The sequence below is a fragment of the Achromobacter animicus genome, assembly GCF_040775605.1.
Lineage (GTDB): Bacteria > Pseudomonadota > Gammaproteobacteria > Burkholderiales > Burkholderiaceae_B > Achromobacter > Achromobacter animicus.
Genome location: NZ_JAYGJK010000001.1, coordinates 4,867,988 through 4,923,096 on the forward strand (window position 1 = coordinate 4,867,988; position 55,109 = coordinate 4,923,096).

The 55,109-nt window shown below is 66.8% G+C and carries 57 protein-coding genes and 1 pseudogene (2 of these 58 running past the window's edge); 34 read left to right on the forward strand and 24 right to left on the reverse strand.

What is annotated here, in order from left to right; genetic code table 11:
- On the forward strand, nt 1-83 hold the end of the coding sequence (locus AB3147_RS22290; RefSeq protein WP_367352981.1) for an AlkA N-terminal domain-containing protein. It extends 1,363 nt beyond the left edge of the window; only the last 83 of its 1,446 coding nucleotides appear in the window; its start codon lies off the left edge, out of view; the stop codon is at nt 81-83.
- Between the two features lie 52 nt (nt 84-135).
- On the opposite strand, the gene AB3147_RS22295 is transcribed toward AB3147_RS22290, so the two are convergent.
- The 9 genes from AB3147_RS22295 to AB3147_RS22335 all read right to left on the reverse strand — a co-directional run bounded on the left by AB3147_RS22295 (nt 136) and on the right by AB3147_RS22335 (nt 9,666).
- Entirely contained in the window at nt 136-1,041 is a 906-nt protein-coding gene (locus AB3147_RS22295) for a LysR family transcriptional regulator (protein WP_367352982.1), read from the reverse strand.
- Between the two features lie 18 nt (nt 1,042-1,059).
- On the reverse strand, nt 1,060-1,542 hold the full coding sequence (locus AB3147_RS22300; RefSeq protein ID WP_056571865.1) for a YajQ family cyclic di-GMP-binding protein: 483 nt from the start codon (nt 1,540-1,542) through the stop codon (nt 1,060-1,062).
- A 77-nt stretch (nt 1,543-1,619) separates the two neighbouring features.
- Complete coding sequence (locus AB3147_RS22305) at nt 1,620-2,405, reverse strand: heme ABC transporter ATP-binding protein (RefSeq protein ID WP_438860999.1); 786 nt, start codon at nt 2,403-2,405, stop codon at nt 1,620-1,622.
- Nucleotides 2,405-3,367 (reverse strand): FecCD family ABC transporter permease, encoded by a 963-nt coding sequence (locus tag AB3147_RS22310; RefSeq protein WP_414631294.1) that lies wholly within the window; start codon nt 3,365-3,367, stop codon nt 2,405-2,407. Before AB3147_RS22310 ends, AB3147_RS22305 begins: the two co-directional genes overlap by 1 nt.
- A gap of 34 nt (nt 3,368-3,401) precedes the next feature.
- Nucleotides 3,402-4,232 (reverse strand): heme/hemin ABC transporter substrate-binding protein, encoded by an 831-nt coding sequence (locus tag AB3147_RS22315; RefSeq protein WP_367352984.1) that lies wholly within the window; start codon nt 4,230-4,232, stop codon nt 3,402-3,404.
- A gap of 21 nt (nt 4,233-4,253) precedes the next feature.
- Complete coding sequence (locus AB3147_RS22320; RefSeq protein WP_367352985.1) at nt 4,254-5,300, reverse strand: hemin-degrading factor; 1,047 nt, start codon at nt 5,298-5,300, stop codon at nt 4,254-4,256.
- An 82-nt stretch (nt 5,301-5,382) separates the two neighbouring features.
- Complete coding sequence (locus tag AB3147_RS22325) at nt 5,383-8,007, reverse strand: TonB-dependent hemoglobin/transferrin/lactoferrin family receptor (RefSeq protein WP_438861000.1); 2,625 nt, start codon at nt 8,005-8,007, stop codon at nt 5,383-5,385.
- A 160-nt stretch (nt 8,008-8,167) separates the two neighbouring features.
- Nucleotides 8,168-9,160, reverse strand: coding sequence for a FecR domain-containing protein (locus AB3147_RS22330; RefSeq protein ID WP_438861001.1), 993 nt, complete (start codon nt 9,158-9,160; stop codon nt 8,168-8,170).
- A complete protein-coding gene (locus AB3147_RS22335) occupies nt 9,157-9,666 on the reverse strand; it encodes a sigma-70 family RNA polymerase sigma factor (RefSeq protein WP_175124461.1) in 510 nt (169 codons plus the stop codon). Before AB3147_RS22335 ends, AB3147_RS22330 begins: the two co-directional genes overlap by 4 nt.
- Nucleotides 9,667-9,836: 170 nt before the next feature.
- Between AB3147_RS22335 and AB3147_RS22340 the strand changes: the two genes are divergently transcribed.
- The 4 genes from AB3147_RS22340 to AB3147_RS22355 all read left to right on the forward strand — a co-directional run bounded on the left by AB3147_RS22340 (nt 9,837) and on the right by AB3147_RS22355 (nt 12,577).
- Nucleotides 9,837-10,304 (forward strand): CopD family protein, encoded by a 468-nt coding sequence (locus AB3147_RS22340; RefSeq protein ID WP_218343067.1) that lies wholly within the window; start codon nt 9,837-9,839, stop codon nt 10,302-10,304.
- Between the two features lie 145 nt (nt 10,305-10,449).
- Nucleotides 10,450-11,307, forward strand: coding sequence for a hypothetical protein (locus tag AB3147_RS22345; RefSeq protein WP_175137708.1), 858 nt, complete (start codon nt 10,450-10,452; stop codon nt 11,305-11,307).
- Between the two features lie 94 nt (nt 11,308-11,401).
- On the forward strand, nt 11,402-12,091 hold the full coding sequence (locus tag AB3147_RS22350; protein ID WP_218343065.1) for a helix-turn-helix transcriptional regulator: 690 nt from the start codon (nt 11,402-11,404) through the stop codon (nt 12,089-12,091).
- A gap of 69 nt (nt 12,092-12,160) precedes the next feature.
- Nucleotides 12,161-12,577, forward strand: coding sequence for a VOC family protein (locus AB3147_RS22355; RefSeq protein ID WP_367352987.1), 417 nt, complete (start codon nt 12,161-12,163; stop codon nt 12,575-12,577).
- A gap of 42 nt (nt 12,578-12,619) precedes the next feature.
- On the opposite strand, the gene AB3147_RS22360 is transcribed toward AB3147_RS22355, so the two are convergent.
- Entirely contained in the window at nt 12,620-14,023 is a 1,404-nt protein-coding gene (locus AB3147_RS22360) for an amino acid permease (protein ID WP_175186322.1), read from the reverse strand.
- Nucleotides 14,024-14,098: 75 nt separating this feature from the next.
- Nucleotides 14,099-15,349, reverse strand: a complete 1,251-nt coding sequence (gene kynU / locus AB3147_RS22365; protein ID WP_218343063.1) for a kynureninase — start codon at nt 15,347-15,349, stop codon at nt 14,099-14,101.
- Between the two features lie 137 nt (nt 15,350-15,486).
- On the opposite strand from kynU, the gene AB3147_RS22370 reads away from it, so the two are divergent.
- Nucleotides 15,487-15,960, forward strand: coding sequence for an Lrp/AsnC family transcriptional regulator (locus AB3147_RS22370; RefSeq protein ID WP_175124452.1), 474 nt, complete (start codon nt 15,487-15,489; stop codon nt 15,958-15,960).
- Between the two features lie 33 nt (nt 15,961-15,993).
- Here the strand turns inward: AB3147_RS22370 and trhA are convergent, their stop codons facing one another.
- Nucleotides 15,994-16,623 carry a PAQR family membrane homeostasis protein TrhA gene (gene trhA, locus AB3147_RS22375; protein ID WP_367352988.1) on the reverse strand — a complete coding sequence of 210 codons (630 nt, stop codon included), beginning with the start codon at nt 16,621-16,623 and terminating at the stop codon, nt 15,994-15,996.
- Between the two features lie 75 nt (nt 16,624-16,698).
- Nucleotides 16,699-17,742 (reverse strand): P1 family peptidase, encoded by a 1,044-nt coding sequence (locus AB3147_RS22380; RefSeq protein ID WP_438861031.1) that lies wholly within the window; start codon nt 17,740-17,742, stop codon nt 16,699-16,701.
- A 228-nt stretch (nt 17,743-17,970) separates the two neighbouring features.
- On the opposite strand from AB3147_RS22380, the gene AB3147_RS22385 reads away from it, so the two are divergent.
- The 3 genes from AB3147_RS22385 (at nt 17,971) to AB3147_RS22395 (ending at nt 20,267) form a co-directional block, all read left to right on the forward strand.
- A complete protein-coding gene (locus tag AB3147_RS22385; RefSeq protein WP_105240302.1) occupies nt 17,971-18,753 on the forward strand; it encodes an amino acid ABC transporter substrate-binding protein in 783 nt (260 codons plus the stop codon).
- An 84-nt stretch (nt 18,754-18,837) separates the two neighbouring features.
- Nucleotides 18,838-19,518, forward strand: coding sequence for an ABC transporter permease subunit (locus AB3147_RS22390; protein WP_056327000.1), 681 nt, complete (start codon nt 18,838-18,840; stop codon nt 19,516-19,518).
- Complete coding sequence (locus tag AB3147_RS22395; protein WP_218343061.1) at nt 19,515-20,267, forward strand: amino acid ABC transporter ATP-binding protein; 753 nt, start codon at nt 19,515-19,517, stop codon at nt 20,265-20,267. The genes AB3147_RS22390 and AB3147_RS22395 overlap by 4 nt, the downstream gene beginning before the upstream one ends.
- Before the next feature lie 91 nt (nt 20,268-20,358).
- On the opposite strand, the gene AB3147_RS22400 is transcribed toward AB3147_RS22395, so the two are convergent.
- Nucleotides 20,359-21,027, reverse strand: coding sequence for a peptidoglycan DD-metalloendopeptidase family protein (locus tag AB3147_RS22400; protein WP_175124570.1), 669 nt, complete (start codon nt 21,025-21,027; stop codon nt 20,359-20,361).
- A gap of 198 nt (nt 21,028-21,225) precedes the next feature.
- Here AB3147_RS22400 and AB3147_RS22405 point away from each other — a divergent pair, with 198 nt between their 5' ends.
- The 9 genes from AB3147_RS22405 to cyoD all read left to right on the forward strand — a co-directional run bounded on the left by AB3147_RS22405 (nt 21,226) and on the right by cyoD (nt 29,087).
- Nucleotides 21,226-21,651: a DUF2946 family protein gene (locus AB3147_RS22405; protein WP_175124449.1), complete on the forward strand. Its 426-nt coding sequence runs from the start codon at nt 21,226-21,228 to the stop codon at nt 21,649-21,651.
- Nucleotides 21,652-21,756: 105 nt separating this feature from the next.
- Complete coding sequence (locus AB3147_RS22410) at nt 21,757-22,392, forward strand: SCO family protein (RefSeq protein WP_367352990.1); 636 nt, start codon at nt 21,757-21,759, stop codon at nt 22,390-22,392.
- A 19-nt stretch (nt 22,393-22,411) separates the two neighbouring features.
- Nucleotides 22,412-22,900, forward strand: a complete 489-nt coding sequence (locus AB3147_RS22415; RefSeq protein ID WP_367352991.1) for a copper chaperone PCu(A)C — start codon at nt 22,412-22,414, stop codon at nt 22,898-22,900.
- A 311-nt stretch (nt 22,901-23,211) separates the two neighbouring features.
- Nucleotides 23,212-24,417: an ATP-binding protein gene (locus tag AB3147_RS22420; protein WP_175124446.1), complete on the forward strand. Its 1,206-nt coding sequence runs from the start codon at nt 23,212-23,214 to the stop codon at nt 24,415-24,417.
- Nucleotides 24,418-24,422: 5 nt separating this feature from the next.
- A complete protein-coding gene (locus tag AB3147_RS22425) occupies nt 24,423-24,974 on the forward strand; it encodes a response regulator transcription factor (protein WP_056558235.1) in 552 nt (183 codons plus the stop codon).
- 257 nt (nt 24,975-25,231) lie between these two features.
- A complete protein-coding gene (gene cyoA / locus AB3147_RS22430) occupies nt 25,232-26,140 on the forward strand; it encodes a ubiquinol oxidase subunit II (RefSeq protein ID WP_175124445.1) in 909 nt (302 codons plus the stop codon).
- Between the two features lie 2 nt (nt 26,141-26,142).
- Nucleotides 26,143-28,119 (forward strand): cytochrome o ubiquinol oxidase subunit I, encoded by a 1,977-nt coding sequence (gene cyoB / locus AB3147_RS22435; protein WP_175124444.1) that lies wholly within the window; start codon nt 26,143-26,145, stop codon nt 28,117-28,119.
- A gap of 3 nt (nt 28,120-28,122) precedes the next feature.
- The gene (gene cyoC, locus AB3147_RS22440; protein WP_056326361.1) at nt 28,123-28,737 is read left to right on the forward strand and encodes a cytochrome o ubiquinol oxidase subunit III; all 615 of its coding nucleotides are present in this window, start codon (nt 28,123-28,125) and stop codon (nt 28,735-28,737) included.
- Nucleotides 28,737-29,087 (forward strand): cytochrome o ubiquinol oxidase subunit IV, encoded by a 351-nt coding sequence (gene cyoD, locus AB3147_RS22445; protein WP_175124443.1) that lies wholly within the window; start codon nt 28,737-28,739, stop codon nt 29,085-29,087. The genes cyoC and cyoD overlap by 1 nt, the downstream gene beginning before the upstream one ends.
- 200 nt (nt 29,088-29,287) lie before the next feature.
- On the opposite strand, the gene AB3147_RS22450 is transcribed toward cyoD, so the two are convergent.
- Complete coding sequence (locus tag AB3147_RS22450; RefSeq protein ID WP_367352992.1) at nt 29,288-31,798, reverse strand: ankyrin repeat domain-containing protein; 2,511 nt, start codon at nt 31,796-31,798, stop codon at nt 29,288-29,290.
- Nucleotides 31,799-31,978: 180 nt separating this feature from the next.
- On the opposite strand from AB3147_RS22450, the gene AB3147_RS22455 reads away from it, so the two are divergent.
- On the forward strand, nt 31,979-32,611 hold the full coding sequence (locus AB3147_RS22455) for a nitrogen fixation protein NifQ (RefSeq protein WP_438861002.1): 633 nt from the start codon (nt 31,979-31,981) through the stop codon (nt 32,609-32,611).
- 40 nt (nt 32,612-32,651) lie between these two features.
- On the opposite strand, the gene AB3147_RS22460 is transcribed toward AB3147_RS22455, so the two are convergent.
- Nucleotides 32,652-34,718, reverse strand: a complete 2,067-nt coding sequence (locus tag AB3147_RS22460) for a TonB-dependent receptor domain-containing protein (RefSeq protein WP_367353574.1) — start codon at nt 34,716-34,718, stop codon at nt 32,652-32,654.
- A gap of 98 nt (nt 34,719-34,816) precedes the next feature.
- Here AB3147_RS22460 and AB3147_RS22465 point away from each other — a divergent pair, with 98 nt between their 5' ends.
- Entirely contained in the window at nt 34,817-35,032 is a 216-nt protein-coding gene (locus tag AB3147_RS22465) for a SlyX family protein (protein WP_056558252.1), read from the forward strand.
- A gap of 3 nt (nt 35,033-35,035) precedes the next feature.
- Here the strand turns inward: AB3147_RS22465 and AB3147_RS22470 are convergent, their stop codons facing one another.
- Nucleotides 35,036-35,362: a hypothetical protein gene (locus AB3147_RS22470; RefSeq protein ID WP_367352993.1), complete on the reverse strand. Its 327-nt coding sequence runs from the start codon at nt 35,360-35,362 to the stop codon at nt 35,036-35,038.
- Nucleotides 35,356-35,529 carry a hypothetical protein gene (locus AB3147_RS22475; protein WP_343737869.1) on the reverse strand — a complete coding sequence of 58 codons (174 nt, stop codon included), beginning with the start codon at nt 35,527-35,529 and terminating at the stop codon, nt 35,356-35,358. Before AB3147_RS22475 ends, AB3147_RS22470 begins: the two co-directional genes overlap by 7 nt.
- A 220-nt stretch (nt 35,530-35,749) precedes the next feature.
- On the opposite strand from AB3147_RS22475, the gene AB3147_RS22480 reads away from it, so the two are divergent.
- Nucleotides 35,750-36,115, forward strand: coding sequence for a DUF4148 domain-containing protein (locus AB3147_RS22480; RefSeq protein ID WP_367352994.1), 366 nt, complete (start codon nt 35,750-35,752; stop codon nt 36,113-36,115).
- Between the two features lie 161 nt (nt 36,116-36,276).
- The gene (locus AB3147_RS22485) at nt 36,277-36,657 is read left to right on the forward strand and encodes a hypothetical protein (RefSeq protein WP_175137704.1); all 381 of its coding nucleotides are present in this window, start codon (nt 36,277-36,279) and stop codon (nt 36,655-36,657) included.
- A 99-nt stretch (nt 36,658-36,756) separates the two neighbouring features.
- On the opposite strand, the gene AB3147_RS22490 is transcribed toward AB3147_RS22485, so the two are convergent.
- Nucleotides 36,757-39,054, reverse strand: a complete 2,298-nt coding sequence (locus AB3147_RS22490; RefSeq protein WP_175137703.1) for an NADP-dependent malic enzyme — start codon at nt 39,052-39,054, stop codon at nt 36,757-36,759.
- A 106-nt stretch (nt 39,055-39,160) separates the two neighbouring features.
- On the opposite strand from AB3147_RS22490, the gene AB3147_RS22495 reads away from it, so the two are divergent.
- The 6 genes and pseudogenes from AB3147_RS22495 to AB3147_RS22520 all read left to right on the forward strand — a co-directional run bounded on the left by AB3147_RS22495 (nt 39,161) and on the right by AB3147_RS22520 (nt 46,062).
- Nucleotides 39,161-40,126, forward strand: a complete 966-nt coding sequence (locus tag AB3147_RS22495) for a LysR substrate-binding domain-containing protein (RefSeq protein ID WP_175124438.1) — start codon at nt 39,161-39,163, stop codon at nt 40,124-40,126.
- A 105-nt stretch (nt 40,127-40,231) separates the two neighbouring features.
- The gene (locus AB3147_RS22500) at nt 40,232-42,970 is read left to right on the forward strand and encodes a cation-transporting P-type ATPase (protein ID WP_367352995.1); all 2,739 of its coding nucleotides are present in this window, start codon (nt 40,232-40,234) and stop codon (nt 42,968-42,970) included.
- A 144-nt stretch (nt 42,971-43,114) separates the two neighbouring features.
- Nucleotides 43,115-43,663 (forward strand): hypothetical protein, encoded by a 549-nt coding sequence (locus AB3147_RS22505; protein ID WP_175184449.1) that lies wholly within the window; start codon nt 43,115-43,117, stop codon nt 43,661-43,663.
- Nucleotides 43,660-44,151, forward strand: a complete 492-nt coding sequence (locus tag AB3147_RS22510) for a hypothetical protein (RefSeq protein ID WP_175137700.1) — start codon at nt 43,660-43,662, stop codon at nt 44,149-44,151. The genes AB3147_RS22505 and AB3147_RS22510 overlap by 4 nt, the downstream gene beginning before the upstream one ends.
- 66 nt (nt 44,152-44,217) lie before the next feature.
- Nucleotides 44,218-45,069 (forward strand): annotated as a pseudogene (locus AB3147_RS22515) (AraC family ligand binding domain-containing protein).
- An 81-nt stretch (nt 45,070-45,150) separates the two neighbouring features.
- Complete coding sequence (locus AB3147_RS22520; RefSeq protein WP_367352996.1) at nt 45,151-46,062, forward strand: DMT family transporter; 912 nt, start codon at nt 45,151-45,153, stop codon at nt 46,060-46,062.
- Here the strand turns inward: AB3147_RS22520 and AB3147_RS22525 are convergent.
- Nucleotides 46,059-46,535: a MarR family winged helix-turn-helix transcriptional regulator gene (locus tag AB3147_RS22525; RefSeq protein WP_175137779.1), complete on the reverse strand. Its 477-nt coding sequence runs from the start codon at nt 46,533-46,535 to the stop codon at nt 46,059-46,061. The two genes, AB3147_RS22520 and AB3147_RS22525, sit on opposite strands and share 4 nt — an antisense overlap.
- A gap of 132 nt (nt 46,536-46,667) precedes the next feature.
- On the opposite strand from AB3147_RS22525, the gene AB3147_RS22530 reads away from it, so the two are divergent.
- On the forward strand, nt 46,668-48,068 hold the full coding sequence (locus AB3147_RS22530) for an MATE family efflux transporter (RefSeq protein ID WP_367352997.1): 1,401 nt from the start codon (nt 46,668-46,670) through the stop codon (nt 48,066-48,068).
- Here the strand turns inward: AB3147_RS22530 and AB3147_RS22535 are convergent.
- A complete protein-coding gene (locus tag AB3147_RS22535) occupies nt 47,992-49,005 on the reverse strand; it encodes a LysR family transcriptional regulator (RefSeq protein ID WP_367352998.1) in 1,014 nt (337 codons plus the stop codon). The two genes, AB3147_RS22530 and AB3147_RS22535, sit on opposite strands and share 77 nt — an antisense overlap.
- A 133-nt stretch (nt 49,006-49,138) precedes the next feature.
- Between AB3147_RS22535 and AB3147_RS22540 the strand changes: the two genes are divergently transcribed.
- Entirely contained in the window at nt 49,139-49,543 is a 405-nt protein-coding gene (locus AB3147_RS22540; protein WP_367352999.1) for an SEL1-like repeat protein, read from the forward strand.
- Nucleotides 49,540-50,295, forward strand: a complete 756-nt coding sequence (locus AB3147_RS22545) for a sulfite exporter TauE/SafE family protein (protein ID WP_367353000.1) — start codon at nt 49,540-49,542, stop codon at nt 50,293-50,295. The genes AB3147_RS22540 and AB3147_RS22545 overlap by 4 nt, the downstream gene beginning before the upstream one ends.
- Before the next feature lie 62 nt (nt 50,296-50,357).
- Here the strand turns inward: AB3147_RS22545 and AB3147_RS22550 are convergent, their stop codons facing one another.
- Nucleotides 50,358-51,173 carry an SDR family NAD(P)-dependent oxidoreductase gene (locus tag AB3147_RS22550; RefSeq protein ID WP_367353001.1) on the reverse strand — a complete coding sequence of 272 codons (816 nt, stop codon included), beginning with the start codon at nt 51,171-51,173 and terminating at the stop codon, nt 50,358-50,360.
- A 261-nt stretch (nt 51,174-51,434) separates the two neighbouring features.
- On the opposite strand from AB3147_RS22550, the gene AB3147_RS22555 reads away from it, so the two are divergent.
- Nucleotides 51,435-51,767, forward strand: coding sequence for a hypothetical protein (locus AB3147_RS22555; RefSeq protein WP_056558301.1), 333 nt, complete (start codon nt 51,435-51,437; stop codon nt 51,765-51,767).
- 21 nt (nt 51,768-51,788) lie between these two features.
- On the opposite strand, the gene AB3147_RS22560 is transcribed toward AB3147_RS22555, so the two are convergent.
- On the reverse strand, nt 51,789-52,325 hold the full coding sequence (locus tag AB3147_RS22560) for a GNAT family N-acetyltransferase (protein ID WP_367353002.1): 537 nt from the start codon (nt 52,323-52,325) through the stop codon (nt 51,789-51,791).
- 7 nt (nt 52,326-52,332) lie between these two features.
- Entirely contained in the window at nt 52,333-52,911 is a 579-nt protein-coding gene (locus AB3147_RS22565; protein WP_313067644.1) for a helix-turn-helix domain-containing protein, read from the reverse strand.
- Between the two features lie 118 nt (nt 52,912-53,029).
- Here AB3147_RS22565 and AB3147_RS22570 point away from each other — a divergent pair, with 118 nt between their 5' ends.
- Nucleotides 53,030-54,571 carry a phospholipase D family protein gene (locus tag AB3147_RS22570; protein ID WP_218343047.1) on the forward strand — a complete coding sequence of 514 codons (1,542 nt, stop codon included), beginning with the start codon at nt 53,030-53,032 and terminating at the stop codon, nt 54,569-54,571.
- A 160-nt stretch (nt 54,572-54,731) separates the two neighbouring features.
- Nucleotides 54,732-55,109: the 5' portion of a 2OG-Fe(II) oxygenase gene (locus AB3147_RS22575; RefSeq protein ID WP_367353003.1), read on the forward strand. 336 nt of this gene lie beyond the right edge of the window; only the first 378 of its 714 coding nucleotides appear in the window; it begins with the start codon at nt 54,732-54,734; its stop codon lies beyond the right edge, outside the window.

Below are 55,109 nucleotides of genomic sequence, written 5' to 3' on the forward strand. Positions count from 1 at the left end.
ACACACCCGCGCAACTGCTGGCGCGGTCCGAGGCCTGGCGGCCGTGGCGCGCCTACGCGGCGCAGCACCTGTGGACAGCGTGATCGATGTTGAAGGAATCACGCGCAACGGGATCTCGCACAAAGGAACAGCGCTTCACCACCGCCCCTCCGACCCTTCGCCGAAATACGCCACCAGAAAATCCACAAACACCCGCACCTTGGCGGACAGGTGGTGCCTTTCCGGAAAAACCGCGTAGATGTCCGCCTGCGGCAGCGCATAGTCCTCTAGCACCTGCACCAGCCGGCCGCTGCGCAGGTAGCGCGCCAGGTCCCATTCCGCGCGTTGCAAGATGCCCAGGCCGGCCAGGCCCCAGGTCAGCGTGACCTCGCCATCGTTGCTGCTGAGATTGCCGCGCACCTTCACGGTTTCGCTGCGCCGGCCTTTCGTGAAACGCCACAGCCCGTAGGCAGCGTCGTTCTGGCGCAGCACGATGCACTGGTGCCGCGCCAGATCATGCGGCGTGGCCGGCGTGCCGTGTTTTTTCAGGTAACCGGGCGACGCGCACACGAGGCGCCGGTTGGGCGCGATCTTGCGCGCGATGAGACTCGTGTCGGGCAGATCGCCAAAGCGCACCGCAACGTCAAAGGCCTCGCGCACGAAGTCGGCGGGCCGGTCGGTCAGCTGCAATTGCAGCGAGACTTCGGGATACTGCTGCGCGAATTCCGCGATGGCCGGCGCGATATAGCTGCGCCCGAAACCCAGCGGCGCATTGACCTTGAGCAGGCCGCGCGGGGCGGACTGACGGCTGGCGATGAGCGCGTCCAGGTCGTCGATCTCGCCCAGGATGCGGCGGGCGTTTTCCAGATACACCTCGCCCTCTGCGGTAAGACTGAGGCGCCGCGTGCTGCGGTTGAAGAGCCGCACGCCCAGCCGCGCCTCGATCTGCGCCAGCCGCTTGCTGACTGCGGCAGGGGTGACATCAAGCTCGCGCGCCGCGGCCGACATGCCGCCCGCGCGCGCAAGCTCAACGACAAGGAGCAGTTCGCTGGAATGCCCCATCGGTGCGGCCCGCGCGGCTTAGTCGCGGAAGTTCTCGAACTGCAGCGGCAGCTCGACGTCGGTCTTTTTCAGCAATGCAATGGCGGTCTGCAGGTCGTCGCGCTTCTTGCCCGAGATGCGCAGCTTGTCGCCATTGATCTGCGATTCGACCTTGAGCTTGGCGTTCTTGATGGCGGCGATGAGCTTCTTGGCGACGGGCTGTTCGATGCCCTGTTTGATGGTGACCTTCTGGCGGGCGCCGCCCAGGTTTTCGAGCGGGTCGGCCACGTCCAGGCAGCGCACGTCGATGCCGCGGGCAGACAGGCGGCCGCGCAGGATGTCCAGCATCTGCTTGAGCTGGAACGCGCTGGAAGCGACCTGGGTCACGACATAGCCCTCGAGTTCGAACTTGGCTTCGGTGCCCTTGAAGTCGAAGCGCGTGGACAGTTCGCGGTTGGCTTGGTCGACGGCGTTGGTCAGTTCGTGTTTGTCGACTTCGGAGACGACGTCAAAAGTAGGCATGACACGGGGTCCTGTGAAAATTGGCGGGAAAGTGCAATGCCCGCCATTTTACCGGCCCCGCGTCCGGCGTCACGCCGTCATGTCGTGACCACCAGCAGGCGCTCGGGCTGCAAGGGATGCGGCATGACGTGGGCGTCGATACCGTAGGCCAGGAACAGGTTCTTCGGCGTCAGCACCTCGGCCGGCGTGCCCGACGCGATGGCCCGGCCGCCGCACAGCAGGAGCAAGCGGTCGCACCAGCGCGCCGCCAGGTTCATGTCGTGCAGGATCACCAGTACGCCGGTATCGCCGTCATGGGCCAGGCCCGCCGCGACGCGCAAGAGGTCGCGCTGGTGCTTGGGGTCCAGACTGGCGGTGGGCTCGTCCAGCAGCAGATAGCGCGGCTCACCCTGCGCCCGGGCCGCCTTGCACTGCACCAGCACCCGCGCGAACTGCACCCGCTGCTGCTCGCCCCCGGACAGCTCGGGATAGCGGCGCGCATTCAGATGCGACACGTCGGCCCAGCCCAGCGCCTGATCCACCAGCGTGTCCACCTGCGCGGGCGACAGTTCCGGAAATGGGTACGCCCCCATCGCCACCACGTCACGCACGTCCAGGTCGAAACTCAACCCGGGCTTTTGCGGCAGCACGGCGCGCAGGCGGGCCTGTTGGCGATGCGCCAATTGCTGCACGTCGGCATCGCCCAGGCGGACCGAGCCGGCTTCCGGCGCCAATTCGGCGGACATCGCGCCCAGCAGCGTCGACTTGCCCGCGCCGTTCGCGCCCAAAAGGCCGACCACTTCGCCGGGCCGCACCGCCAACGACACCTTGTCCAGAATGCGGTTGCCGCTCCGCGTCAATACGAGATCGTCGGCTGCAAGCATCAACCGTGCCTCCGGCCGCGCGCCAGCAGCCACAAGAAAAAGGGTCCGCCCACCAGACTGGTCACCAGCCCGATCGGCAGCTCGGCCGGCACGACGGCGACACGCGACAGCCAGTCGGCCAGCGTCAGCGCCAGCGCCCCGCCCAGCACGCAGGCCGGCAGCAGCCAGCGGTGATTCGCGCCCAGCGTCATGCGCACCAGATGCGGCACCACCAGGCCGACAAAGCCGATGCCGCCCGTCGCGGCAACCAGCGGCCCAACGATCAGCGCGCACGCCAGCACCAGTTGCGCGCGCACGCGCTTGAGCGCGTAACCCAGGTGCTGCGCTTCGCGCTCGCCCAACAGCAAGGCATTCATGACGCGCCACTGGCGCATCAGCCACCAGGACATCAGCAGCACCCACGGGCCAAGGAACGCCAGCAACGTCCACTTGGCGCCGGCCAGGCTGCCCATGGTCCAGAACGTGAGGTCGCGCAACTGCGCGTCATTGGCCACGAACGTGAACAGGCCGATCATGGCGCCCGCCACCGCGTTGATGGCGATGCCCGCCAGCAGCAGTCCCGCCATGCCGGGCACGCGCCGGCCCAGCGCGTATGCGCAGAAGGTGGCAAGCAGGCTGCCGGCGAACGCGGCCGGCGCCAGCACCCAGAAGCCGCCCGAGGTCAGCACGATGGCGGCCACCGCGCCCAGCGAGCCGCCCGCCGAAATGCCGATAAGGCCGGGCTCGGCCAACGGATTGCGAAACAGCGCCTGCATCGCCGCACCGGATATGGCCAGCGCGGCGCCCGCCACCATCGCGAACAACACCCGGGGCAGCCGGATGTCGATCAGGACGTTGCGCCACAGCGCATCGCCCGGCGCGGGGTCGCCAAACAGCAGCGTGGGCATGTCGCGCAACGGAATCTGGACCGCGCCGCTGCTGCTGGCGGCCAGCGCCACCAGCGCCAGCACGGCGCCCAGCACTGCCAGCGCCAGCGGCGCGGAGACGCGCTTTGCGCTAGCGCCCCATGACACCGGCCGCCTCCCGCTTGAGTTCGGTCAGCGCCAACGGCAGGCGCGGGCCCATGCCCAAGAGGAGCAGGTCGTCCATGACGATGACGCGCTTGTGCGCGGCGGCGGGCGTGGAAGCTAGGCCCGGCAGCGCCAGCAGCTTGTCCACGCCGCCGGAAGCTTCCAGCGAAGTGCGCGTCACCACGATGACGTCGGGCGCCAGCGCGCTGACCGCTTCGGCCGAGAGCGGCTTGTAGCCCTGCTGGTCCTTGAGCACATTGGCCAACCCCGCCATCGTCATGACTTCGTTGGCCGCCGTGCCGCCGCCCGCGCCTTGCAGCGTGCCGGTGCGGTTCATCACCAGGATGGCGCGCGCGCCAGTGACCGGAATCGCCTCGACCGCCTTCAGGTCGCGGGTGATCTCGGTCACCAGCGCTTCACCCGCCGGGGCCACGTCCAGCGCCTCGGCGATGTTGCGGATGCGCGCTTTCAGCGAATCCACCGACGGGGCGTCCGGCACGGTGACGATGCGCACGCCGACGTCGCCCAGGCGCTTGAGCGCGTCGGGCGGACCGGCCTGCTCGGACGCAAGCACCAGATCCGGCTTGAGCGCCAGCACGCCTTCCACCGGCACCGCTCGGTAATAGCCGACGCGCGGCAGCTTGGTCGCGGCCTCCGGGTACAGGCTGGAGAGATCGTCTCCCACCAGCTTGCCGCCCTGCCCGAGCTGATACACGATCTCGGTCACGGTGCCGCCCAAGGTCACCACCCGTTCGGGCGGCGCCGCCTGCGCGCCTGCCGCCAACAACCAGGCCGCCACTGCCAACCATTTCTTCATCGCTCTCGTTTCCTTATGCGCTCAAGCGGCCAGCGGCGCGCTGCACAGGCTGACCATCAGGTCGCGCCATTGCGGGATTTCCCGCTGACCGGGTTTGCGTTCACCGAAGAACTGCACGATCAGGTCGCCCGTGCTGGCGTACACCTCCAGCGAGGTGACCCAGCCGTCGGTCGTCGGCTTGTTGACCACCCAGGCCGACGCGATGGCCGTGGTGTCCAGGTGCAGGTTGAACCTGGGATCCAGCACGTTGAACCACGGGCCCGTGCGGCGCAGCGACTGCACCGGACCGGAGTGGATCTGGATCATGCCGCGGTTGCCCACGAAGCACATGATGCGCAGGCTCGATTCGGCCGCCGATTGCAGCATGCGCTCCACGGCGTCGGCAGGCACCGGCTGCGCCAGGTCTTCGCCGGCCGCCGTCAGGGCCGCCAGGCGCGACACCTTGAACTTGCGCAGCAGCGGGAAGAATTCGTGCGTGTCCTTCATGCCCAGCCACGCTTCGCGCCACGCGGAAGCGTCTTCGACCTGCTCGGCGTCGGCGGACGGCGCGTAGGCCTGGGCCACGGGCCATTGCGACTCGCCCGCGAACCGCGCGACCAGCGCGTCCCATGCGGCGGCATCCGTGCCGTCGGTGCGGTAGACCTTGTGCACGGCCACGCCCGCGCCGTCGAAGAATTGCAGGCTCTGGCGTCCATCCTGCTCGACCGCCCAGGCCGACTTCCATGCAGTGAAGAACACGCGCAGGTCGATGTCCGGTCCCAGCACCAGACCTACCGGACCGTCGGCCTGGATGTCCTCATACACGCCATGGCGCTCGTGCACACACCAGTCGTTGCGCGTCAGCGCCATCACTTCGCCCAGCGTGCCCAGTTCGCGGAATATCTCTTGCGGCGCGCCATGCAGCGCCGTCGCCTTCACGCCGCCACAGCCGGCGGCCACCCACTCGGCCTCGGACACGCCCAACGCTTGGGCCAGATTGCGGGCGCGCAGCCCGGGTTGCGACGCCGCCAGCGCCTCATTGCGGGCACGCAGTTCTTCAGCGCGGGTCGAGAAATCATTATTCGTCATCGTAGGCCCTCCGGCCGGTGCAAAAAAACACTGCAGAAAACCGCCGCCGGTCCGGTCGGCGCCGAATGGCGGCGGACCGAACTCAATATTGATAAGTCAGTGAGACGCGCACGCTGCGTCCCGGTTCCGTGTACCAATCCACCGCACGCGGGATCGCGGTGGCGCCCGCGGTCGGCACGTTGATGGCCTCCCAGTACTTCTTGTCGAACAGGTTGAACACGCCCGCCTGCACCTGCAAGCCCTTCACCGCGGCCGGACGCCAGTAGCCCATCAGGTCCACCACGCCATAGCCCGGCGCCTTGAAGTCGGGATTGGGCGCGTCGGGCGACGCATCGGGATACTCGACCTTGTTGCGCTGCATGGCTGTGGTGAGCATGGCGTCCACGCCCCACACGTCGCGGCCATACCCGACGCCCAGTATCGCCTTGAGCGGCGCGACGGAGTTCAGGTACTGCCCCGTGCCCTCGTCCTTGCCCACCGCCCAAGCCAGCGAGCCCCACGTGCGCCAACCCGGCGCAAACTTCCAGTGCGCGCTGGCCTCGGCGCCGTAGATGCGGACCTTGGCGCGGTTGACGTTGCCGGTCACGCCCAGCGGATACTGCCCCGCCCAACCCGGCTGCCACTGCGGCGAATTGGGATTCAGCGGCACATCGCCATCGATAAAGTTCTGATAACGATTATCAAAGAACGATACCGCACCACCGAGGTCGTCGGTACCGAGCTTGGCGCCCAGTTCCCAGCCCTTGCTGGTTTCGGGTTTCAGGTACGGGTTGCCCACGCGCAGATAGGTGCCGGGGCCGCCGTAGTTGGTGTAGAGCTGCGTGGCGCTGGGCGCCTTGAAGCCGTAGGCGTATTGCGCATAGAGGCTGAGCTGCTCGGCCGCCCGCCACGTGCCCAGCAGCTTGGGCGAGAAGCGGCTGCCGCTGTTGCTGGGCGGCAGCGCGGCCGCGTTGGGGTTGCTTTCATAGCCGGCGGTGGACTGCGGCCGTTGCTCGTAGTGGTCGTAGCGCAAGGCCGGCGCCAGCGTGTATTTGCCATCTGCAAAGCTGAACTCGTCCTGCACCCACAGCGCCCATTGATTGCCCTTGGACTGCGGCACGTCGGCCTGGTTGGTGTGCAGCATGTCGCACGCGCGCGGGCCGAACGGCGCGGGCGTGCCGGGTCGGATCACCGGGCAGTTGTCGTAGCCGCTGGAATTCTGCTCGGTCTTGTTGCCGTACCACTCGCCGCCGAACGACCACAGCTGGGACACCGACGCGCCCGCGATGCGCTTGGTGAACTCCGTGCTGGCGCCAAAGAGCGTCTGCTGGATCGAATTGCTGCGGCCGTAGGGACCGTTGGGAAAGCCGTAACGGAATGGGTCGCCCGGAATGATGCGGGCGCGCGCGTCCACGCCGCGGATGCCGTCCAGCGAGTTGTCCAGGCGAACGCGCTGCCAGTACACCACCGCGTTGGCCGTGTCGATCAGGCCGCCCGAATCCGGCGCCGTGTACGTGTAGTCGAACGACACGCGCTCGCGCTCGGTTTCCTTGCGGGTGCTGTTTTCGCCGATGAGGTAGCTGGTGCCGGGGCCCTGCTCCCACTTGTTGTCGATGTCGGCATTGCGCTTGAAGTATTCGCCCGTCAGGCCGAACAGATGCGCGCCGTCGACGCGCTGTTGCAGCTTCATGAGGAAGCTGCGCTGGTCGTAGTCTTCGGGGCTGGGCTTGCTGCGGCTGGCGCCGTAGCCGCCGACGTCGCCGCGGTTGTCCAGTTCGTGGCCGTTTCGCACGCCGGCCTGCACCAGCCAGAACGTATTGCTGTGGATCTGGCCGGCCAGCGCCGCGTTGGCGCCCCAGCTGTTGTCGGCGGAGTCGTAATCGGTCTTGGCCAGCGCGCCAAAGGTCTTGCCGCCGCCCAGCAGATCCGCCGGATTCAGGGTGTGCAGGTCGGCAATGCCCGAAATCGCGCCCGAGCCGCCGCCGGTGGCGTCCGCCCCGCGCACGATGTCCAGGCGCGACAGGCTGTTGAAATCCACCGCTTCCAGGCCGCCCTTCACGCCGCGCGCGCCGTCGTCCAGCCACGGCAGGCGGATGCCGTCCACGCGCGTCAGCACACGGTCCTGGTCCAGGCCCCGGATGTTGATGCTGTTGGTCGTGCGATTGAAATTCACGCCCGGTTCGGCGCGCCGGCTCAGGTCGGTCCAGTTGCGGATCTGCAGATCGTCCAGGCGGCGGCGATCGGTGCTGGTTTCCCAGGCCGGCGTGACGACGGCCGCTTCGCCGTCGATCTGCACCGGCGCAAGCTGCGTCACGCTGCCCTGCGGCAACGCCTGCAGCACGAAGACGCCCGCGCTGCGTTCCTGCACGCCCAGCCCGCTGCCCGCCAGAAGACGCGCGAACCCTTCATGCACGGAGTACGCCCCCTGCAGTCCGGCGGTGCGGCGCTGGCCCACCAGCGCCGCATCGAACAGCACCGTCACGCCGGCGCTGTCCGCAAAACGCGGCAGCGCGTCCGCCAGCGATCCCGCCGGGATGCTGTAGCCGCGCGCCCCGGCCTGCGTCACCGCGGCGCCTTGCGCCTGCGCGGCGGAGGCCGGCAGCATCGCGGCGGATGCAGCGGTCAGAGCCAGCGCCGCATGCACGGCAGCGGTAAGACGGGTCAGCCGGCATTGCGCGCCTTGGGCTGCTCGGGAGCCGCTTGCGCGGCCGGCGGGGTAGTAAGCCATGGTCGTCCTTTGGATCCAACAGGTATCGGCATCCGTGTGCCTATACAGACCATGACCCGCGTGAAATCAAAACCGGACAGCATTTTCAAAAATATTTTCAGCGCGCCGGAAAAAGGCGGGGCAACGCCGTGAACGTGATCCGCCATGCCGACCCCGCGCCTCACGCCGAGGTGTCGCGAGGCACGATCGTTACCCAATACGGCGTGCGGTAGCGCACCTGCACGGGCAAGGTGGCGGGCAGCGCCGCCAGCACCGCGTCCGTGTCGTGCAACTGGAAGGCGCCGGAGATGCGCAGGTGCGCGATCTCCGGCGCGCAGCGCAGGATGCCCTGCCGGTAGCGGCCAAGCTCGGCCGCGAAGGTGTCCAGCCGCAGTGCGCTGGCGTACAGCACGCCGCGCAGCCAGTCGCTGGCATGCGGATCGGCGGGCGTCGCTGGGCCGGCGCCATCCGGCGACAGGCTGCTCTGCTCACCGGCCGCCACGTCCACGTAGCGCCCCGGCTGCCCGGCGCTGCTGACGCGCACGCGTCCTTCCTGCACGCTGAGCTGACAACGCCCGCTCTCTTCGCGCACACAGAAGCGCGAGGCCTGCGCCTCGATATCGCCCAGCCGCGTGCGCACGATGAAGGGACGCGGATGACTGGCGGGGTCCGCCACCGCATGGACGGCGATCTCGCCGGCGCGCAGGCGCAAGAGGCGCGTCGCGTCGTCGAACAACACGTCGACGGCGCTGGAGGTATTCAGGTGCAGCGTCGAGCCGTCGGCCAGGATCACGTCGCGCCGCTCGCCGGCGGCGCTCCGGTAGTCGGCGCTCCAGTCCAGGGGATCGGCCCGCCACGCAGCCCAGCCGACCGGCGCGGCCACAGTCAGGGCAACCAGCGTCTTGAGCGCGGCGCGGCGGCTCTTGAGGTCCGGTCGATTCAGCGTTGCCATGCCCAGCGCCGACGGAATGAGGCCGAAGCGCGCATTCACGCGCTGCGCCCGCTGCCAGGCATGTTCGTGCTCGGCCTTGCTGGCGCGCCATTGGTCGCAGGCATGGACGTCCGCGTCGGTAGCCCGGCCTGAGCTGAGCCGCATCAGCCACCGCGCAGCCTCGCGTGCGACGTTGCGCTCGACGGCGGGCAGCTCGGCTGCCGGTTCCGCTGGCGCGCTCACATCACCGCCATGATGCATTGCTCGTATCCCTTGGTGATGTAGCGGTGCACGGTGCGCAGCGACACGTTGAGCTTGTCTGCGATTTCGCCATGGCTCAGGCCTTCCAGTTGCGCCATCAGGAACGCCTGGCGGGCGGGCAGCGACAGGCCGGCCAGCATTTCTTCAATCTCCTGCAGCGTCTCCAGGATGATGAAGCGCTGTTCGGGGGAAGGAGCAAGCGCCTCGGGCATCAACGCCAACGCTTCCATGTAGGCCTGCTCGACCGATCGGCGGCGATGGTGGTTCAGCAGCAGGCGCTTGGCGATGGTGGTCAGGTACGCGCGCGGCTCGCGCAGCGCGTCCAGTTCGTGCCGGTGCCGCAGCACGCGCACGAAGGTGTCCTGCGCAAGATCGGCGGCATCGAAGCTGTTGCCCAGCTTGGCGCGCAGCCAGCCGTGCAGCCATCCGTGATGGGTGCGGTACAGCATGTTGACGGCGTCGCCCGAGGCGAGCACGGAATTCGGCACGGACGGCTCCCTGACTCACTAACTACAAAATTCATAACTACAAATAACAATCGTTCTCATTCTAAATGCAAAACCATGATCTTGGTCAAGTCCGCGCGTCGGGTTTGCGGAGATATCATCCGTACGACGTCCGCCGCCTCCCGCGGCGGCGATTTCCACAGGCTGATCCCATGCTCTACGCCGTCCTGCAGTTTCTCCACGTCATGGCCGTGATCCTCTGGGTGGGCGGCATGCTGTTCGCCCACTGTTTTCTGCGGCCGGCGGCCGCGAAACTGGATCCGCCCGTGCGGTTGCCGCTCTTGGCCTCGGTGCTGGGCCCCTTTCTCAATGCCGTGCTGGCGGCCATCGTGCTGATTCTCGTGACCGGCGCCTGGATGATCGGCTCGTCGGCCAGCCAGGCCGCGCAGACGGGCGGCTCGTTCTTCATGCCCCGCAACTGGACGCTGATGGCCAGCGGCGGCATCGTCATGATGGCGATCTTCGGCCACATCCGGTTTGCGCTGTTCAAGCGCCTGGCCGCTGCCGTGGCGGCGTCCGACTGGCCCAGGGGCGGCCAGGCGATGGCCGGCATCCGGCGCTGGGTCGGTGTGAACCTGCTGCTCGGCATCGCCATCGTGGCGGTCATGTTCCTGGGCTAGCGAATGACTGGCGGCCGCCAGGACCAATCGGATAAACGCCGGTTGGTATCGGAAATCTTGGCCTTGGTGCAATACGGCGTACATCCGCGCTGGCCACACTGCGGATGACTCTCGCGGGTCACGTCCACGACAACAGGGAAATCCCATGATCAAACGTGCATTGCATCTGGCCATATTCGGCCTGTTCGCCACCGCCGGCGCCGCCCAGGCTGCCGCTATCGACAACAGCGCCATCGGCCAGCCCGAGTTCCGCGCGCACAAGGCTACCTACGGCGTGGTCTACCGCTTGCCGGCTGAGGTGAACGCCGTGCTCGACGCCAAAGTCACCGGCGTCCTCAAGGAAGATCTGATCAAACTCGGCCTGAAGACCGAAGCCGACACGCCCAACCTGCCGCACGTCACCGTTGTCCACATCCACAACGCCGATCCGCAGACGCCCGCGCGCATGCTGAAAGCGTTGCCCAAGCCGCCGGCGCCGCTGCGCGTCACGCTCAAGACCTTCTATCCGACCGAGGCCGCCAAGGGCGCGGGACATCCGTGGTGGCTGGACCTGGGTGTGGTCAAGAGCGGCCAGGGCTTCGAGGACATGATGCGCTACAACACCGTGGCCACCGCCGCCCTCGCCCCGCTGCGCGACGGCCCGCTGCCGCGCGTGACCGGCCCGGTCTACGCCAAGATGGGCGATGCCGGCAAGGAACTGGTCAAGACGCTGGGCGTGAGCGGCGTGAACGTCATGCAGGACGGCAAGGAAGTGCGCGCGCACAACCCGCACACCACGCTGGTCTACAGCATGACGCCGTACGACGCGCGGCTGCAGGACGCCATGAAGGCGGAATCCGACAAGTTCAACGCCGTGCTGCCCGATGGGATTGAGACGACCTTCAAGGACGTGTCCATTGTTGAGATCGGCTTTGCAGGCAATGTCGTGCGCGAAATCTACCGCGTCAGCCTGGAAGACGGGTCGGTGCTGGACGTGGCGTCGGGCAAGCCGGTCGCCAAGTAGGAGCGAGGATCCGGGGCTGAAATCGCGGGCCGGACTATCGCCGCCTGCTGCCAATCCATGGCAGTATTGCGCCGTCTGCCCTTCCCCCTCCCTCATGTCCCGCACCGAACGCCTCCTGGAGCTGCTCCAGACCCTGCGCCGCCACCGCCTGCCCGTCAGCGGCCATCGGCTTGCGGCCGAGATGGGCATCAGCCTTCGCACGCTGTATCGCGACATCGCCACGCTGCAATGCCAGGGCGCGGAAATCGAGGGAGAACCGGGCGTGGGCTATGTGCTGCGGCCCGGCTTCATGCTGCCGCCGTTGATGTTCAGCACCGAAGAAATCGAGGCGCTGGTGCTCGGCACGCGCTGGGTGGCCCGCCGCTCGGACGAACGCCTGGGGCTGGCCGCGCGCAATGCGCTGGCCAAGATCGGCGCGGTGCTGCCGCAGGAACTGCGCGACGAGCTTGACGCCATTCCGCTGCTGGTTGCGCCCAGCGCCGTAGCCGTCACGGACCGTGTCGACGTGGCGCTGATCCGCCAGGCCATCCGCGGCGAACAGAAACTGGAAATCACCTACCGCGATGACAAGGGAGCCGATTCCAGCCGGATCATCTGGCCGTTCGCGCTGGGCTTTTTCGACAGCGTGCGGCTGGTGATGGCCTGGTGTGAATTGCGGGGCGACTTCCGGCATTTCCGCACCGACCGCATCGCCACGCTGGCCATCGGCGCCAGGTACCCCAAACGTCGGCACATCCTGCTCAAGGCGTGGCGCGCGCTGGATCACGAGGCGCGCAAGGACTGATGTTCACTACTGCCAAAAACTGACAGTACCCCTGCCTATCATGAGCGCATCCAACCCCCGGAGCGCATCATGTCAGACACCAATTTCGTCATTCTGTATGTGGAAAAGCCGCAGGCCAGCGCCGCGTTCTACAACGCGCTGCTGCAGCGCCCGCCCATCGAGTCGTCGCCCACGTTTGCGCTGTTTGCGCTGGACTCGGGGCTGATGCTGGGCTTGTGGTCGCGCTACACGGTGGCGCCGGCAGCCGCCGGACGCGGCGGAGCGTCCGAACTGGCGTTCACGGTGGCCGATGCCGATGCGGTCAACCAGCGGCATGTGGACTGGAGCCTGCGCGGCCTGCCCATCCTGCAGGCGCCCACCGACATGGATTTCGGCCGCACCTTTGTGGCGCTCGACCCCGACGGCCATCGACTGCGCGTGTTCGCCCCGGCCCCCGCGCCGGTGCCAGCCGCGCCCCGCACCGAGCGCGCCGTCGCGGCCGTCTGATGACAAACGGCCGCGCCAAAAAGCGCGGCCGCTGACGACCCATCACGCACGCTGCCGCGTATTCATGGCGACCGCTTCGCCGCGCTTCTTGAACAGCAGGTAGTACGCCGCGGCGAGCAGCACCAGGAACGGCACGCCAAACACCAGCGTCAGCTTGAAGACGCTGGTGAAGTACGTGGTCACCAGAATCGCCAGCATCGCCCCCGCGCCCAACAGCGTCAGCACCGGAAAACCCGGCATGCGGAAAGACAGCTTTGCGCCGCCTTCGCGGACCCAGCGGCGGCGGAAGAAATAGTGCGTGACGAAGATCATCATCCAGGTAAAGAGCGCGCCGAACATCGAGATGGCCATCATCAGCGTGAAGGCCGTCTCGGGGTACAGCACGTTCAGCACCGTGGCGATGGCGATGCCGCTGGTCGACAGCAACAGCGCGTTCAGCGGCGTGCCGTTGCTGGACAGCCGGCCCAACGCCGACGGCGCATGGCCCGCGCGCGACAGGCTGAACATCATGCGCGTGGTGATGTAGAGCTGGCTGTTCATGGCCGACAGCGCGGCCACCAGCACAATGAAGTTGATGACACCCGCCGCGCCCGGAATATCAAGCACCTCCATCACCTGCACGAAGGGGCTGCCGCCCTTGCCGGCATCATCCCACGGCACGATGGCCAGGATGAGCGCCAGTGTCAGCAGGTAGAACACGACAAGCCGGACGATGGTGGCGCGAAACGCCTGCTTGACCGCGCGTTCCGGATCCTCGGCTTCACCGGCTGCCACGGCGATCATCTCGACGCTCAGGTAACTGAAGATCGAGATCACGACCGCGATCCACATGCCCCACACGCCGTTCGGAAAGAACCCGCCATGCGCGGTGTAGTTCGCGGTGCCATACTGCGGATTGCCCCAGACCACGTAGGCGCCCAGGATGATAAAGCCGATGATGGCGCTGATCTTGATGGTCGAGAACCAGTATTCGATCGTGCCGAAGGCCTTGACGCTCAGGGCGTTGATGAGGATGAGCGCCGCGGAAAAAATGCACACCCATAACCATCCGGGCACGCCGGGAAACCAGAAAGCCATGTATTTGGCCACCGCCGTGACTTCCGTGCCCACGGCCAGCACCACGCAGGACCAATACGCATAGCGCACCAGAAAGCCCGCGAGCGGGCCGATGTAGTGTTCGGCATAGGCGCCGAACGAGCCGGACGTGGAATGCGCGACCGTCATTTCGGCCAGGCAGGCCATGAGCAGCAGCGTGATCACGCCGCCGATGGCATAGCTGATGAGCACGCTGGGCCCGGCAAAGCCGATGGCGAATTTACTGCCCAGGAACAGGCCCGTGCCGATGGCTCCGCCGATGGCGATCATGCTCATCTGGCCGGACGTCAGCCGGCGCTTGAGCCCCTGTTCGCGTTCGGCAATCTGGCCGAACCCTTTCTGTTGTTGCATTGTCTCCTCCTGTACTGCGCATTTTTGTGTGATGTACGGCCCGCGAGGCCGGCGCGACGAGGCCCGATACCGGAATCAGGTCACGGCGGAACGCTGCTTGAACTCGGGCTTGTTCCACGCGCGGGTATCCAGCACGTCCTTCAGGATGTCGACCGCGTCCCAGACGTCGGCGTAGCCGAAATACAGCGGCGTCAGGCCGAAACGCAGGACCTCGGGTTCACGGTAATCACCGATCACGCCGCGCGCGATCAGGGCCTGCATGACCTCGAAGCCGTTGGGATGGCGGAAGCTGACGTGGCTGCCGCGGTCGGCGTGCGTGCGCGGCGTCACCAGCGTCAGCGGATGACCGGCGCAACGCGATTCCACCAGCTGGATGAACAGGTCGCTCAGCGCCAGCGACTTCTTGCGCACTTCGTCCATGCCGGCGGCATGCGCGACATCGAGACCGCATTCGACCATCGACAGCGACACGATGGGCTGCGTGCCGCACAGGTAGCGGCGGATGCCGCCCGCGGGCTCGTAGGCCACGGCCATGTCGAACGGGCGGCTGTGGCCCCACCACCCGGACAGCGGCTGCCAGAAATCCTTGGTGTGACGCGGGGCCACCCAGATGAACGCGGGCGAACCGGGACCGCCGTTCAGATACTTGTAGGTGCAGCCCACGGCGAAGTCGGCATTGGCGCCATTCAGGTCGACGGGCACCGCGCCCGCGGCGTGCGCCAGATCCCAGATGGCCAGCGCGCCGTGTTCGTGCGCCTGCGCCGTGACCGCGGCCATGTCGTGCATCTGGCCGCTGCGGTAATTGACGTGGGACAGCAGCATGACGGCAACGGAGTCGTCCAGCGCCTTGTCCAGCGGCAGGTCGTCGTCGATCAGGCGCATTTCGTAGCCCTGCTGCAGCAGGTCGATCATGCCCTGGATCATGTAGAGGTCGGTGGGGAAGTTGTCGCGCTCGGACAGGATGACGCGGCGCGCGGGGTGCTTGTGCTGCTGGATCCGCAGCGCGGCGGCCAGCGCCTTGAAGATGTTGAGCGACGTGGTGTCGGTGACGACCAGCTCGCCCTCGCGCGCGCCCAGCAGGCGGCCCAGCTTGTCGCCCAGGCGCGCAGGCAGATCGAACCAGCCCGCGGTGTTCCAGCTGCGGATCAGGCCCGTGCCCCATTCTTCGGTAATGACCTGCGCGGCGCGGGCCGCGGCGGTCTTGGGCAGCACGCCCAGCGAATTGCCGTCCAGGTAGAGCACGCCGGGCGGCAGGTCGAATTGTTCTTTCACGTGGGCCAGGGGATCCTGGCGGTCGGCGTTGACGCAGGCTTCACGAGTGTTCATGTTCCATTCCTTCAGCAGATTTCCGGATACATGCTATCAGCGCAGTCAGTCCGAAAAATTGCAAATCCCGTCGTGACTTACCCGCGTTTTCCGCATTAAATTGCATTCACCATCATTTTTTCGAACTGGATTGCGCCATGCAGATTGACGTCATAGACCAGCGCATTCTGGCCCGCCTGCAGGAAGACGGCCACCTCAGCAATCAGGACCTGGCGGAACAGGTGGCGCTGTCGCCCTCCGCCTGCCTGCGCCGTGTGCGCGCGCTGGAAGAAGCCGGGCTCATCCGCGGCTACCGTGCGCTGCTGGACGCCGAGAAGCTGGGCTTCGAGCTGGAGGCCATCGTGCATGTGTCGCTGGACCAGTCGCGCGCGGGATGGCACGAGGAGTTTCTGGCGGGCATCGCGCTGCACGACGAGATCACCGAGGCGGCCATCGTCACTGGCGCGTCCAACTACATCCTCACCGTGCGTACGCGCAACCTGTCGGCATTTTCGAATTTTGTCGAGGACAAGCTCAGCAAGATCCCGGGCGTGCGCGATCTCTGTTCGCATATCGTCATGCGCAAAGTGAAAGACCGCGAAGGCATGCTGCCGCTGGCGGCCTGGCGCTGAGGTGACCTCGCCGTCGGCGTGAAGCAAGGCGCGCTAGGTTGGCGCGTGCTCCAGAAAGCCGAAGACCGTAACGAAATGGCAGGCCGTGCCGCCCATGACGAACAGATGCCAGATGCCGTGCGCATGGCGCCAGCGTTTGTCGTTGGCATAGAACAGCGTCCCGATCGTGTAGATGGCGGCGCCCGCCAACAGCCACGTCAGCCCCGCCGTCGACAGCGCGCCGGCGATCGGCGCGGCAAAGGCCACACCCAGCCATCCCATCAGCAAATAGAGCGGCAAGGCCGGCGGCGCATTGCGCGCCCACCAGAGTTCGCGGCTGATACCCACGAAGGCCAGCAGCCAGATCGCCACCCCCATCGCGGCGCCCCACCGATGATCCACGGGGCCGTACGCCAGCGGCGTGTACGTACCGGCTATGAGCAGATAGATCGCGCAGTGGTCCGCCTTGGCCCACATCGCCTTGCGGCGCCCTTGCGTGCAGTGGAACAGCGAAGACGATGCATACACCGCGATCATCGACGCCGCGAACACCGCGCAACTGACGATCTGCCGCGTGTCCACGCGCAGCTCGGCCGCGCGGGTGATCAAGGCGCCGGAAGCCAGCACCGCCAGCGCCAGCCCGGCCAGATGCGTCACGCCATTGAGTCGTTCACCTTCCTGCATGTGCGCCCCCGCCCCGGCGTCGTGCCGGCGCTTGTCATCATGGCGGGCTTGTGTGACAGGCGCGGGTCAGCGGCATCACCCCACGAAATCCACCGCGGCCGGATAGCCGTCAATGGCGCGCGCGGACAGGATCGCGCGCTGCACCGCGATCGCCATGACCTCGGCAGCCATGACACCCAGCAGCATCACGTTGGCGGATTTGCCCGACGCGCCCGTGCCCAGCGCGAAGATCGTGTCGCCGTCGAGCATCGTGTGGATGGGGTTGATCGTGCGCGCCAGGCCGTCGTGCGCCATGCCGGCGATCTTCTGGGCTTCGGCCTTGGTGATCCGCGCATCCGTGGCCACGGCGCCGATGGTGGTGGCCGCGCCCGCGCGCATCGACTTGGGCAGGTCGCCCGCCAGGATGGCCGCGCGCGTGTCGAACAGCATCTTGCCGTCTTCGGTGCGCGCGCCGGCCAGGATGCGCCCGGTGGCCGGATCCAGCACATCGCCCACGGCATTGACCGCAACGATGGCGCCCACCGTCACGCCCGCCACCGTCAGCGACGCGCTGCCGATGCCGCCCTTCATGGCGCGCTTGGGGCCATACAGTTTGCCCACCGTCGCCCCCGCGCCCGCGCCCACGTTGCCTTCCTGCGGCGCGTCGGCGGTCGCCGACCGGCAGGCCTGGTAACCGGCGGCGGCATCGGGCCGCACCGACGCGTCGCCCACGCCCAGGTCGAACAGCACCGCGCTTGGAACGATGGGCACGAAGGCCACGCCCACGTCAAACCCGATCTTCTTTTCTTCCAGATAGCGCATCACGCCCGACGCCGCGTCCAGGCCGAACGCGCTGCCGCCCGTCAACACCACCGCGTGCACCTTGTCGACCATGTTGATCGGGTTGAGCAGGTCGGTCTCGCGCGTGCCCGGCGCCGCGCCGCGCACGTCCACGCCGCCCGTCGCGCCGGCCTCGGCAATGATGACCGTGCAACCGGTGGGCCGGCGCGTCTCGGTGTAATGCCCCACCCGCAAGCCCGCCACATCGGTGATGCTGCCGCCGCCCGGCATGGGCGCCGCGCCGCCAGCGGCCTGCGTGGGCATTGCCCCCGCCGCGGCAGCGCCCGCTGCCGCCACCATGAACGCACGCCTGTTCCATTGCTGTTCCACACCCGTCTCCGTCAACGTAACGCCAGAAGGATCCCGGACCGACTGCCCGGGCGTTCGGTAAAGCTATATGACTTGTAGCTATATTTTTACTATTCCATATGCTTTGTGGAAAAATAGGCCGGTTGTTAGAGTGCCGCTACGCCGGAGGGCATTGCAGGCCCACATGCTCTCCACAGTGATCATCCGTGGAGCATTGCCATGAAACTCTTCCGTACGCTGTTCATCGCCGGCCTCGTGCAGGTCGCCGCCCTGTCCGCCGCCCATGCCCAGTCCGAACTGGACCAGATCAAATCCGCGGGCGTCTTCAAGATCGGCACCGAAGGCACCTACGCGCCTTTCACCTTCCACGACGCATCGGGCAAGCTTACCGGCTTTGACGTGGACATTGGCCGCGCCATCGCCGAGCGCCTGGGCGTGAAGGCGCAATTCGTCGAAGGCAAGTGGGACGGCCTGATCGCCGGTCTGGACGCCAAGCGCTACGACGCCGTCATCAACCAGGTGGGCATCACGGATGCGCGCCGCGCCAAGTACGACTTCTCCGATCCCTACATCTCGTCCGCCGCCGTGCTGATCGTGCGCGACGACAACACCAGCATCAAATCCTTTGCAGACCTGAAGGGCAAGAAGTCCGCCAACACGCTGACCAGCAACTTCGGCAAGCTGGCGCAGAACCACGGCGCGGAAGTGGTCGCCGTGCAGGGCTTCAATGAAGCCATCGACCTCCTGACCTCGGGCCGCGTCGAAGCCACCGTCAATGACAACCTGTCGTTCCTGGACTTCAAGAAGCAGAAGCCCAACGCCCGCGTGAAGATTGCGGCCACCGACAAGACGGCGGAGTTCAGCAATTCGGGCGTCCTGATCCGCAAGAACAACCCCGAGCTGCAGGCCGCCATCAACAAGGCGCTGGCCGACATCAAGGCTGACGGCACGTACAAGACGATCTCGGTCAAGTACTTCGGCACGGACCTGTCCGCGCAATAAACCACTGGAGCGCCCATGACGCTGCCCCCCTGGCTGCACGCCGTCCTGCCCGACTGGCTGCTGGCAAAAATAGGCGAATGGTCGGTGCCGGCCTGGGTGCAGCTGATGGCGGACTCGTTCTGGCCGCTGCTGCACGCGGGGTTGGTCTTCACGGTTCCGCTGACGTTGATGTCGTTTGCGCTGGGGCTGGCGCTGGCGTTCGTGGTGGCGCTGATCCGGCTGTTCGGGCCCGCGCCGCTGGTAGCGGTGGTGCGCTTCTACGTCTGGCTCATCCGCGGCACGCCGCTGCTGGTGCAGCTGTTCGTGATCTTCTATGGCCTGCCCAGCGTGGGCATCGTGCTGGACCCGCTGCCCGCGGCGCTGATCGGCTTCACGCTGAACGTCGGCGCGTACAACTCCGAAGTGATCCGCGGCGCGATCGAATCGATCACCAAGGGGCAGTGGGAAGCAGCCTATTCGCTCAGCATGACGCGCGGCCAGGCCTTGCGCCGCACGATCCTGCCGCAGGCGGCCCGCGTGGCCGTGCCGCCGCTGTCCAATTCGTTCATCGCGCTGGTCAAGGACACGTCGCTCGCGGCGGTGCTGACGGTGCCGGAAATCTTCCAGGCCGCGCAGCGCATCGCGGCCGTCACGTATGAGCCGCTGATTCTCTATACGGAAGCGGCGCTGATCTACCTGGCGTTCAGTTCGGTCCTGTCCGCCGCGCAAGTGCGGCTGGAACGGCGCTTTGGCCAGCATGCGATGTTTAGCGAGAAGACCCGATGATCCGCCTTGAAAAAATCGAAAAGTCCTTCGGCGGCAATCCCGTGCTCAAGCAGGTGGATGTCCAGATCGACGAAGGCAGCGTCACGGCATTGATCGGCCCGTCGGGCAGCGGCAAGAGCACGCTGCTGCGCTGCGTGAACCTGCTGGAAGTGCCGGATCGCGGGCGGCTGGAGATCGGTCCGGAAACGGTCGACTTTGAACCCGGCCGCAAGCTGGCGCGCGAACAGGTCCAGGCGGTGCGCAAGCAGACCGGCATGGTGTTCCAGAACTTTCAGCTTTTTCCGCATCAGACCGTGATCGGCAATGTGATGGAAGGGTTGGTGACGGTACAGAAGTGGCCCGCCGACCGTGCACGCGCGCGGGCGGAGGAATTGCTGCGCAAGGTGGGGATGCTGGAGAAGGCGGAAGCCTGGCCGGCGAATCTGTCCGGCGGCCAGCAGCAGCGCGTGGCGATCGCCCGCGCGCTGGCGCCGGCGCCGCGGGTTCTGCTGTGCGACGAGCCGACCTCGGCGCTGGATCCGGGATTGGCGGCGGAAGTGGTGGATGTGCTGCGTCAGTTGGCCGCGGAAGGCATGACGATGCTGATGGCCACGCATGATCTGCGGCTGGCGGCCAGCGTGTCGCGGGAAGTGGTGTTTCTGCTGGATGGCGTGGTGGTGGAGGCCGGGGATTCGCGGTCGGTGTTCACGAATCCGAGTGATTCACGCACGGCGGCGTTTGTATCGACGCTGACGCAGGAAGCGCCGTAGATCCGGGTGTCTGACACCCGATGAAAGAACTCGGTGTCAGACACCCGCCGCAAGTTGGAGACTGTTTTACTTGGCGCAAAGCCGCCGTCTGCTACTTCGGCGGCAGGGATCCCGCCGGGTCGACCGCCTGACCGTCATAGCGCAGTTCGAAATACAGCCCGACCTGCTTGCTGTCGCTGTTGCCCATCTCGGCGATCTTCTGGCCCTGCGACACGCGTTGCCCTTCCTTGACCAGCAGCTTGCTGTTGTGCGCGTAGATGCTGAGGAAGCTGGCGTTGTGCTTGACGATGACCAGATGCCCGTAGCCGCGCAAGCCGCTGCCCGAATACGCCACCGTGCCGGGCGCGGCGGACACGACGGGCGTGCCGGCGGAATTGCTGATGACGATGCCGTTTGAATGGGAACCGTCGTAGCCGCGCGTGACCTTGCCCTGCGCGGGCCAGACCAGCGAGATCGCGCCCGGCGGCGCCGTGCGCCGCTTGCCGGATGACGCGGTGGCGCGCGGCGCGGGTTTGGGTTTGGTGCTGGCCTTGCTGGGCGGCGAGGTGCGCGCCTGGCCGGCGGGCGGCTCGACCCGCAGGACCTGGCCGACTTCGATCGAATTGGAGTTCGACAGCTTGTTCCACCGGACCAGGTTGCTGACTGTCGTACCTTCCTTGCGCGCAATCTGGTACAGCGTGTCGCCCGACTGGACCCGGTAATAGCCCGGCTGGACCTTGGTCGTGCCGCAGGCGGTCAGCAATACCAGCAGCGCCGCCATCAGCGCGCCCAGCCATAGACGGGAATATGAGCCCGCGCGTCCCGGCCCGGCGGACGGGTCGGCATTGGACAAACTGGCGGCGGACAAAGTCGAAACGGACAAGGAAAGCTCTGAAACCTGGGGCACGGGGTCGCGTGTCGGAAAGAAGTGCGTTCAAGGGTACCAAGAAATCGGGAACGCTTGGCATAGAATGCCTGCATGCCTTCGTCGACCCGCCTCCTGTGCATGCTGCGCGCCCTGCGCGCCGACGCCGTGCTTTGGCTGGCGATCCTGGCATTGGCGCTGCGGGCGCTGGTTCCCGCTGGCTACATGCCGGACGCCCGGGCGCTGCACGATGGCCGGCTCGAGGTCACATTCTGCTCGGCGGCGGGCAACGTGTCGTCATTCAGCGTGGCGCTGCCGGCCGATGACGGCGGCAAGGCCCCGCACGACAACGCGAACACCGGCGCGCAATGTCCCTTCGGCCTGCTTGTCCACGTCACGCCCGCCACCGCGCCGGCCATGACGCCGCTGCTGCTGACGGCCGCCGGACACCCTGTCTTCCCTCCTGCGCATCGCGCCCTGCCCGCGCAGCCCGCCCACGGTCCGCCGCTGGGTTCGCGCGCGCCGCCGCCGCTGGCATGACTTCGTCCAGGATCGTCCACGCCCCTTACTAATTAGTAAGGCGCTGCGGACGGCACTTGCCGCGCGGCCAGACCGCGTGGCCGACTCGTCAATCCAGAGGTTTCAATGAATTCCCTTTTTTCGCGCACGCCCGCCAGCGTGACGCGCGCCGCCCCCACACCGGGCGTGCCCGACCCGCGTCGCCGTCTGCTGCTGTCGACACTGGCGCTGCTGCCGCTGGCGGGCTGCGGTCCCGACGCCCCGCCGCTGCACGGCATGGACCTGTCCGGCATGACCACCGGCGATTTCCAGTTGCAGGACACCGACGGCAAAACCCGCACCCTGGCCGACTACCGCGGGCATCCGGTCATGTTGTTCTTCGGCTTCACCCAATGCCCGGACATCTGCCCGACGGCGCTGACCCGCGCCGTCGAGATCAAGACGCTGCTGGGCAAGGATGCCGACAAGCTGCGCGTTCTCTTCATTACCGTGGATCCCGAGCGCGACACGCCTGAGATCCTGCGCGCCTACACCCAGGCCTTCGATCCCGGCTTCGTCGGTCTGCGCGGCACGGCGGAACAGACCCGCGCCGCCGCCCAGGCCTTCAAGGTGTTCTACCAGAAGGTCCCGACCGGCTCGTCCTACACCATGGACCACACCGCGCTGACGTACCTCATCGACGCCGAAGGCAAGCTGCGCGTGGCGCTGCGCCATCAGCAGAGCGCGCAGGAATGCGCGCAAGACCTGCGCACCGTGCTCTGACCCAATAAAGGAAACCCTCATGAAGAAGCTTTCGATCAAACCGCTGGCCGCCGTCTTCGCGTTGGCCCTGGCCGCATTCAGCCATGTTGCGCTGGCGCAGGACGCCGGCCTGTCCGTGCAGGACGCCTGGGTGCGCGCGACCGTGCCCAACCAGCACGCGACCGGCGTGTTCATGCAACTGACGTCCAAGGAAGCCGGCCGGCTGGTCGGCGTGGAATCGCAGGCGGCCAAGCACGTGGAAGTGCACGAGATGGCGATGCAGGACAACGTCATGAAGATGCGCCAGGTGGCCGGCATCGACCTGCCCGCCGGCCAGGCGGTGGACCTGAAACCCGGCGGCTACCACGTCATGCTGATCGACCTGGCCAAGCAGATCGTGCCGGGCGATCACGTCGCGCTGACGCTGATCGTGGAAGACGCGGCCCTTCAGCAGCGGCGCGTACCGATCGACGCAGTGGCCCGGCCGCTGAATGCGACCGCCGCGCCAGCGGCCGGTCACGGCCACTGATGACGGGCGGCAGGCGCTCATCGCGCGCCTGCCGCGTGGCGGGTCGCACCGCGATCTCGCCATTTGAACGCCTATCGTTGGCGCTCCATGCTCGCATGTTCACCTATCGGCGGCCACATATCAGGGACACATCGCCCCGCCGCCGCGACAGCGCCGCCCTCCGATTCACCATACAATGCCTGCACGTCCGAATCCCGCGCCTTCCGGCCCGGGCAGCAGCCGGCCACCGCCGCCGCGCTCCGGATGCCAGCGTTCCGCGCAGCCGGGCGCCCGTAACTGCCGGCAGGCTGGCCGGCCCTCTGTATCTGGATATGCCCGGTAGTTCCGCCTTTTCCTTCCTGCGTACCCTCTGCAGCCTGCGCTGGCTCGCCATCGCGGGCCAGGCCGCCACCGTCCTCGTCGCCAGCAGCGTGCTGGGCCTGGATCTGCCGCTGGAACCGCTGTGGCTGGGCGTGGGCATGCTGATCGGCTTCAACGTCTACGCCAGCCTGCGCCTGCGCCATCCGCGCGACCTTTCCCACGCCACCGCCTTCGGCCACCTCTTCATCGACATGGCGGTGCTGGCCTGGATGGTGGGCTGGAGCGGCGGCATCAGCAACCCGTTCGGCACGATGTTCCTGATCCTGACCGCCCTGGCCGCGCTGGCGCTGCCTCGCAACTGGGCGCTGGCCGCCGCGCTGGCCGGCGTGCTGGGCTATGGCGCCGCCGCCATCTTCGGGCAGCCCCTGCGCGGCGACGTCGACCCCCACACCCTGCTGCTATGGGGTCTGGGCGCCAATTTCCTGATTTCGGTCGTGGTGGTGCTGGTGTTCTCGACCCGCCTGGCCGCCGACATGCGCGCCCGCGAGCGCGAGCTGGCCCGCCTGCGCGAACGCTTCACGCGCAACGAAGGCATCGTCGCCCTGGCCACCCACGCCGCCGCGATGGCGCACGAGCTGAACACGCCGCTCGCCACGATGACGCTCCTGACCGACGAGATCGCCGCCGAGGTCCAGGACGACGAAGACCTGCGGGAAGACGTCACCACCCTCAGCCAGCTTCTGGCCCTGTGCCGGGAACGCATCCGCAATCTGGCGGTCCCAACCGCCGTGGATCTGGTTCGCGTCGTGGGGCAATGGCGTTTGATCCGGCCGACCATCGACCTGCAACGCTCGGGCACGCTGCCCACCAGCCTGCGCGTCGATCCCGCCATCGCCCACCTCTTGCAGGCGTTGCTGAACAACGCCGCGGACGCGGGGGAATCCGCCGACGCGCCCCGCGTGGACCTGCATCTGGAATACGGTTACGGCGCCCTGCGCGGCGAAGTCCGGGACTACGGACGGGGTTTCGATCCCGACCATGCCGTGCTGCCGGCGACCAGCCTGTTCAACAGCGGCAAGCCGGGAGGACTGGGCGTGGGCCTGGCCCTGTCGCACGCCACCGTGGAACAGATGGGCGGCGAAATGACCATGACCGCGGCCGAAGGCGGCGGCACCCGCATCCGCTTTTATTTGCCTCTCGGCAACCCCGGGACCTGAATGTGATGAATGCAAACGATCTTGGCCTGCTGATCGACGACGACGAACTCTACGTGCGCACCCTGCAGCGCAGCCTGTCGCGCCGCGGCCTGGAAACCCGAACCGCCACCGGAATCGCCGAGGCCCTGCGCGTGGCCGAGGAAATCCGTCCGGCCTTTGCCCTGGTCGACCTGCGCCTGGGCGAAGATTCCGGCCTGACCCTGATCCGCCCGCTGCGCGCGCTGCGCGAAGACATGCGCATCCTGCTCGTCACCGGCTACGCCAGCGTGGCGACCGCCGTCGAAGCCATCAAGCGCGGCGCCGACGACTATCTGCCCAAGCCGGCGACGGCGCCCATGATCCTGCGCACGCTGGGTCTGGTGAAGCCAGAAACGGTTACGATCGAAACGACCATGACGCCGTTGCACCGCCTAGAATGGGAGCACATTCACCAGGCCCTGCACGAGACGGGCGGCAACGTTTCCGCCGCGGCGCGCCTCCTGGGCATGCACCGTCGCTCGCTGCAACGCAAGCTGGCGAAAAAACCGGGGCCGGAACGCGAGGTGCTTCCGGAATGAGTTGTGCGGGGCGACACATCTTTACAACACCCCCATGTGCACGTGCGACATATCGTCGCACCCCCTCCCTCCCCTCGGGGCTTCTGCTCCCCTAGGAAAACCCTGAATCCGCCGCCATTGGGCCGGATTTCTCCCAGGCAATGCGACCTTTCGTCGCAGGCTTGACCCAGATCAAACCGATAGGATGGACGTTGCTGCCTAGCAGCATTCCAGTCTGCTGCTTTGCAGCATTTCCCACCTTCCATCCAAGGCTGTACGTGAAACACCCCCTCCTTGCGACCCTTACGCGCATATTTGGCGTCGGCGCGGTCATGCTGCTTGGCGGCTGCAACATGGAAATCCTCTCCCCCAAGGGAGATATCGGCATCCAGGAAAAGACGTTGCTGCTGACAGCGACCGGGCTCATGCTCATCGTCGTGATCCCGGTCCTCATCATGATCGTGGCGTTTGCCTGGAAGTACCGCGCTTCCAACACCAAAGCTGACTACCAGCCCAAGTGGGCCCACTCCACGGCAATCGAAGCCGTCGTCTGGACCGTCCCTTGTATCATCGTGGCGATTCTTGCCGTGATCACCTGGCGCTCCACGCACGCGCTGGATCCCTACAAGCCGCTCGTGTCCGAACACAAGCCGGTGACCATCGAGGTGGTTTCACTGGATTGGAAGTGGCTCTTCATCTACCCCGAGTACGACATCGCCACGGTCAACGAGATCGCGTTCCCCGTGGACGTTCCGGTCAACTTCCGGATCACGTCGGCATCGGTCATGAACTCGTTCTTCATTCCCCAGCTCGGCAGCCAGATCTATTCGATGGCCGGCATGGAGACCAAGCTGCACCTGAACGCGCGCGAAATCGGCACCTACGCCGGCATTTCGGCCAACTACAGCGGCGGCGGTTTCTCGGGCATGCGCTTCAAGGCGCACGCCATGTCGCAGGAAGGGTTCGACAACTGGATCAAGGAAGCGAAGGCTGCTCCCACCGCCCTGACCCCCGAGGTCTATGCGGAACTGACCAAGCGCAGCGAGCGCAACCCGGTCGTGAAGTATTCGTCGGCGCCGCCCGCCATGTTTGATTTCATTCTGGGCAGCACGATGACCAAGATGGCCGGCGTGGACTCCGCCACGTGCACCTCCACGTCGAATAATCTGATCGCAGGAATCAACTAACAATGCTCGGGAAACTTACCCTCGAGGCCATTCCGTACCATGACCCCATCGTCATGGTTACGCTGGCCGCCGTGTGCCTGGGAGGCCTAGCGGTCTTCGGCGCCATCACCTACTTCAAGAAGTGGAAGTACCTCTGGACGGAGTGGCTCACCACCGTCGACCACAAGCGCATCGGCGTGATGTACATCATCGTTGCGCTGATCATGCTGCTGCGCGGCTTTGCCGACGCCATCATGATGCGTACGCAGCTTGCCGTCGCGTCCGCGGACTCGGCCGGCTTCCTGCCGCCGCACCACTACGACCAGATCTTCACCGCCCACGGCGTCATCATGATTTTCTTCATGGCGATGCCCTTCATCACCGGGCTGATGAACATCGTCGTGCCGCTGCAGATCGGCGCCCGCGACGTGGCGTACCCGTTCCTGAACTCGCTGAGCTTCTGGCTGTTCGCCGCCGGCGTCGTGCTGATGATGCTGTCGCTGTTCGTGGGCGAATTCGCCGCGACCGGCTGGCTCGCGTATCCGCCGTTGTCCGGGCTGGACTACAGTCCAAGCGTGGGGGTGGATTACTACCTCTGGGCACTGCAGATATCAGGGCTGGGGACAACACTTAGCGGCATCAACTTCATCGTCACCATCCTGCGCATGCGTGCGCCTGGCATGACCCTGATGAAGATGCCGATCTTCACGTGGACCTCGCTGGTCACCAACGTCCTGATCGTCGCCGCCTTCCCCGTGCTGGCCGCGACCCTGGCGCTGCTGACGATGGACCGCTACCTGGGCACGCACTTCTTCACGAACGACGGTGGCGGCAACGTCATGATGTACGTGAACCTGATCTGGATCTGGGGCCACCCCGAGGTCTACATCCTGGTGCTGCCGGCCTTCGGCGTGTATTCGGAAATCGTTGCCACGTTCGCCCGCAAGACCCTGTTCGGCTACAAGTCCATGGTTTACGCCACGGCCGCCATCGGCGTGCTGTCGTTCCTGGTCTGGCTGCACCACTTCTTCACCATGGGTGCGGGGGCCAACGTCAATGCCTTCTTCGGCATAGCGACAATGATCATCTCGATCCCGACCGGGGCCAAGATCTTCAACTGGCTGTTCACCATCTACCGCGGCCGCCTGCGCATCACGACGCCGGTGCTGTGGACGCTGGGCTTCATGATCGTGTTCGTCATCGGCGGCATGACCGGCGTGATGCTGGCCATCCCCGGCGTGTCGTTCATCCTGCACAACAGCCTGTTCCTGATCGCGCACTTCCACAACACCATCATCGGTGGCGTGGTGTTCGGCTGCATCGCCGGCATGGTCTACTGGTTCCCGAAGGCGTTCGGCTTCACGCTGAACGAGCGTCTGGGCCGTTACTCGTTCTACTGCTGGTTCGTCGGCTTCTTCCTGGCCTTCATGCCCCTGTACGTCCTGGGCTTCAAGGGCATGACGCGTCGCCTGAACCACTACGACAACCCCGAATGGCAGCCGTACCTGCTGGTCGCGCTGGCTGGCGCCGCGCTGATCATGCTGGGCATCTTCTTCCTGCTGCAGCAAGTGTTCGTCTCCGTGCGTCAGCGCAAGCAGAACCAGGACGTCACCGGCGATCCGTGGGATGGCCGCACGCTGGAATGGTCGATCTCGTCGCCCGCGCCTTTCTACAACTTCGCCCACGTTCCTCACGTTGATGAACTGGACCAGTTCTGGGAAGACAAGCAGAGCGGCAAGGCGTACAAGCGCCCGGCCAAGTACGAAGACATCCACATGCCGAAGAACACCGCCGCTGGTGTCTGGATTGGCGCCTTTGGTCTGGTCATGTGCTTTGCGCTGATCTGGCACATCTGGTGGCTGTCGATCGTCGGTTTCGTGGGCATGATCGGTTCGTTCATCGTTCGCGCCTATGACCGCGACGTCGACTACTGGGTCCCGGCCGCGGAAGTCGAACGCATCGAAAACGCTCACTTTGACAAAATGCAGAAGGCCGCCTGAGCCATGATTCAAGCCGTAGCCACTCACCCCCACGCGGGTCACGACGATCACGCGCATCACGACGATGGATCCAAGACCGTTTTCGGTTTCTGGGTCTATCTGATGAGCGACTTGCTGATCTTTTCGGTGCTGTTTGCCACGTTCGCGGTGTTGTCCAACGCCACCGCGGGCGGTCCGTCCGGCAAGGAACTGTTCGACCTGAACTTCGTCCTGGTCGAAACGCTGTTGCTCCTGGTGTCCAGCTTCACCTTCGGCATGGCCAACCTGAACGTGCACGCCAACAACAAGAGCCGTGCCATGGGCTGGTTGATGGTCACGTTCCTGTTCGGCGCGGGCTTCATCGCGATGGAAATCTATGAATTCCATCACCTGATCAGCATCGGCGCCGGTCCGGGCCGCAGCGCCTACCTGTCCGCGTTCTTCACGCTGATCGGTACGCACGGCCTGCACGTGACCTTTGGCCTGATCTGGATCATCGTCATGCTCGACATGATCCGCCGTCATGGCCTGGACTCGATCAACAAGCGTCGTCTGGCGTGCCTGAGCCTGTTCTGGCACTTCCTGGACATCGTCTGGATCTGCGTCTTCACCTTTGTCTACCTTCTGGGAGCCCTCTGATGTCGCACTCCGCTGCGGCCGCACACGGCCACGACGATCACGCCGCCGATCACGGCAGTCTGAAGTCCTACATCATCGGTTTCGTGCTCTCGCTGCTGCTCACCTTCGGCTCGTTCGGCCTGGTGATGCACGGCGCGCTGTCCCACACCGCCACGATCATCGGCGTGGTGGCGCTGTGCATTCTCCAGCTGCTGGTTCAGCTGGTGTACTTCCTGCACATGGGCGCATCGAAGTCGTCCCGCGACAACCTGGCCACGTTTGTCTTCACCGTGCTGATCATCTTCATCATCGTCGGTGGTTCGGCCTGGGTGCTGTACAACATGAACGTCAACATGGGCCACGCCATGTAATGACCGCTTGCCGTTCAGGCATGCAAAAACGGGCGCCTTCGGGCGCCTGTTTTTTTTTGGGGTGGGATTGCGCGGAAGGCGCTGGGGCGTCGCGGGCAGCCAGCTGGCCACAGCCGCTGCGCAGCGCGCGCCGGATCAGCGCGGCGGCTCAGCGCGGCGGATCAGCGCGGCGGATCAGCGCGGCGGATCAGCATGTCGATTCAGCGCGGCGGCGCCGGCAGGTCCACCTCGGCGCGCCGTGCCAGCTCGGTTGCCGTCACGCCCTCGAAGGGCTGCACGCGCGATGTCTGGTTCAGATCGCATCCAGCCGGGCCAGCGGTTGCATCGAGCACCTGCTTGACCGCACGTCCGCCCATCGGGCTGACCGGGCCGTTGTTGCCGAGCTGCCAGGCCAGCACGTCCGCCACCGCCATGCCGCACCGGGCCGGCGTCTTTGGCGCGCCGCCGTGTTCGAGCAGCAATTGAACCTTGTTGTCCATGCCCAAGTTCAGCATGGTCACCAGCGGCAGCGCGTCCGCCGCCGCGACGCCCTCGAGCCGCATGTCGGAATCGCTCCGGTCGGTCGGGTCCGCACCCGCCTTCAGCCAAGCCTCGTACAAATCGTCGGGCAGCCACGGCAGGCTGAGCGGCGCGATCCGGTTGCGCAGCGGTCCCGCCGTGTCGGCCGGCGCCGCCAGCGGCACGCCTGCGGCCACCAGCCGGTCCGCGATGGCGCGCAGCCGCGCGCGCTGGCCGTCCCACGCCGCGCTGTTGCCGTCAGCCGCCGCGCGTTGCTCCACCTGATTCCACATCGACAGCAGACTGGACAACGGCTCCGTCGAAAGCGGCGCTTGCGGCGGGCGAGCAGCCTGCACCAGCTGATCGATGAGGCCAGGCTGCAGGTAGCGGACCGCCAGCGACAGGCCTTCATTCATCCCGTTACGGTCGGGCGCGTCCTTGCTGGCGCCGTAGCCGCCCACCGCGGGATCGGCGCCGTGGGCCAGCACGTATGTCACGCGCTCAGGCACGGCATAGGTCGCCGACGGGGTCAGGTCGCCGCCCGGCGATTCCCGCAGGGCCTCGAGCAAGGGCGTTTCCCACATGGGACTGTTGCCGTAATACATGCGGGTGTAGGCGGCATTGATGTCCGCCCCCCGCGCCAGTAGTTTCTCGGCAAACCAGAAATTCTTCGGCGTTTGCAGCGCGGCATGCAGCAGCGAGCGCCCGTTCTTTTCGCGCGCGTTCGGATTGGCGCCCTTCTCCAGCAGGTAGACCAGGTTTTCCTTGCTGTCGCTGTAGTACGAAATCCGGCGCATCAGCAGCGGCGTGCCGTTCGAGTCCAGCGCATCCACCGGCGCGCCCGCGGCGATCAGGATGTCGGCCAGCGCGTAGCGCTCTGCGGCCGGGCGGGTGTCCTTGGCGTCCGGCAACGCGCTGGCGACCAGCGAGAACCCGTTGTCGGGGCCGTCCGCCTTGGCGCCCGCGTCCAGCAGCACGCGCACCATCTCAAGCTGCTTGCGCGACACGGCCACCGACAGTGCGGACCTGCCGTATTCGTTCACGCCGTTCGGATCCTGTCCGCCCGCAAGCTGGGCGCGCACCGCGTCCAGATCGTTCGCCTGGATCGCCTGGAAGATCGCCAGGCGCGGACGGCAGACCTGCGCATCCAGTGCCGAGGCCTCCAGCGCCGCGCCGATGCGGGACGCGATGTTGGCCGGAATGGCTTCCTTGGCGGCAAGGCGCTTTGCGCAATACAGCCGGTAGTCCTCGCGCGCCAGCGCTTCGTAATAGGCCCGCTCCTCGCGCGATTTCTCGCGCTGTTTCCAGCGGGCGTCGGCGCGGTTAAGGTAGGCGGCGGTGCGCGACGGATCGCGCCGCAGCACGTCGGTCAGGATGCGTTCCGCCTGCGCCGTGTCGCCCGACTCGGCCAGCCAGAAGCCGTAGTCGTTCAAGGCGGTCAGCATCTCGGCGTCCTTGCCGTCCGGATCGATCTCGCGATAATCCTGCGCCATGACGAAGCGGCGCAGGTCGGCCAGCGCACGGTTGAACTCGGCGGTCTTGGCGCGCGGAATGGCGCGCGCCACCTGATGCAACGTGCGGAACGTGGCCGTCACGTCCGGCGCCGTCTGGTGCTCGAAACGCACCTGCGCGGGAAAGGGGTCCAGCCGCGTGGGATAGTCGCGCAGCGCCGCCTGCAATGTCGCCAGGGCCTGCGCGCGGCGCGCCTCGTCCCACGGGCGGCTGCTCGTGACCACCGCTAGCTGCGTGTCGGCGTTGACCGACGCGGCCTCACCTTTGTCGTCCACCAGAAAACCCGTGGCCTTGCCGGCGCCGGCGCCGCGATCGGCATAACCGATCCAGTAGAAGGCCTCGCCCGCGCGCGGGGACCGGACCGCCACGTTGTCCTCGCGCGACGCCTTCCAGCCTTCGGGGTCGATCACCAGCGGCTGCGAGCGGAAATCCAGCTTGAAGGTCTTGGCCCCCTCGCGCACGTACCGGTACAGGTACAGCCGGTTTTCCATCTGACCAACAAGCACGGCGTCCTTGACGTTCTCGGTGCCCCACACCCGGCGCTCCGGCTCGCGCAGCGGATAACGGGAAAGCCGGATCGAATCAATGACAGCGCCGACGTCAAAGGCCAGGGCCGGCGGCGGCGATGCGGCCATGCCGGCCAGCGCCAGCGCGACAGCGCCGAACAGACGGGTGACAGCGGGACGGAAACGGCGCGGCATGTTTTGGGGTGTTATGCAATGGAACGGACGCCGATCATACCTGTCCCCGCTAATTACCCTCGGGTATGTCCCAACGGGGATTCACCCGCATATGGCAGAAGCGCGCCGATTTTTCGTTATATATTCGCCCCTACACTGTTTAGTTAACAGCTTAATAAAACCGTTACCGCATTAAGAATCATGATGGACGCCGTGCCCGTGCCGCCCTCTCTTCCCGACACCAGCATCACCGATCGGGCCCAGCGGTTTGCGCATGCCTTGCTGCGATATGCACCGCCCGTTCATCCCGACGCCGGCTTTTTCGCCGCCGTCATCGGCACCAGCATTGCCCACCAGGACCTCGCGCCTAGTGGTCTGTCGCCGGCCGAACTGCACGACCTGCTGGACTACCTGTTCCCGGGCGCGCTGACCGGCTTCGACACATCCCTGTCCCCGCTGCGCGAGCAATATGCCGCCTACGTCGGGATGGGCGTGAGCGACCCTCAGCCCGGTTTCACGCTGTTGATGCGCGTCCTGCTCGACGCCTACCGCGCGCCCGGCCCCGACACCACCCCATGGGTCAGCAGCGTCCTGGCGCACGCCTGCCTGCGGCCCGACCACCTGTGGCGCGATCTGGGTTTGTCGGGACGCGAAGACGTCACCGTGCTGCTCGCGCGTCACTATCCGGGCCTGGTGAGCCGTAACGTGAACAATCTGCGCTGGAAGAAATTCCTGGCGCATTCGGCGTGCGAACACGCCGACCTGCCCGCCGCGGCCGCGCCGGGATGCAGCGATTGCGAGGACAGCGCGTTCTGCTATCCCGCCGCGGCGTAAGGCGCGGGCGGGGCCACGACAGCCCCACGCACCTCGCGCGTCAAAACCGGTAAGTCGCCCCCACGCCCACGCCCGCATTCCGTCCGGGCGCCGGTTCGTAATAGCGCCCGTTGCCTTCGTTGACGATGACCGAGCCTGCGTAGTCGCGGTCGAACAGGTTGTCGACGCGGGCGTAGGCGTTCAGCTCCCACGGGCCCGCGCGCTTGATGTAGCCGACGCTGGCGGCCGCTACAAAATAGGCGGGCGCGTCACCATTGTTGGCGTCGTTGACGTAGATCTTGCTCAGGTAGCGCCCTTCCACTCCGGCCTGCCAGCCTTCGGGCGGCGCCCAGGCCAGCGAGGCATAGGCCGCCTGGCGCGCGATGCCGGGGATCTTGTTGCCCGCGCGGATATCGCCGCTGCCGTCGTCGGCATAGCGTGCGTTGAGCAGCGTGTACGCGAGCTGCGTGCGCCAATGGCGCGCAAATTCGCCGGACCAGCTCAGTTCCAGGCCATCGCGGCGCGTGCGGCCGGCGTTCTGGTAGCTGGTGCGCCCGCCCAGGCTGCCCGCGGATACGATCTCGTCGTCCGTGCGGGTGCTGAACACCGCGGCCGTCAGCAGGCCGCCGGCCATGCGCGCCTTGACGCCGGCTTCGACGTTGGTGCTGACCGATGGCATCAAGCCGAAGTTCAGCCCCGGGTCGCCGCCGGGCCGGTACGAGATCTCGTTCAGGGTGGGCGTCTCAAAACCACGGCCGTACGAGGTGTAGACGCTGACGTCGTCGTTGACGGCGTAGCGCAGCGCGGCCACGGGCAAGGCCTTGCGATAACGCGCGCCGCCGCTGTCATCAGTATTGCCGGCCGTGATGTAGTGGTCGTCGGAGTCGAAGCGGACCGTGCTGTAGCGCAGGCCTGCGTCCAGCGTCCAACGGTCGGCGAAATTCCAGGAGGCCTGCGCATAGGGGTCGGCGTTGTAGACGCGATTGGTTTCATCGCGGCGCAACGCGCCTTTCACGCCCAACTGGCGGCTTGCGCCCGAGCCGACGAAGTTCTCGTAGCCCTTGCGGTCTTCCTGCATGGTGTCGTACGAGAAGCCGCCGATCACGGTCAGCGCGCGGCCCGCCAGCGTCAGGTCCGAGGTCCAGCGCACGTCCGCGCCGCCGTATTGGCGCTTCAGATCAATGACGCCGCCGGCCTGCGTGGGCGGCGTCTGCACGGCGGGCGGGATCGACTGATATTGCGTGGTATCGCGCTGGCCGTAATACACCATCACGCGCAGCGCGTTGCGGCCGTCGATCTGGTGGTCGAAGACCAGCCCGCCCTGCGTCTGCTTGACCGTCTTGCGGGTGTTGTACTGCTCGGCCACCGGTGCGCTGCGCGGGTCGTCCTGGAACTGCTGGTAGGTCAGGCCCAGCGGATCCTGCGCCTTCAGGTCGACGCTATTGACGACAAGGGTCAGGCGGCTGTCGTCGTTCAGTTGCAGGCCCAGCTTGGCGTTGCCCAGATTCTTGCGCGCGGCGCTGTGGTCGCGATAGCCGTCGGTGGTGAAACGCGACAGGTCCAGCACGTAATCCAGCTGACCCGCGCCCGTGCCCGTGACGCCGCTGGCCTGCGCGCCGTAGCGCCATGTGCCGTAGCTGCCGCCCCAGCCGCTGGCGGTGATCTCGGGCGGATTGGCGCCGTCCTGCGTGAACACCTGGATGACGCCCCCGGAGGAATTGCCGTACAGCGCCGAGAACGGCCCGCGCAGCACCTCGACGCGGTCGATGGAGCCGATGTCGATATTGGAGGTCTGCCCCTGGCCATCGGGCATCGTTGCGGGAATGCCGTCGACATACAGCCGCACGCCGCGCACACCGAACGTGGATCGCGCACCGAAGCCGCGGCTGGAAATCTGCAGGTCCTGCGCGTAGTTCTGGCGGTTCTGGATCTGCAGGCCGGGCACGCCAGCCAGCCCTTCAGACAGGTTGATGCCGGGCTGCTGCCAGCGCATGGCGCTGCCCTGCACGACATCGACGGAGGCCGGCGTGTCCAGCACCGCGGTGCCGAGCCGGGTGCCGGTCACCACCACCGGGGCCAGCGCCTGGGCTTGCGCCAGCGCGGTCGCAGCCGGTGCAAGCGCCAGTATCGTGCTTGCCGTCCACCACCACGTGCCGCTGTCCCGCCATTGCCGCTGTACCAAACTTCTCTCCTGTGATCGGGCGGGAATGGGTTCTAATACCCGCCATGGAAAATACGCAAGACATCGAACGCCGGCTGATGGACCTGGAGGTCAAAGCCAGCTTCTCGGATGATCTTCTGGAGCAGTTGAACCAGATCATCGTCCGCCAACAACAGCAGATCGACCGGCTCATGCGCGAGGTCGCCGACCTGCGCCAGCAGGCGCCTGAGGGGGCAGCCCCCTTCCGCAGCCTGCGCGACGAACTGCCGCCGCACTACTGATCGCTAATAGTGATAGCGCAGTAGCCTGGTCATACTACCCAAGGGCTCGACCCGGCGCATCAGCCATAACGCCGCCTGCGCCGGCAGCGAATATCGTGCCCGCTGCGCGGGGTCGTCGGTTTCGTACCCGCCGCGCACCGTGCGCAGCCGCAAGGCCGGCACCTGCGCCTCCAGTTCCTGCGGACGCCCCAGGCTCCATCGGGTGACGGCGCCCGTGGATTGGATCATGCGGTTGTGCGCCACCCAGGCCAGGCCCAGGCGGTTGTAGGCGTCAAAGACCACCTCGCCGGACGGAAACTGCGCCGTGACCGTGCGCGGCAACGTCAGCAACGCGTCCTCGGGCAGATCAGGCGCGAAAAATCGTAGTCGATGCGGGCGACGGCATCGGCGGCGTGATGGTCCTGCAGCACGGAATTGGGTAGCTGGCTTTCTCGGGCTTTGGCGTACAGCGTGATGAGAAGCGTGGCCTTTTCCCGGGTGAGGTCGATTTTTTCCATGCACAAGTCCAGTCGATCCGCCCCGCCTCGGTATTCCAACAATGGTGACTTAGCCTGCTTATAGGCCAAATCTTTCCACTGATGGAATTATCTTTTACCGATATCCGGGTTTATCCGCATTCTAGATCGGCGCAAGATTCAACCCATCGGGAAACAGCAACGAACCACGACGGAAAGGCCGCCGGATTCGCTCCCAGGCTCTAGAAATCGGAGGTTTACCATGAAGACCCTTGCTACCGCTTTGATGTTCTCGCTGGCTGCACTGAGCGCCGGCGCCTACGCCTCGCCCAACATCGAACCCAACAACGTGCCCTTCCAGGGCGTCTACGGCACCCCGTACGAAGGCCCCACCCGCGCTCAGGTGCAGGCCGAACTGGCTGCCGCGAAGGCCGCCGCCAAGGCTGCCGGCATCAGCACCAACGCCGAACCGAACAACACGCCGTTCCAAGGCGTGTATGGCACGCCGCACACCGGCAAGACCCGCGCCGAGGTGCAGGCCGAACTGGCCGCCGCCAAAGCCGCTGGCCAAGTGTCGAACGTGGAACCGAATGACATGCCGTTTGCCGGCGTGTATCGCGGCAACTGAAACGGCAACTGAAACGGCTCTCCCGCCGCGCAACGATTTACCCTCCCCTTGTTGTAGCTTGGCCGCCCGTTGGGCGGCCTTTTTTTGGCGTACTATCGGCTCAGATTCACGGTGCAGACTCGCTTACCGCCTTACTGGCTGTTCACATCAGGGAGCCCATCTTGAAATATCCCCGCGTTCTTGCCGCAGTGCTTCTGTCCAGCGTCATGGCGTCGGCGGCGGTCGCCGCCCCGGCCGTCATGCTCAACGACGCCCTCATCACGCAGATATTGCCGGCCGACCGCGCCTCGTTTCACGAGGCCGTGGCACAGGCGCTGAACAGCTCGGCCGACGGCCAGAGCACCGAATGGACCAGCACGCACCAGCGCAAGAAGGCGGCGCCGATCACGGTGCAGTTGACGCCCAAGCAGACCACCAAAGCCGGCAATGACCGCGTCTGCCGCTTCCTGGTCGGCAATTTCTCGCGGACCACCACGACCGAAACCTGGCAGTTCTGGTTCTGCAAGCAACCGGACGGCACCTGGAAGGCCAGCGCAAACTAGGCCTGGCCGCTCACCCGCAGAAAAAAATGCGCGCCGGCTCCGTGAGGAGCGGCGCGCATTGTCTTGGCCGCGCGAATCACGCGGCGGGCTCAATGGCGATCAGGCGCCTTCGACGCGGTTGGCGTCGAGCACCGTCATGGCCGTCATGTTGATGATGCGGCGCACGGTGGAGCTGTTGGTCAGGATGTGCACGGGGGCATTGGCGCCCAGCAGGAACGGACCCACCGCGACGTTGCCGCCCGCTGCCGTCTTGAGCAGGTTGTAGGCGATGTTGCCGGAGTCCACATTCGGGCACACCAGCAGGTTGGCTTCACCCTTGAGCGTGGACGACGGCAGGATGCGCATGCGCAGGGCCTCGTCCAGCGCGCAATCGCCGTGCATTTCGCCGTCGATTTCCAGTTCCGGGGCCGCTTCGCGCACCAGTTCCAGCGCGCGGCGCATCTTCTCGCCCGAGGCCGAGCTGCCCGAACCGAAGTTGCTGCGCGACAGCAGCGCGACCTTGGGCGCCAGATTCATGCGCGCCATTTCCTGCGCGGCCATGATGGTGAATTCAGCGATCTGCTCGGCGGTGGGCTCGTCATTCACGTGCGTGTCCACCAGCACCACCGTGCGCTCGTCGAGCAGCAGGATGTTCATGGCGGCATACACGTTGTGGCCCGGGCGGCGGCCGATGACCTCGTCCACGAATCGCAGGTGGTCGTGGTACGCGCCGACCGTGCCGCAGACCATGCCATCGGCATCGCCCAGATGCACCATCATTGCGCCGATCAGCGTCAGACGGCGGCGCATTTCCACGCGCGCCATCTCCTTGGTGATGCCGCGGCGGCTCATCAGCTCCCAATACGTCGTCCAGTATTGGTGGAAACGCTCGTCGTATTCGGGGTTGGTGACTTCGACGTCTTCGCCCAGGCGCAGGCGCAGGCCGAATTTTTCGATGCGCGACAGCAGCACGGCGGGACGGCCCACCAGGATCGGACGGGCCAGGCCTTCGTCGACGATGACCTGAACCGCGCGCAGCACGCGTTCGTCTTCGCCCTCGGTGAAGACGATACGCGCCTTGCCGCCCGAGCGCACGATGCGCTTGGCCGCCGAGAACAGCGGCTTCATGAACGCGCCCGAGTGGTACACGAACTGCTGCAGCTGTTCTTCGTAGGCTTCCAGGTCGGCCAGCGGACGCGTGGCGACGCCGCCTTCCATCGCGGCCTTGGCCACGGCGGGCGCGATGCGCACGATGAGGCGCGGATCGAACGGCTTCGGGATCAGGTATTCGGGACCGAACGAGATGTCGTAGGTGCCGTAGGCGGCGGCCACGACTTCGTTCTGTTCTTCTTCGGCCAGGTCGGCGATGGCATGCACCGCGGCCATTTCCATTTCGCGCGTGATGGTCGTGGCGCCCACGTCCAGCGCGCCGCGGAAGATGTACGGGAAGCACAGCACGTTGTTGACCTGGTTCGGGTAATCCGAACGGCCCGTGGCCATCACCACGTCGTCGCGCACGCCGTGGGCCACTTCGGGAAGGATTTCCGGCGTGGGGTTGGCCAGCGCCAGGATCAGCGGACGCGAACCCATGGCGGCGACCATTTCGGGCTTGAGCACGCCGCCGGCCGACAGGCCCAGGAACACGTCGGCATCCTGGATCACCTCGGCCAGCTTGCGGGCGTCGGTCTTTTGCGCAAAGCGCGCCTTGTCCGGATCCATCAGCGTAGTGCGGCCTTCGTAGACCACGCCCTCGATGTCGGTGACCCAGATGTTTTCCAGCGGCAGGCCCAGGTCCACCATCAGGTCCAGGCACGCCAGCGCCGCAGCGCCCGCGCCCGACGTGACCACCTTGACCTGCTTGATGTCCTTGCCCACGACCTTCAGGCCGTTGATGAAGGCGGCCGACACGGTAATGGCGGTGCCGTGCTGGTCATCGTGAAAGACCGGGATCTTCATGCGTTCGCGCAGCTTGCGCTCGACGGTGAAGCACTCCGGGGCCTTGATGTCTTCCAGGTTGATGCCGCCGAAGGTGGCTTCCAGGCCGGCGATGATCTCGACCAGCTTGTCGGGGTCGGTTTCGTTGATTTCGATGTCAAAGACATCCAGGCCGGCGAACTTCTTGAACAGCACCGCCTTGCCTTCCATGACCGGCTTGGACGCGAGCGCGCCGATGTTGCCCAGGCCCAGCACCGCGGTGCCGTTGGAGATCACGCCCACCAGGTTGCCGCGGGCGGTGTAGCGGTACACGTTGGACGGGTCGGCCACGATTTCCTCGCAAGCCGCCGCCACGCCGGGCGAGTACGCCAACGCCAGGTCGCGCTGGTTGACGAGCGGCTTGGACGCCACGACGGAGATCTTTCCCGGGGTGGGGAACTCGTGATAGTCCAGGGCTGCCTGGCGGTCGGAGGGGTTGTTCATGGGCTGTGGCCTCGCTGTCTTGAATGTGCAAAATTCTAGGGTGGAAGACATAAGGTGTTCATTCGGATTTAATATCGTCCCATCACACTTTCCTAATGTCTTGTCTATGACAGCCTTTGATCCGGATGCCGTTTTCCGGAAATTGACCTCGCGCCTGAAGATGCGCCACCTGATGCTGCTGCTCCAGATCGAGCAGCACGGGTCACTGACCCGGGTGGCCGAACACATGGCGACCAGCCAGCCCGCCGTGACCAATGCCCTGGCCGAACTGGAAAGCATGTTTGGCGTGCCCCTCTTCGACCGCTCGGTGCGGGGCATGACCCCCACGCCCATGGGCGCCGTAGTGCTGGCGCGTGCCCGCGGGCTGGTCCATGACCTGGGCCATCTGGTGCAGGAAATGGAAACCGTGGCGGCCGGGCACGCCGCCCACCTGCACATCGGGGTCATTCCGTTCGTGTCGGGCCAGATGCTGTCGGCGGCCATCGGCCGCACGCTGCCGCAGGGCCGTCAGCTCACCGCCACCATCCACGAGGGCCAGGGGCCGGCGCTGCTGCGCCAATTGCGCGATCACACGCTGGACGTGGTCGTCGGCTGGGCCACGCCCTCGGTCGACCTGAGCAACATCGGTTTCGAGGTCCTGTACCACCAGCAGCCGCGCCTGATCGCCAGCCGCCGGCTGGCCGCCCGGCTGGGTCGGTCGCGCCTGGAATGGAACCGGCTGGCCGATCTGGACTGGATCCTGGGCACGCCGGGCAGCCCGATCCGCGAGCAGGTGGCCGACATCTTCTTGCGCGCCGGCCTGGCGCCCCCGCCGCCGTCCGTGCAAAGCGACTCGTCCAAGCTGATCGGCGAGATGATCGTGGCCAGCGACCGCGCCGTCACGATCCTGCCGGCCGACATCGCCGACGAACTGGTTCGCATCGCAGGCGCAGCCATCGTGCCGTATTCGTTTGACTGGACGCTTCCGCCGATCTCGCTGTTCACGCGGTCCGACGGATTGCGGCGCAACGTCGAGGCGCTGTTTGCGGCGGCGCTGCGCGAGGTCTATCTGAAGGGCGCGCGGCCGATGTGACGCCCCGGGCCGGCAGCCCGTCGTATCATGGACGCCGGACTGACCTGTGCGGCCCCCGACTCCCGGCCCGGTCACGTGGCCGGTCCCTCCGGGAGGCCGTACGTCATGACGCAGGCGAACACGCAGGTTCCGCAAGCTCCTCGCCCCTGGCACCAACTCTCCGTCGACGAGACGTTGGGCATCCAGGTGACCAGCGCCGCCGGCCTTTCGCAAGACCAGATCCGGCGCAGGCAAGAGACCCACGGCCTGAACGCACTGCCCCCGCCTGCCCGCCGCAGCGCCTGGCTGCGATTTCTGGGCCACTTCAATGACGTGCTGATCTACATCCTGCTGGGTGCTGCGGTGGTGACATCGCTGATGGGCCATTGGCTGGATACCGGGGTCATCCTGGCCGTGGCGGTCATCAACGCCGTCATAGGCTACGTGCAGGAAAGCCGCGCCGAACGTTCGCTGGACGGCATCCGCAACATGCTGTCGAACCATGCCCGCGTGGTGCGCGACGGGCAGAAGGAAGAGATCGACGCCCGCGACCTGGTGCCGGGCGACATCGTGATCCTGCGACCCGGCGACAAGATCCCGGCGGACGTGCGGCTCTTTGACACGCACAACTTCCGCGTCGAGGAATCGATGCTGACCGGCGAATCCACCGTCGTCGAAAAGCACGACGCGCCCCTGCCGGGTGACGCGCCGCTTGGCGACCGCCTGAACCTGGGGTTCTCGGGCACCCACGTCAGCGCGGGCAATGCGCGCGGCATCGTCGTGGCCACCGGCAGCGACACCGAGATCGGCCACATCAACCGCATGATGACGGACGTGCAGACGCTGCAGACGCCGCTGCTGCGGCAGATGGAGCTGTTGGGCAAGCGCATCTTCCAGGTGGTGCTGGTGATGGTGGTGGCGCTGTTCGTGCTGGGCCGCTACGTGCTCGACATGCCGCTGTCGGACCTGCTGATGTCGCTGATCAGCATCGCGGTCGCCTCCGTGCCGGAAGGCCTGCCTGCCATCATCTCCATCATCCTGTCGCTGGGCGTGCAGCGCATGGCGCGCAACCGCGCCATCATCCGCAAGCTGCCCACCGTCGAAACGCTGGGCGCGATGACGGTGATCTGCTCGGATAAGACGGGCACCCTGACCATGAACGAGATGACCGCCAAGAACGTGCTGCTGGCGCAGGGCGTGTATCGCGTGTCGGGCGACAACTACCGGCCGGTCGGCGAGATCACCCGTGAATCCGACGGGAAGCCGGTGGACTGGCAGCGCGAGGACGCGCTGACGCGCTTCGTGCGTGCGGCCGCCATCTGCAACGACAGCCAGCTCCACGAAGATGCCGATGGGCAGTGGCGCATCGTGGGCGGTCCCACGGAAGGCGCGATGATGGTGCTGGCAACCAAGGCCGGCCAGAGCCTGGAGGGCGTGGCCAAGCACGGCAAGGTGCCGTTCGATTCCAGCTACAAGTACATGGCGCGCCGCTGCGACGACCATGGTCAGAACACCATCTACGTCACCGGCGCGCCCGACGTGCTGTTCAAGCTGTGCGCGCAGGAACAGGGCGAAGCCGGGCCGCAGCCGCTGCGGCTGGACTACTGGGAGCGCGGCCTGGAGGCCTTTGCGCACCAGGGCCTGCGGACATTGGCAGCGGCGTACAAGCCCGGCACGGCGGACGCCACGGCGCTGGACCATCCGGACTTTCAGGACGGGCTGGTGTTGCTGGGCGTGGCCGGCATCATGGACCCGCCCCGTCCCGAAGCCATCGAAGCCATCGCGCAGTGCAACCAGGCAGGGATCCGCGTGAAGATGATCACGGGCGATCACCCCGAAACCGCGCTGGCGATCGGCGCCATGCTGGGCATGACGCATGTGCGCGAGGCGGTGACCGGCGCCCAGTTGCAGCAGATTGGCGACGAAGAACTTGCCGCGCTGGCGCGCGACCACGACATCTTTGCCCGCACCAGCCCCGAGCACAAGCTGCGCCTGGTGCGCGCGCTGCAAAGCATGGGCGAAGTGGTCGGCATGACGGGCGACGGCGTCAACGACGCGCCCGCGCTCAAGCAGGCGGACGTGGGCGTGGCCATGGGCATCAAGGGCACCGAGGTCACCAAAGAGGCCGCCGACATGGTGCTGGCGGACGACAACTTCGCCTCCATCGCCTATGCCGTGCGCGAAGGGCGCCGCGTCTACGACAACCTGAAGAAGACGATCCTGTTCATCCTGCCGACCAACCTGGCGCAGGGACTGCTGGTCATCGTGGCGTTGCTGGCCGGCGCACAGGCGCCGCTGACCCCGCTGCAGATCCTGTGGATGAACATGGCGACCTCCATCACGCTGGCCTTCGGCCTGGCGTTTGAACCGGCCGAACCGGGCATGATGCAGCGCCGGCCGCGCGATCCCGCGAAATCGATCCTGGACGGCTTCGCCCTCTGGCGCATCGCGTTCGTGGGGCTGCTCTTCACCACGTCCGCCTTCATCATCGAAAAGAGCCTGATTGCCGCGGGGCGCGATCCGGACTTCATCCGCACCGTCATCCTGCAGACGCTGGTGACGGCGCAATGGACCTATCTGTTCAACTGCCGCCTGCAGGACCGCTGGCCGATCACGCCCAGCATGTTTCGCAACAAGGCGCTGTGGCTGGTCACGATCCTGCTGGGCCTGCTGCAATGCGCATTGATCTATCTGCCCGCGATGAACCGCGTGTTCGGCACCGTCCCGCTGCCGCCCGAATACTGGACCCTGACGCTGGTGGCCGCCGCGGTGCTCTTTTGCGTGGTGGAGATCGAGAAGCTGGTGCTGCGGACATGGCGCGCGCGGCGCGCCCGGCTCGAGCTGGCGCATCGCCCTGCAGCATGACGTGTCGACCGCGGCGTGAAGGCGCGCCCCGGTTGTCCGCCGCGCCTCGCGCACAAAAATGCCAACAAATGTAAAGGCCGCGGCCGCGCGGCTGCGCGCCCTCCTATACTTGCGCCCGCCAAGATTCACAGGAGGGCCCGCAGCTTGTTCACCATCTCGCCAACCTTTGCGAGCGGCCGCGCGCTTTGCCTGCTGGGACTCGCCGCGCTGACCGCGCTTTCAGGCTGCAGTTCGATGCTCGGGGAAGGCACGGGCGCGGCAGCCGGTATTGCCGGAACCGCCATCGCCAACAAGGTGACCGACAACGCCACAGTGGCCACGGGCATCGGCCTGGGCGTGCAGGCCGGCGCGAAGGCCGCGCTGGCCTATGCGCAGCGCCAGACACGCGGCGAAGAGCAGGACGCCATCGCCAAGGCGGCCGGCGCGCTCGCGGTAGGCAAGGTCGCCAGCTGGAACGTCGAGCATAAGTTGCCGATCGAGGACGACGCGCGCGGCCAGGTCACCGTCAGCCGGCTGATCGGCGGTGGCGATTTGCAATGCAAGGAAGTGGTGTTCTCGGTGGACACGCCTGCCGGCAAACCCGGCGCTGATCCCGAACGCGAGTTCTACGTCACGACCGTCTGCCGCGACGGCGAAAACTGGCGCTGGGCCAGCGCCGAACCGGCGACCGCCCGCTGGGGCTCGCTGCAGTGACGCGGGCGATCGGCATGCTGGCGCTGGCCGCCAGCCTGGCGCTCGCGGGCTGCCAGAGTTCCTCCATCGGTCCCGCCACGGGCGCGGTGGTCGGCACGCTGAGCGGCGCGGCCACGGCCAATCCCGTTGCCGGCTTTGCCATTGGCGTGACGGTGCAGGCCGCGGTGGACGCCACGGTGAAGTACGTGTTGCGCGAATGGAAGAACGACCAGCAGAACGTCATGGCCAATACGGTGGGCGGGCTGCCCATCGGTGAAGTCCGGCAGTGGCAGATCAAACGCACCCTGGCGGTGGGCAACGAACGCGGCAGCATCCAGGCGGTGCGCGACATCGAGACGCCGCTGGCGCACTGCCGCGAGGTGCTGTTTACGGTCGAGGTCGAAGGCGCCGCGCCTGCCTACACCAGCACGATCTGCCAGCGCCGGGACGGGCAATGGAAATGGGCCTCGGCCGAACCCTCCGTGGCGCGCTGGACCGGCCTGCAATAGCGGCGCTTGATCGGCGCGAGATCTGCGGGCGATACTGGCCCGACCGTCATCGCCGCCACGTCATTCATGCCCGCACGCCAATTCCTCATGCAGCGCAGCGCCATCGCCGGCGTGCAGGCCGTATCCGCCTGCAGCGGCCAAGCGTTCGCGCGCCATACGCATGAACAATTCGGCATCGGCGTGATGCGCCAAGGCGCACAGGTGTCGCACAGCGGCCGGGGCCAGGTGGAGGCCGGGCCGGGTTACGTCATCACGGTCAATCCGGGCGAGGTCCACGATGGCGCGCCCATCGGCGACGGTGTGCGGGCCTGGCAGATGATCTACCTGGATCCCGGCGTCGTGACCGCCTGCGCCGAAGACCTGGCCGGCGCGGGCGTGCCTCGGCGTCACGATGCGGGCAGGCCGTCGGGCGCCTCCCTCTACGAATTCGAGCACCCGGCGCGGCACCAGCCAGCGCTGGCCCGTGACGTCCTTGCGCTTTATGCACACATCACCGCAGGCGGATCGCCGTTGGCATGCGACAGCCTGCTGTTGCGCGTGCTGGCGCAGGCTGGCGGTCCGCGCGGCACGCTGGCCACCGCCCCTGCGCGCGAGGCGATACCGTCCTCCCTGCGCCATGCGATCGCGCGCATCGACGACTAGCCGGCCGCGGCGCTGTCGCTCGCCGATCTGGCCGCCGCCAGCGACCTGAGCCGCTACCAGGTGCTGCGCGCCTTCACGCGCGCCACGGGGCTGACGCCGCACGCCTACCAGATGCAGCGTCGCCTGCTGCTGGCGCGGCGGCTCATCCGGCAGGGCATGGCGCTGGCCGATGCGGCCGCGCTGGGCGGTTTTGCCGACCAGAGCCACATGACGCGGCTTTTCGTGCGCGCCTATGGGGTGTCGCCGCGCCGCTATGCGTTGGCCGCGGGCGCCTGACCCGCCTTCCCTGCAATTTCGTTCAAGACCTGCCTCCCGCCTGCGCCCTACGCTGCGCCTTTTCCAACGGGATTTCAGGCGATGGCCATCAACAGGCTTGGGCGCGGGTATCTCTATCTGGCTCTGGCCATGGTGCTGGTCGGCAGCACCGTGACCGCCAGCAAGATCATTGGCGCGGGGTTGCCGCCTTTCACCGCGACCGCCCTGCGCTTTGCCATCGCGTTGCCCTGCTTCGCCCTGCTGATGGCGGCGACCGGCGCGCGCCTGCCCCGGCTGCACCGGCGGGACTGGCTGCTGCTGACGGTGCAGGCGGTGGCGGGCAGCGTCGGGTATACGACCTTGTTGATCGCCGGGTTGCAGCGGACCTCGGCAGTGGACGGCGGCATCATTCTGGGGACGCTGCCGCTCGTCACGGCCGCGATCGCCATGCTGCTGCTGGGCGAGCGCCCGGGCCGGCGGGCCCTGGCTGCCATCGGCATGGCGGCGTTCGGCGTGTGGCTGATGACCAGCCGAACCCCCACGCGGGGCATGGACGGGTCGCTCGCCGGCAACGCGCTGATCCTGGGCGCGGTGGCCTGCGAGGGGCTGTTCATCCTATTGAACAAGCGCCTGCGCACGCCGGTTGCGCCGCTGGCGCTGTCGACGTTGATGACAGCATTCGGCCTGGCGTTTTCCGCAGTGGCCAGCCTGACCGAAGCGCCATGGGCATTGGACTACACGCCTGGCGCCGTCGCCGCCGTGGCGTACTACGCGCTGGTGCCCACGGTGGGCGGCTTTCTGCTCTGGTACGCGGGCGCGGCGCGCGTGCCTGGCTCAGAGGCGGCGCTTTTTACCGCACTGGCGCCCGTTTCCGCAGTGATGCTGTCGGCCAGCCTGCTGGACGAGCCGGTGACCGGCGCGCAGATCGCCGGCATAAGTTGCGTGCTGGGCGCCGTCCTGGCAATGACCCGGCGCGGCGGCCCGCGCAGCAATGGAACGGGGGACGGCATTTAGCCGCGGCTGAAGGCCTGCGCGAAGTCGTCGGAAAAGATGTCGGCCAGCGCGTGGCGCAATGCCGCGGCGCGCTCGGCGCCGTACGCGGCCTCGAAACGGTTCTGCGCGTCCTTCCACAAGCGGCGGGATTCCGCCAGCTTGGCGCGGCCGGTCTCGGTCAACTCCACCCGGCGGCTGCGGCCATCCAGCGGGTCGCGCATCATCTGGACGTACCCATCGCGCTGCAAGGGCTTGAGGTTGTGGGCCAGCGCGGACCGGTCCAGCACCATCGCGCGGGCCAGGTCGGTCATCGACGGCGAACCCGCGCGGGCAATGTGCACCAGGATCGAATGTTGCGACACTTTCAGCCCGCAGGGCGCGAGCACGGTGTCATAGAGCTGGGACACGCGACGCGTCGCCTTGCGCAGCGCAGCGCCGTTACAGACAAGCGGATCCGGAGGAACGGCAGAGCCGAGGAGCGGGGCGTCGGACATGGCGGCCAAGGAAGGAAAATCGGCGGGCAAGGACATAACGCTACCGCCCGCGCGGGTTCACGTCCAGCCCGTTATTGACAGTTATTGGCATATGCACGTAAATTTTGCCGATCACGTCCACCGGCCTTCCCCATGCCAGCGACCGCCCCGCCACGCCCCGCCAATGCGCGCTTGCAAGCCATGCTGCATGGCCCCATCGCGCCCACGCTGGCGCGGCTGGCGTGGCCCAACATCCTCATGATGCTGGCGCAGTCGTCCACCGGCCTGATCGAGACCTGGTTTCTGGCGCGGCTGGGCACGCCGGTGCTGGCCGGCGTGGCGCTCGTCGTGCCGGTGCTGATGCTGATGCAGAACATGTCTCAGGGCGCGATGGGCGGCGGGATTTCCGCCGCGGTCGCGCGCGCGTTGGGCGGCGGACGGCAACAGGAGGCCGATCAGCTCGTGCTGCATGCGGTCGTGCTGAACGCCTTGCTGGGTCTGGCCTTTTGCGTGTTGTTGCTGGCCTTCGGTCCGGCGCTGTACCGCGCGCTGGGCGCCGAAGGCGAAGCGCTCGACGCCGCGCTGGCGTATTCCAATGTGATCTTCGGCGGCATCGTCCTGATGTGGCTGATGAACGCCTTTGCCAGCGCCATCCGCGGCACCGGCAACATGCTGGTGCCGGGCGCGGTCATCTGCGGCGGCGCGCTGCTGCTGATTCCCCTGTCCCCATGCCTGATCTTCGGATGGGGCCCCTTCCCCGCGCTGGGCGTGGCGGGCGGCGGCTGGGCGCTGGTGATCTACTACGCCGTGGGCACGCTGATCCTGGGCGCCTATTGCGCCAGCGGACGCAACGCGGCGCGGCTGGTCGCCAGCCGGCTGCATGCGACGCTGATGCGCAACATCCTCAGCGTGGGCGCGCTGGCCACCATCAACCCGCTCATGACCAACGCGCTGGTGGCACTGACCGCGGCACTGGTGGGCGCCTACGCGGGCGAGGCAGCGGTGGCGGGCTATGGCGTCGCGGTGCGGCTGGAATATCTGTTGATGCCCATCGCCTTCGGGCTGGGCGCGCCCATGGTGGCGATGGTCGGCTCGAACATCGGCGCGGGCCAACCGGAGCGCGCCATGCGCATCGCCTTGACGGGCGGGGCGATGGCGTTTGTGCTGGCGGAGGCGATCGGGCTGACCGCGGCGTTTTTCCCCGACGCGTGGCTGCGCCTGTTCGGCGCGCAGGATCACATGCTGGAGGCCGGCGCCGGTTATCTGCGCATTGTGGGTCCGGTGTATGGGTTCTTTGCGCTGGGCTTTTCGCTGTACTTCGCGTCGCAAGGCGCCGGAAGGCTGAAGTGGCCGTTGTTGGCGGGGTTCCTGCGGCTTTTGATCGGTATCGGCGCAGGCGGCGTCGCGCTGCACATGACCGGTTCGATGACGGTGTTCTTCGTGATCGCGGCCGTGGCGATGTGCATTTACGGCCTGATCATCCTGGCCGCCGTCGCGTCGGGTTCGTGGTTCGACCGCGGCCACCTGCCGGGGCGCCGGCTTTTTGCACGCTGACGCGCGCAGGGGCGTCGGGGGCCGGGTCCACGGGCGCTTGGGCCGCATCGCCAGCCGGTGCGTCGCGCAACGCATAGGCCACCAGATCCGCCGCGTACGCGGGAAGATCATCACGCACGCACAGCACCAGATCCCGGGCCGCCCACGGATCCGCCAGCGCCACGCGGCTTACCCCAGCCGCGCGGCCATAGCGCACCGCCGCCGCGCGCGGCACGATGGCCACGCCGACCCCCTGTCCCACCATCCGGCAGACGGCATCGAAACTGCGCAACCGCACGCGATAGGACAGCGCCTTGCCGCTGCGGCGCGCGTGATGCGCGATGTGCTCCTGCAGCGCGCTGCCCTGCACCAGTCCGACGAATTCATAACCGGCCACGTCCTCCAGCAGCGCCTGTTGCTGCGCCGCGAGCGGATGGCCGCGCGGCACGATCAGCGTCAGCGGATCATGGCGGAAGATGCGCGTGCGCAGGCCGTGCAGATCGGCCGAGTCCGCCAGCACCCCGATGTCGCATGCGCCGGTCCGCAGCGCGTCGGCGATCTCGTGGCTCAGGCGCTCTTCGAGGTCGACGGAAATATGCGGATGGTCCTTGAGAAACGCGCCCAGCACGGGCGGCAGGTATTCGCTGAGCGCCGTGGTGTTGCACAGCACCCGCACATGGCCTTTCAGCCCGGCGCCGTAATGATCCAGCTCGCCGCGCATGCGGTCGATCTGGCCCAGCACCAGCCGTGCATGATGGACCAGCGTGCGCCCCGCGGGCGTCGCCTGCACGCCGCGCGGCTCGCGCACCAGCAGCGGTACGCCCAGCGCGTCTTCCATGCCCCGGATGCGCTCGCTGGCTGACGCCAGCGTCATGTGCGACCGCCCCGCGCCCGCCGTGATGGAGCCGGTTTCGTGCACGTTCAGGAAAAGCCGCAGGTCGGTCAGGTCAAAGCGCATGAAAAAAAGCGTAGCACGCCATCCTCAGGCGCAGCCATAGTCTGGGTAAGCCAGATCCCGATAGGCGCGGTCGGGCGCGAGCGTGAGAATGCGTCCATACCCACCCAAACAGGCGGAAATTATGAACACTGCAATGTTGCGCACCCGGACCGCGCGCTGGCCGGGGCTGGCCTTGGTCGCACTGGCGCTGTACGCCTCAGGCGTAGCCGAAGCGCAGGCCGGACTTGGCGGCCCTCTCACCCCCGCCCAGCAGTACGCACTGGCATTGGAAGCGCAGACGCAGGGCGACCATGGTGCAATGCTGACGTGGCTGCGCGCCGCCGCGCGCGCGGACCACCCGCCCGCGCAACGGATGCTGGGCATGGTGCTGATCGGCGGTCCCGCGTTGTACGGCCCGTCGCTGCCCGCCGACCTGTGCGAGGGACGCGCATGGCTGCTGCGCGCCGCCCGCCAGAACGAAGGACCGTCGCAGGATGTGGCCTTCGCCCTGTTCGGCCGCCCCAAGGACGCGCTGACCGCGCACTGCGAGCCCGCATGAATCTTTTTGATCCCGTATTGCTCGCGGCTGTCGTGACGGTCTTCGTCCTGGCCGGCGTGGTCAAGGGCGTGGTCGGGCTGGGCCTGCCCACCATTTCGATGGCATTGCTGGCGCTGGTGATGGCGCCGGCCCAGGCGGCCGCGCTGCTCATCGTGCCGTCGCTCATCACCAACCTGTGGCAGGCGCTGCCGTGGGTCACGCTGCGCGCGGTCCTGCGCCGGATCGCCGGCATGCAGGCCGGCGTCTGCGCGGGCACGGTGGCGGGCGCGCTGTGGCTGGGCCCGCCCTCGGGCGACTGGGCCGGCATCTTCCTGGGGCTGGCGCTGGTGGCTTATGCCGCCTGGGGACTGTTTGGCTCGCCGCCCGCGGTGCAGCCCCGGCATGAACAATGGATCGGCATCGCAGCCGGCGCGTTGACCGGGGTGATCACGGCCGCCACCGGCGTCTTCGTCATCCCGGCCGTGCCCTATCTGCAAGCCCTGAAACTGGACAAGGACGCGCTCATCCAGGCCATGGGGATTTCCTTCACGGTGTCGACCGTGGCGCTGGCCGCGGGGCTGTGGCTGAACGGCGGCTACACGGCCGGCGCCGCCAGCGCGTCGCTCCTGATGCTGCTGCCGGCACTGGCCGGCATGGCGCTCGGGCAACGGCTGCGCGGCCGGCTTTCCGCGCGCACGTTCAAGCTGTGTTTCATGGTCAGCCTGGCGCTGCTGGGCGCCTACCAGGCCGGGCGCGGGCTGCTGGGCAGCTAGCGGCTGCGCGCCTCAAACGGTCTGCGGGCTGCTCACCCGATGCGGCTGGCGCGCTGTAGGCCTCAAGCGGCCAGCCGTCTTCCGTCGACAGCGCCGATCGACACGGACATCTCGCGCCAACGTGCCAGCTCCTGCTGCACCGACTGGATCTTGCTGCGCGCCTGATCGAAGGAATCGCGGCCCAGGAACAGATGCAGGGGCGCGTACTGCGCCTCGGCGGCCTGGATCAGCGCCTGCGCCGCCTTGACCGGATCGCCGCCCTGGTCCCAGCCTTGCTCGCCGCGCGCGGCCAGCTCCGGGGATGTTTGCGCATCACCCGCGCGCATCGCGCCCGGGTAGACAAGCGACACCCGGATGCCCAGCGGCGCGGCTTCGGCGGCCAGGGATTCGGTCAGCCCGCTGACGGCAAACTTGGCGGCGCTGTAGGCGCCCCATTCCGGCGCGCGGCCATCGAAACCCAGAATCGACGAGATATTGAACACATGCCCGCCGCGCTGCGCGCGCAGACGCGGCATCACTGCGCGGATGACGTTCAGCACCCCGAACACGTGGATATCGAACGTGCCGCGCAATTGCGCATCCGACAACCGCTCGAGCGAGCCTTGCACGCCCTGCCCGGCGCCATTCACCACGACGTCGATGCCGCCAAAGGCCGCCGCCGTGGCGTCCACCGCGCGGCGCACCGCGCGCTCGTCGGCCAGGTTGACGGTCAGGGGCAGGAACCGGCCTTCCAGCTTGGCGCCCACCGCTTCCAGCAACGCATCGCCGTCGTCCGACGTAGCCGCGACCTTGTGCCCCTGGTCCAGCAGCATCTTGACCAGCGTGACGCCCAGCCCGGCCGACGCGTCCGTCACCAACCAGATTTTTTCGGTATTCATGCGATTCCCTTCCCTTGCTTGCGGCCGCCGGCAAGATGCCTGGCTGCCCGGCCGATTGCCCCCGCGCTCCGCAGAGCCACGGCCGGCGCGGCCCTGGACAGGATAGTAAGAATCGCGTGCGCGGGCGTACAGGCAGGATCTTGCGTGAAACCTGCCTATTTCTACGGCAATGCGATATGGCGGATAATCCGTCTGTTTGCCGCCGCCACGCGCGGCGGGTCATTGCGGGGCTTTCTTTCCCCGCTGCTTTCGGAGTCAGCTATGCATCGCGGCATTGAAGCGATCGAACACTTCATGGAATCCATCGGCCTGACCTGGCAGCCCGGCCGCGTCGCACGCGCCGAGCTGCGCGTCAGCTACCGCATCGGCAATACCCGCCCACTGGGCATCGACCGCACGCTGGTGGAATTCCACTGCGACGCCAAACGGGCAAAGGTGTGGGTGCCCGAGTTCTCGCGCACCAGCTTTCACCAATGGTTTGAAGTCCCCTATCAGGACTTCGAGTACACGCCCGGCGGGTCCATGCTGAAGATCAAGGCCGCCGCGCGCGGCAACGCGCCGCCCTACAGCGTGGGCATCAAGCCGCTGGCCTGATCGCCCCGCGCGGAACGCCGGTCATAGCGGCTTGTACATGATCGTCGTTCCGTCCACCTTCGCCGGGTCGAGCGGATCGCGCGCAAATCCCGGAATCACCCCCACCGTCTGATAGCCCAGCGACGCGTACAGCGGCTCGGCCGAATCGCCCGTGCGCGTGTCGAGCGTGAGCAGGCTGCGATGCAGGCGGCGCGCCATGTCCTCGACCTCGTGCATCAGTCGGCGCGCGATGCCCTGGCGCCGGAAATCCGGATGCACCAGCAGCTTGCGTACCTCGGCGCGGTGCGGCTGGTTCGGCGGCGTGTCGACGTCCAGTTGCACGGATCCGGCAACCCGCCCGTCCACGCGCGCCACCCACAACTTCACCGCCCCGCTTTCGACGCCCGGCAGCACCTCGCCGCGCCAGAACCCCTGCGCGTCGTCATGCGTGTACGGCAGCACGAAGCTGACGCTGGCCCCGCCCTGCACGCACGCGTGCAGCAAGGTGGCCAGCTCGGGGACGGCGGCCGCGGCGGCGTCGGCCGTCAGCAGCGTCAATTCAAGGTTTGCAGGGGTCATGGCAGGCTCAGACGATGAAAAGCAGGTAGCGGGCGCCGCTGTGCGGCGGGGTGACGAAGGCGCTGGCACCGAATAGCTGGTAGCGCAGGCAGTCGCCCGGCAGCAGGCGATGCGTGTGGCCGTCGGCCGTGACGGACAGCTCGCCGTCCAGCATCAGCAGATGGTGTTCAAGGCCGGGCCGTGGCGATTGGTCATAACGGATGCGGGCATCGGCGGCCAGTTCGCAGGCCAGCACCTCGCCCGCCAGGCGCTGCGACGGCGGCGACACCGAGCGGCGGCGGAAACCCACGCTGTCATCCACCCACACCGCCTGCGCGGCCTCGGGCACATGGGCGGCAAAGTCGTCTTCGACCATCAGCATGAGGCGCGACATCGTCATGCCATGGGCGGCGCAAAGCTTGCCCAGCACGCTGGCGGTGGGACTGACCTCGCCATTTTCAAGGCGGGAAAGCGTGGCGCGGCTGATGCCGGCGCGGCCGGCCAGATCGTCCAGCGACCAGCCCCGGTCCTGGCGCAGGGTTTTTAGCCGGGCGGCCAGTCGAAGGTCCAGCCCGGCATCGGCGGCGGCTGTGTTTGCTTGTTCCATATCCGGGAATTTATTCCATATATGAAAACGTGTCGACCGCGTGGTTTCCCCGATGCGCAATCCGTTCGCCCGCCGGACACTACGATCGACCCGCGCCGGATTCGGCACAATAGCGGTCATGCACTTGGGCAAACACCTCTACATGACCATCTTTTGCGCGTTGACCTCCGGTTGTTCCCTTCCCTCGCTGGACAAGCGCAGCGTGTCGCAAGGACTTACCGATGAGGAAGCCGGCGCAACGCCGCTGGGCCGGGCGATCGCCCCACTGGCCGCCGCGCATCCCGGCAAGTCCGGCATCCACGCCCTCGCCGATCCCCTGGACGCCTTTGCCGCGCGCATGATGCTGGCGCGTGCGGCCGAACGCAGTCTGGACGTGCAGTACTACATCTGGCACGACGACATGACGGGCATCATGCTGTTCGAGGCGCTGCACGAGGCCGCCGACCGCGGCGTTCGCGTGCGCCTGCTGCTGGACGACAACGGCACGTCGGGACTGGACCGGACGCTGTCCGCGCTGGACGGGCATCCGAACATCGAGGTGCGGCTCTACAACCCTTTCACGCTGCGCTGGCCCAAGCCGCTTGGTTACCTGACGGACTTCAACCGGCTGAACCGCCGGATGCACAACAAGTCATTTACCGCCGACAACCAGGCCACCATCGTGGGCGGCCGCAACATCGGCGACGAGTACTTTGGCGCCACCGACGGCGTGCTGTTCAGGGACATGGACGTGCTGGCCATCGGCGCCGCCGTCAGCGACGTGTCGGGCGACTTCGACCGCTACTGGCGCAGCGATTCCGCCTATCCGGTGGAAGGCATCGTCCGGAAGGCCGCGTCCAACGAACTGGAAGAACTGGAGGCGGACGCGGCCGCGGTCGAACAGTCGCCCGAGGCCGCAGCCTATGCGCAGGCGATGCGCGACCTGCCCTTCATCCGGCAGTTGCTTGGCGGCGAACTGCCCCTGATCTGGGCGAGCACCCAAATGGTCAGCGACGATCCGGGCAAGACGCTGGGCACCGCGCCCCCCGAGGCGATGCTGCCGCACCAACTGCACGAGATCGTGGGCGAACCGGCAAAGGAACTGCTGCTGGTGTCGCCTTACTTCGTGCCCACCGCCGCCGGCACGCAGGCGTTTGCCAAGATGGCGCGCAATGGCGTCAAGGTCCGGGTGCTGACCAACGCGCTGGAAGCCACCGACGTGGCGGTGGTGCATTCGGGCTACGCCAAGCGCCGCAAGGACTTGCTGGCCGCCGGCGTCGAGCTCTACGAAATGAAGCGCGCGGTGCAAGGCGTCGAGCGCAACAAGAGCATGGGTCCCTTCGGCAGTTCGGGCTCCAGCCTGCACGCCAAGACCTTCGCGGTGGATGGCGAGCGCGTTTTCGTCGGGTCGTTCAATTTCGATCCGCGCTCGGCGCGATTGAACACCGAGCTGGGATTCGTGATCGACAGCCCGGCGCTGGCGCGTGGCATCGAAGACGCCTTCGAGGAAGAACTGCCCCGCACCGCCTACCGCGTCATGCTGGATGAGATGGGCAAGCTTTACTGGCTGGAAGATCGCGACGGTCACACGGTGCGCCATGACCGCGAGCCCGGCGCCAGCATCTTGCAACGCGCGACCGTGTGGGTGGCGTCGCTGTTGCCGCTGGAGCCGTTGTTGTAGGGGTGGAAGTCAAAGCGACCCGGTCTACCGCAATCCGCAACAAGCGGAGTGGCCGTTTATTTCGCGAGGCGTAGACTGGACGCAGCGATTTTCCGCAGTGAATCTGCCGCCGTAAATTTGCCGCAGTAATTCTGCCGCAGTAGTTCTCCATTCAACGACCATGACCACGACGCCCGCCGACGCCCTGCTCGCGCAGCAGGACTGGAACCGCGCCGTTGCCGACCTCGACGCGCACGGCAACGCCATCCTGCCCGCCTTGCTGACGCCTGCGCAATGCATCGCGCTGTCGGACGCCTACGATCACGATGATCGCTACCGAAGCCGTATCGTGATGGCGCGTCACGGATTCGGGCGCGGCGAGTACAAGTATTTCCGCTATCCCTTGCCTGACCTGCTTGCCCGCCTGCGCGGCGCGCTTTATACCCAACTGGCGCCCATCGCCAACCGATGGAACCGGCAGATGGGCATCGGCGTGCAGTACCCCGCGGATCACGCGGATTTTCTTGCGCGGTGCCACGCGGCCGGCCAGCGCCGGCCG

What these genes read in the sequence shown, in the direction of transcription:
- AB3147_RS22295 (WP_367352982.1), bottom strand. Translation starts at nt 1,041, where the DNA reads ATGGGGCATTCCAGCGAACTGCTCCTTGTCGTTGAGCTTGCGCGCGCG.
- AB3147_RS22300 (WP_056571865.1), bottom strand. Translation starts at nt 1,542, where the DNA reads ATGCCTACTTTTGACGTCGTCTCCGAAGTCGACAAACACGAACTGACC.
- AB3147_RS22305 (WP_438860999.1), bottom strand. Translation starts at nt 2,405, where the DNA reads ATGCTTGCAGCCGACGATCTCGTATTGACGCGGAGCGGCAACCGCATT.
- AB3147_RS22315 (WP_367352984.1), bottom strand. Translation starts at nt 4,232, where the DNA reads ATGAAGAAATGGTTGGCAGTGGCGGCCTGGTTGTTGGCGGCAGGCGCG.
- AB3147_RS22320 (WP_367352985.1), bottom strand. Translation starts at nt 5,300, where the DNA reads ATGACGAATAATGATTTCTCGACCCGCGCTGAAGAACTGCGTGCCCGC.
- AB3147_RS22325 (WP_438861000.1), bottom strand. Translation starts at nt 8,007, where the DNA reads ATGGCTTACTACCCCGCCGGCCGCGCAAGCGGCTCCCGAGCAGCCCAA.
- AB3147_RS22340 (WP_218343067.1), top strand. Translation starts at nt 9,837, where the DNA reads ATGCTCTACGCCGTCCTGCAGTTTCTCCACGTCATGGCCGTGATCCTC.
- AB3147_RS22345 (WP_175137708.1), top strand. Translation starts at nt 10,450, where the DNA reads ATGATCAAACGTGCATTGCATCTGGCCATATTCGGCCTGTTCGCCACC.
- AB3147_RS22350 (WP_218343065.1), top strand. Translation starts at nt 11,402, where the DNA reads ATGTCCCGCACCGAACGCCTCCTGGAGCTGCTCCAGACCCTGCGCCGC.
- AB3147_RS22355 (WP_367352987.1), top strand. Translation starts at nt 12,161, where the DNA reads ATGTCAGACACCAATTTCGTCATTCTGTATGTGGAAAAGCCGCAGGCC.
- AB3147_RS22360 (WP_175186322.1), bottom strand. Translation starts at nt 14,023, where the DNA reads ATGCAACAACAGAAAGGGTTCGGCCAGATTGCCGAACGCGAACAGGGG.
- kynU (WP_218343063.1), bottom strand. Translation starts at nt 15,349, where the DNA reads ATGAACACTCGTGAAGCCTGCGTCAACGCCGACCGCCAGGATCCCCTG.
- AB3147_RS22370 (WP_175124452.1), top strand. Translation starts at nt 15,487, where the DNA reads ATGCAGATTGACGTCATAGACCAGCGCATTCTGGCCCGCCTGCAGGAA.
- trhA (WP_367352988.1), bottom strand. Translation starts at nt 16,623, where the DNA reads ATGCAGGAAGGTGAACGACTCAATGGCGTGACGCATCTGGCCGGGCTG.
- AB3147_RS22380 (WP_438861031.1), bottom strand. Translation starts at nt 17,742, where the DNA reads ATGGTGGCGGCAGCGGGCGCTGCCGCGGCGGGGGCAATGCCCACGCAG.
- AB3147_RS22385 (WP_105240302.1), top strand. Translation starts at nt 17,971, where the DNA reads ATGAAACTCTTCCGTACGCTGTTCATCGCCGGCCTCGTGCAGGTCGCC.
- AB3147_RS22395 (WP_218343061.1), top strand. Translation starts at nt 19,515, where the DNA reads ATGATCCGCCTTGAAAAAATCGAAAAGTCCTTCGGCGGCAATCCCGTG.
- AB3147_RS22400 (WP_175124570.1), bottom strand. Translation starts at nt 21,027, where the DNA reads ATGGCGGCGCTGCTGGTATTGCTGACCGCCTGCGGCACGACCAAGGTC.
- AB3147_RS22405 (WP_175124449.1), top strand. Translation starts at nt 21,226, where the DNA reads ATGCCTTCGTCGACCCGCCTCCTGTGCATGCTGCGCGCCCTGCGCGCC.
- AB3147_RS22410 (WP_367352990.1), top strand. Translation starts at nt 21,757, where the DNA reads ATGAATTCCCTTTTTTCGCGCACGCCCGCCAGCGTGACGCGCGCCGCC.
- AB3147_RS22415 (WP_367352991.1), top strand. Translation starts at nt 22,412, where the DNA reads ATGAAGAAGCTTTCGATCAAACCGCTGGCCGCCGTCTTCGCGTTGGCC.
- AB3147_RS22420 (WP_175124446.1), top strand. Translation starts at nt 23,212, where the DNA reads ATGCCCGGTAGTTCCGCCTTTTCCTTCCTGCGTACCCTCTGCAGCCTG.
- AB3147_RS22425 (WP_056558235.1), top strand. Translation starts at nt 24,423, where the DNA reads ATGAATGCAAACGATCTTGGCCTGCTGATCGACGACGACGAACTCTAC.
- cyoB (WP_175124444.1), top strand. Translation starts at nt 26,143, where the DNA reads ATGCTCGGGAAACTTACCCTCGAGGCCATTCCGTACCATGACCCCATC.
- cyoC (WP_056326361.1), top strand. Translation starts at nt 28,123, where the DNA reads ATGATTCAAGCCGTAGCCACTCACCCCCACGCGGGTCACGACGATCAC.
- cyoD (WP_175124443.1), top strand. Translation starts at nt 28,737, where the DNA reads ATGTCGCACTCCGCTGCGGCCGCACACGGCCACGACGATCACGCCGCC.
- AB3147_RS22450 (WP_367352992.1), bottom strand. Translation starts at nt 31,798, where the DNA reads ATGCCGCGCCGTTTCCGTCCCGCTGTCACCCGTCTGTTCGGCGCTGTC.
- AB3147_RS22455 (WP_438861002.1), top strand. Translation starts at nt 31,979, where the DNA reads ATGATGGACGCCGTGCCCGTGCCGCCCTCTCTTCCCGACACCAGCATC.
- AB3147_RS22465 (WP_056558252.1), top strand. Translation starts at nt 34,817, where the DNA reads ATGGAAAATACGCAAGACATCGAACGCCGGCTGATGGACCTGGAGGTC.
- AB3147_RS22475 (WP_343737869.1), bottom strand. Translation starts at nt 35,529, where the DNA reads ATGGAAAAAATCGACCTCACCCGGGAAAAGGCCACGCTTCTCATCACG.
- AB3147_RS22480 (WP_367352994.1), top strand. Translation starts at nt 35,750, where the DNA reads ATGAAGACCCTTGCTACCGCTTTGATGTTCTCGCTGGCTGCACTGAGC.
- AB3147_RS22490 (WP_175137703.1), bottom strand. Translation starts at nt 39,054, where the DNA reads ATGAACAACCCCTCCGACCGCCAGGCAGCCCTGGACTATCACGAGTTC.
- AB3147_RS22495 (WP_175124438.1), top strand. Translation starts at nt 39,161, where the DNA reads ATGACAGCCTTTGATCCGGATGCCGTTTTCCGGAAATTGACCTCGCGC.
- AB3147_RS22500 (WP_367352995.1), top strand. Translation starts at nt 40,232, where the DNA reads ATGACGCAGGCGAACACGCAGGTTCCGCAAGCTCCTCGCCCCTGGCAC.
- AB3147_RS22520 (WP_367352996.1), top strand. Translation starts at nt 45,151, where the DNA reads ATGGCCATCAACAGGCTTGGGCGCGGGTATCTCTATCTGGCTCTGGCC.
- AB3147_RS22525 (WP_175137779.1), bottom strand. Translation starts at nt 46,535, where the DNA reads ATGTCCGACGCCCCGCTCCTCGGCTCTGCCGTTCCTCCGGATCCGCTT.
- AB3147_RS22530 (WP_367352997.1), top strand. Translation starts at nt 46,668, where the DNA reads ATGCCAGCGACCGCCCCGCCACGCCCCGCCAATGCGCGCTTGCAAGCC.
- AB3147_RS22535 (WP_367352998.1), bottom strand. Translation starts at nt 49,005, where the DNA reads ATGCGCTTTGACCTGACCGACCTGCGGCTTTTCCTGAACGTGCACGAA.
- AB3147_RS22540 (WP_367352999.1), top strand. Translation starts at nt 49,139, where the DNA reads ATGTTGCGCACCCGGACCGCGCGCTGGCCGGGGCTGGCCTTGGTCGCA.
- AB3147_RS22545 (WP_367353000.1), top strand. Translation starts at nt 49,540, where the DNA reads ATGAATCTTTTTGATCCCGTATTGCTCGCGGCTGTCGTGACGGTCTTC.
- AB3147_RS22550 (WP_367353001.1), bottom strand. Translation starts at nt 51,173, where the DNA reads ATGAATACCGAAAAAATCTGGTTGGTGACGGACGCGTCGGCCGGGCTG.
- AB3147_RS22555 (WP_056558301.1), top strand. Translation starts at nt 51,435, where the DNA reads ATGCATCGCGGCATTGAAGCGATCGAACACTTCATGGAATCCATCGGC.
- AB3147_RS22560 (WP_367353002.1), bottom strand. Translation starts at nt 52,325, where the DNA reads ATGACCCCTGCAAACCTTGAATTGACGCTGCTGACGGCCGACGCCGCC.
- AB3147_RS22565 (WP_313067644.1), bottom strand. Translation starts at nt 52,911, where the DNA reads ATGGAACAAGCAAACACAGCCGCCGCCGATGCCGGGCTGGACCTTCGA.
- AB3147_RS22570 (WP_218343047.1), top strand. Translation starts at nt 53,030, where the DNA reads ATGCACTTGGGCAAACACCTCTACATGACCATCTTTTGCGCGTTGACC.